This window comes from Halocatena marina (assembly GCF_023276375.1).
GTDB classification, from domain to species: domain Archaea; phylum Halobacteriota; class Halobacteria; order Halobacteriales; family Haloarculaceae; genus Halocatena; species Halocatena marina.
Window position 1 is genome coordinate 3,385,351 of sequence record NZ_JALLPK010000001.1, and the last position, 57,671, is coordinate 3,443,021.

Annotated in this window: 50 protein-coding genes, 2 tRNA genes and 1 pseudogene (2 of these 53 only partly in view); 21 read left to right on the forward strand and 32 right to left on the reverse strand. The window is 54.8% G+C overall.

All coding sequences use genetic code 11. The features are described 5' to 3' along the window. The 3 genes from MW898_RS16020 to MW898_RS16030 form a co-directional block, all read left to right on the forward strand. Positions 1-427, forward strand: partial view of a dihydrolipoamide acetyltransferase family protein gene (locus MW898_RS16020; protein WP_248908762.1) — the end only. 1,037 nt of this gene lie to the left of the window's left edge; the window shows 427 of its 1,464 coding nt (coding positions 1,038-1,464); the start codon falls outside the window, past its left edge; the stop codon is at positions 425-427. A gap of 9 nt (positions 428-436) precedes the next feature. Then, positions 437-1,858: a dihydrolipoyl dehydrogenase gene (lpdA, locus tag MW898_RS16025; protein ID WP_248908763.1), complete on the forward strand. Its 1,422-nt coding sequence runs from the start codon at positions 437-439 to the stop codon at positions 1,856-1,858. A 156-nt stretch (positions 1,859-2,014) separates the two neighbouring features. Next, the gene (locus tag MW898_RS16030) at positions 2,015-2,416 is read left to right on the forward strand and encodes a hypothetical protein (protein ID WP_248908764.1); all 402 of its coding nucleotides are present in this window, start codon (positions 2,015-2,017) and stop codon (positions 2,414-2,416) included. A gap of 300 nt (positions 2,417-2,716) precedes the next feature. Here MW898_RS16030 and MW898_RS16035 read toward each other — a convergent pair whose 3' ends face one another. The 6 genes from MW898_RS16035 to MW898_RS16060 all read right to left on the reverse strand — a co-directional run bounded on the left by MW898_RS16035 (position 2,717) and on the right by MW898_RS16060 (position 7,773). Then, positions 2,717-3,436 carry a DNA-directed RNA polymerase subunit epsilon gene (locus MW898_RS16035; RefSeq protein WP_248908765.1) on the reverse strand — a complete coding sequence of 240 codons (720 nt, stop codon included), beginning with the start codon at positions 3,434-3,436 and terminating at the stop codon, positions 2,717-2,719. 150 nt (positions 3,437-3,586) lie between these two features. Further along, positions 3,587-3,970, reverse strand: coding sequence for a hypothetical protein (locus MW898_RS16040; protein WP_248908766.1), 384 nt, complete (start codon positions 3,968-3,970; stop codon positions 3,587-3,589). Positions 3,971-4,152: 182 nt separating this feature from the next. After that, positions 4,153-5,346 carry a DUF5305 family protein gene (locus MW898_RS16045; RefSeq protein WP_248908767.1) on the reverse strand — a complete coding sequence of 398 codons (1,194 nt, stop codon included), beginning with the start codon at positions 5,344-5,346 and terminating at the stop codon, positions 4,153-4,155. Between the two features lie 32 nt (positions 5,347-5,378). Next, positions 5,379-6,551, reverse strand: a complete 1,173-nt coding sequence (locus MW898_RS16050) for a signal peptidase I (protein ID WP_248908768.1) — start codon at positions 6,549-6,551, stop codon at positions 5,379-5,381. Positions 6,552-6,622: 71 nt separating this feature from the next. Continuing rightward, on the reverse strand, positions 6,623-7,180 hold the full coding sequence (locus MW898_RS16055; RefSeq protein ID WP_248908769.1) for a hypothetical protein: 558 nt from the start codon (positions 7,178-7,180) through the stop codon (positions 6,623-6,625). Next, positions 7,177-7,773: a DUF7344 domain-containing protein gene (locus MW898_RS16060; protein WP_248908770.1), complete on the reverse strand. Its 597-nt coding sequence runs from the start codon at positions 7,771-7,773 to the stop codon at positions 7,177-7,179. The genes MW898_RS16055 and MW898_RS16060 overlap by 4 nt, the downstream gene beginning before the upstream one ends. A 290-nt stretch (positions 7,774-8,063) precedes the next feature. On the opposite strand from MW898_RS16060, the gene MW898_RS16065 reads away from it, so the two are divergent. Beyond that, a complete protein-coding gene (locus tag MW898_RS16065) occupies positions 8,064-8,603 on the forward strand; it encodes a DUF1102 domain-containing protein (RefSeq protein ID WP_248908771.1) in 540 nt (179 codons plus the stop codon). Here the strand turns inward: MW898_RS16065 and MW898_RS16070 are convergent. Next, on the reverse strand, positions 8,564-8,776 hold the full coding sequence (locus tag MW898_RS16070; RefSeq protein ID WP_248908772.1) for a hypothetical protein: 213 nt from the start codon (positions 8,774-8,776) through the stop codon (positions 8,564-8,566). The genes MW898_RS16065 and MW898_RS16070 overlap by 40 nt on opposite strands. A gap of 34 nt (positions 8,777-8,810) precedes the next feature. Between MW898_RS16070 and MW898_RS16075 the strand changes: the two genes are divergently transcribed. From MW898_RS16075 to MW898_RS16090, 4 genes are all read left to right on the forward strand, one after another. After that, a complete protein-coding gene (locus MW898_RS16075) occupies positions 8,811-10,721 on the forward strand; it encodes a hypothetical protein (RefSeq protein ID WP_248908773.1) in 1,911 nt (636 codons plus the stop codon). A gap of 658 nt (positions 10,722-11,379) precedes the next feature. Beyond that, positions 11,380-12,120 carry a hypothetical protein gene (locus MW898_RS16080; protein ID WP_248908774.1) on the forward strand — a complete coding sequence of 247 codons (741 nt, stop codon included), beginning with the start codon at positions 11,380-11,382 and terminating at the stop codon, positions 12,118-12,120. A gap of 274 nt (positions 12,121-12,394) precedes the next feature. Next, a complete protein-coding gene (gene pheA, locus MW898_RS16085; RefSeq protein WP_248908775.1) occupies positions 12,395-13,201 on the forward strand; it encodes a prephenate dehydratase in 807 nt (268 codons plus the stop codon). A gap of 97 nt (positions 13,202-13,298) precedes the next feature. Next, positions 13,299-13,709, forward strand: coding sequence for an Hsp20/alpha crystallin family protein (locus MW898_RS16090; RefSeq protein WP_248908776.1), 411 nt, complete (start codon positions 13,299-13,301; stop codon positions 13,707-13,709). Between the two features lie 124 nt (positions 13,710-13,833). Here MW898_RS16090 and leuS (MW898_RS16095) read toward each other — a convergent pair whose 3' ends face one another. Beyond that, positions 13,834-16,539, reverse strand: coding sequence for a leucine--tRNA ligase (leuS, locus tag MW898_RS16095; RefSeq protein ID WP_248908777.1), 2,706 nt, complete (start codon positions 16,537-16,539; stop codon positions 13,834-13,836). Between the two features lie 196 nt (positions 16,540-16,735). Then, on the reverse strand, positions 16,736-17,500 hold the full coding sequence (locus MW898_RS16100) for a geranylgeranylglyceryl/heptaprenylglyceryl phosphate synthase (RefSeq protein WP_248908778.1): 765 nt from the start codon (positions 17,498-17,500) through the stop codon (positions 16,736-16,738). 174 nt (positions 17,501-17,674) lie between these two features. On the opposite strand from MW898_RS16100, the gene leuS (MW898_RS16105) reads away from it, so the two are divergent. Then, positions 17,675-20,515, forward strand: a complete 2,841-nt coding sequence (gene leuS / locus MW898_RS16105) for a leucine--tRNA ligase (protein WP_248908779.1) — start codon at positions 17,675-17,677, stop codon at positions 20,513-20,515. A gap of 69 nt (positions 20,516-20,584) precedes the next feature. Then, positions 20,585-20,794: a DUF7535 family protein gene (locus MW898_RS16110; protein ID WP_248908780.1), complete on the forward strand. Its 210-nt coding sequence runs from the start codon at positions 20,585-20,587 to the stop codon at positions 20,792-20,794. 23 nt (positions 20,795-20,817) lie between these two features. Here MW898_RS16110 and MW898_RS16115 read toward each other — a convergent pair whose 3' ends face one another. Next, positions 20,818-21,813, reverse strand: a complete 996-nt coding sequence (locus MW898_RS16115) for an ornithine cyclodeaminase family protein (RefSeq protein ID WP_248908781.1) — start codon at positions 21,811-21,813, stop codon at positions 20,818-20,820. 176 nt (positions 21,814-21,989) lie between these two features. Between MW898_RS16115 and MW898_RS16120 the strand changes: the two genes are divergently transcribed. Further along, positions 21,990-22,871: a DUF7537 family lipoprotein gene (locus MW898_RS16120; RefSeq protein ID WP_248908782.1), complete on the forward strand. Its 882-nt coding sequence runs from the start codon at positions 21,990-21,992 to the stop codon at positions 22,869-22,871. A 111-nt stretch (positions 22,872-22,982) separates the two neighbouring features. On the opposite strand, the gene thsB is transcribed toward MW898_RS16120, so the two are convergent. The 8 genes from thsB to MW898_RS16160 form a co-directional block, all read right to left on the reverse strand. Then, positions 22,983-24,656, reverse strand: a complete 1,674-nt coding sequence (gene thsB, locus MW898_RS16125; RefSeq protein WP_368409099.1) for a thermosome subunit beta — start codon at positions 24,654-24,656, stop codon at positions 22,983-22,985. Positions 24,657-24,944: 288 nt separating this feature from the next. Then, positions 24,945-25,025 (reverse strand) — tRNA-Ser (locus MW898_RS16130). Positions 25,026-25,109: 84 nt separating this feature from the next. Next, on the reverse strand, positions 25,110-25,928 hold the full coding sequence (locus MW898_RS16135) for a helix-turn-helix transcriptional regulator (RefSeq protein WP_438268691.1): 819 nt from the start codon (positions 25,926-25,928) through the stop codon (positions 25,110-25,112). Between the two features lie 214 nt (positions 25,929-26,142). Then, positions 26,143-26,787 (reverse strand): hypothetical protein, encoded by a 645-nt coding sequence (locus MW898_RS16140; RefSeq protein ID WP_248908784.1) that lies wholly within the window; start codon positions 26,785-26,787, stop codon positions 26,143-26,145. 238 nt (positions 26,788-27,025) lie between these two features. Beyond that, positions 27,026-28,534: a glutamate-cysteine ligase family protein gene (locus MW898_RS16145; protein WP_248908785.1), complete on the reverse strand. Its 1,509-nt coding sequence runs from the start codon at positions 28,532-28,534 to the stop codon at positions 27,026-27,028. A 122-nt stretch (positions 28,535-28,656) separates the two neighbouring features. After that, positions 28,657-29,646 (reverse strand): M48 family metalloprotease, encoded by a 990-nt coding sequence (locus MW898_RS16150; protein ID WP_248908786.1) that lies wholly within the window; start codon positions 29,644-29,646, stop codon positions 28,657-28,659. Between the two features lie 117 nt (positions 29,647-29,763). Continuing rightward, positions 29,764-30,417 (reverse strand): hypothetical protein, encoded by a 654-nt coding sequence (locus tag MW898_RS16155; protein ID WP_248908787.1) that lies wholly within the window; start codon positions 30,415-30,417, stop codon positions 29,764-29,766. A gap of 8 nt (positions 30,418-30,425) precedes the next feature. After that, positions 30,426-30,572, reverse strand: coding sequence for a hypothetical protein (locus MW898_RS16160; RefSeq protein WP_248908788.1), 147 nt, complete (start codon positions 30,570-30,572; stop codon positions 30,426-30,428). 64 nt (positions 30,573-30,636) lie between these two features. Here MW898_RS16160 and MW898_RS16165 point away from each other — a divergent pair, with 64 nt between their 5' ends. Together MW898_RS16165 and MW898_RS16170 are read left to right on the forward strand one after the other, a co-directional pair. Next, positions 30,637-32,031: a selenium-binding family protein gene (locus MW898_RS16165; RefSeq protein ID WP_248908789.1), complete on the forward strand. Its 1,395-nt coding sequence runs from the start codon at positions 30,637-30,639 to the stop codon at positions 32,029-32,031. Between the two features lie 7 nt (positions 32,032-32,038). Further along, positions 32,039-32,359, forward strand: a complete 321-nt coding sequence (locus MW898_RS16170) for a 2Fe-2S iron-sulfur cluster-binding protein (RefSeq protein ID WP_248908790.1) — start codon at positions 32,039-32,041, stop codon at positions 32,357-32,359. A gap of 156 nt (positions 32,360-32,515) precedes the next feature. On the opposite strand, the gene MW898_RS16175 is transcribed toward MW898_RS16170, so the two are convergent. Then, positions 32,516-32,588, reverse strand: a tRNA-Gln gene (locus tag MW898_RS16175). Positions 32,589-32,702: 114 nt separating this feature from the next. Here MW898_RS16175 and MW898_RS16180 point away from each other — a divergent pair. Further along, entirely contained in the window at positions 32,703-33,272 is a 570-nt protein-coding gene (locus MW898_RS16180) for an IMP cyclohydrolase (RefSeq protein WP_248908791.1), read from the forward strand. Positions 33,273-33,661: 389 nt separating this feature from the next. Here MW898_RS16180 and pstB read toward each other — a convergent pair. The 5 genes and pseudogenes from pstB to lipA all read right to left on the reverse strand — a co-directional run. Continuing rightward, positions 33,662-34,405 (reverse strand): annotated as a pseudogene (gene pstB / locus MW898_RS16185) (phosphate ABC transporter ATP-binding protein PstB); the annotation flags it as partial. Positions 34,406-34,564: 159 nt separating this feature from the next. Continuing rightward, entirely contained in the window at positions 34,565-36,238 is a 1,674-nt protein-coding gene (gene pstA, locus MW898_RS16190; protein ID WP_248908793.1) for a phosphate ABC transporter permease PstA, read from the reverse strand. Beyond that, complete coding sequence (gene pstC / locus MW898_RS16195; protein WP_248908794.1) at positions 36,238-37,212, reverse strand: phosphate ABC transporter permease subunit PstC; 975 nt, start codon at positions 37,210-37,212, stop codon at positions 36,238-36,240. Before pstC ends, pstA begins: the two co-directional genes overlap by 1 nt. Positions 37,213-37,243: 31 nt before the next feature. Then, entirely contained in the window at positions 37,244-38,281 is a 1,038-nt protein-coding gene (locus MW898_RS16200; RefSeq protein WP_248908795.1) for a PstS family phosphate ABC transporter substrate-binding protein, read from the reverse strand. A gap of 259 nt (positions 38,282-38,540) precedes the next feature. Continuing rightward, positions 38,541-39,503, reverse strand: coding sequence for a lipoyl synthase (lipA, locus tag MW898_RS16205; RefSeq protein ID WP_248908796.1), 963 nt, complete (start codon positions 39,501-39,503; stop codon positions 38,541-38,543). Between the two features lie 112 nt (positions 39,504-39,615). Between lipA and MW898_RS16210 the strand changes: the two genes are divergently transcribed. The 3 genes from MW898_RS16210 to MW898_RS16220 all read left to right on the forward strand — a co-directional run bounded on the left by MW898_RS16210 (position 39,616) and on the right by MW898_RS16220 (position 44,648). Further along, positions 39,616-41,091: an MATE family efflux transporter gene (locus MW898_RS16210; protein ID WP_248908797.1), complete on the forward strand. Its 1,476-nt coding sequence runs from the start codon at positions 39,616-39,618 to the stop codon at positions 41,089-41,091. Between the two features lie 71 nt (positions 41,092-41,162). Continuing rightward, positions 41,163-42,191: a DMT family transporter gene (locus MW898_RS16215; RefSeq protein ID WP_248908798.1), complete on the forward strand. Its 1,029-nt coding sequence runs from the start codon at positions 41,163-41,165 to the stop codon at positions 42,189-42,191. 114 nt (positions 42,192-42,305) lie between these two features. Next, positions 42,306-44,648, forward strand: coding sequence for a DEAD/DEAH box helicase (locus MW898_RS16220; RefSeq protein WP_248908799.1), 2,343 nt, complete (start codon positions 42,306-42,308; stop codon positions 44,646-44,648). Positions 44,649-44,682: 34 nt separating this feature from the next. Here the strand turns inward: MW898_RS16220 and MW898_RS16225 are convergent, their stop codons facing one another. Beyond that, entirely contained in the window at positions 44,683-46,350 is a 1,668-nt protein-coding gene (locus MW898_RS16225) for a hypothetical protein (protein ID WP_248908800.1), read from the reverse strand. A gap of 145 nt (positions 46,351-46,495) precedes the next feature. Between MW898_RS16225 and MW898_RS16230 the strand changes: the two genes are divergently transcribed. The 3 genes from MW898_RS16230 (at position 46,496) to MW898_RS16240 (ending at position 50,025) form a co-directional block, all read left to right on the forward strand. Continuing rightward, on the forward strand, positions 46,496-47,272 hold the full coding sequence (locus tag MW898_RS16230; protein WP_248908801.1) for a PDDEXK family nuclease: 777 nt from the start codon (positions 46,496-46,498) through the stop codon (positions 47,270-47,272). A gap of 75 nt (positions 47,273-47,347) precedes the next feature. Continuing rightward, the gene (gene endA / locus MW898_RS16235; protein ID WP_248908802.1) at positions 47,348-48,376 is read left to right on the forward strand and encodes a tRNA-intron lyase; all 1,029 of its coding nucleotides are present in this window, start codon (positions 47,348-47,350) and stop codon (positions 48,374-48,376) included. Next, positions 48,373-50,025, forward strand: coding sequence for a tryptophan--tRNA ligase (locus tag MW898_RS16240; protein ID WP_248908803.1), 1,653 nt, complete (start codon positions 48,373-48,375; stop codon positions 50,023-50,025). Before endA ends, MW898_RS16240 begins: the two co-directional genes overlap by 4 nt. A 40-nt stretch (positions 50,026-50,065) precedes the next feature. Here the strand turns inward: MW898_RS16240 and MW898_RS16245 are convergent, their stop codons facing one another. From MW898_RS16245 to MW898_RS16265, 5 genes are all read right to left on the reverse strand, one after another. After that, entirely contained in the window at positions 50,066-50,407 is a 342-nt protein-coding gene (locus MW898_RS16245; RefSeq protein ID WP_248908804.1) for a DUF5615 family PIN-like protein, read from the reverse strand. An 11-nt stretch (positions 50,408-50,418) separates the two neighbouring features. Then, positions 50,419-50,697: a DUF433 domain-containing protein gene (locus MW898_RS16250; RefSeq protein WP_248908805.1), complete on the reverse strand. Its 279-nt coding sequence runs from the start codon at positions 50,695-50,697 to the stop codon at positions 50,419-50,421. Between the two features lie 135 nt (positions 50,698-50,832). Continuing rightward, positions 50,833-51,315: a hypothetical protein gene (locus MW898_RS16255; protein WP_248908806.1), complete on the reverse strand. Its 483-nt coding sequence runs from the start codon at positions 51,313-51,315 to the stop codon at positions 50,833-50,835. 311 nt (positions 51,316-51,626) lie between these two features. Continuing rightward, a complete protein-coding gene (locus tag MW898_RS16260; protein WP_248908807.1) occupies positions 51,627-52,844 on the reverse strand; it encodes a potassium channel family protein in 1,218 nt (405 codons plus the stop codon). Between the two features lie 125 nt (positions 52,845-52,969). After that, on the reverse strand, positions 52,970-53,749 hold the full coding sequence (locus MW898_RS16265) for a methyltransferase domain-containing protein (RefSeq protein WP_248908808.1): 780 nt from the start codon (positions 53,747-53,749) through the stop codon (positions 52,970-52,972). Positions 53,750-54,129: 380 nt separating this feature from the next. On the opposite strand from MW898_RS16265, the gene MW898_RS16270 reads away from it, so the two are divergent. Continuing rightward, positions 54,130-55,989, forward strand: coding sequence for an ABC transporter substrate-binding protein (locus MW898_RS16270; protein WP_248908809.1), 1,860 nt, complete (start codon positions 54,130-54,132; stop codon positions 55,987-55,989). Positions 55,990-56,059: 70 nt separating this feature from the next. On the opposite strand, the gene nadC is transcribed toward MW898_RS16270, so the two are convergent. Beyond that, the gene (gene nadC / locus MW898_RS16275; protein ID WP_248908810.1) at positions 56,060-56,875 is read right to left on the reverse strand and encodes a carboxylating nicotinate-nucleotide diphosphorylase; all 816 of its coding nucleotides are present in this window, start codon (positions 56,873-56,875) and stop codon (positions 56,060-56,062) included. Then, positions 56,865-57,671 carry the 3' portion of an L-aspartate oxidase gene (locus tag MW898_RS16280; protein WP_248908811.1) on the reverse strand. It continues 672 nt past the right edge of the window, so only the last 807 of its 1,479 coding nucleotides appear in the window; its start codon lies off the right edge, out of view; the stop codon is at positions 56,865-56,867. The genes nadC and MW898_RS16280 overlap by 11 nt, the downstream gene beginning before the upstream one ends.

The window sequence follows — 57,671 nt, forward strand, 5'->3', positions numbered from 1 at the left end:
CAAGAACTACTACAACATCGGTGTCGGCGTGGCGACCGACGCGGGACTGATGGTTCCGGTGGTCGATGACGTCGACCGGAAAGGACTCCTTCAGATCGCCTCCGAGATGAACGAACGCGTACTGAAGGCGCGCGAGCGCTCGATCACCCGTGAGGAGATGCAGGGTGGAACGTTTACGATCACCAACTTCGGTGCTGTTGGTGGCGAATACGCAACGCCGATCATCAACTATCCAGAGACCGCAATTCTCGGTCTCGGAGAGATTAAGGAGAAACCACGCGTCGTCGACGGTGAAGTTGTCCCACGGAAGGTGATGACGCTCTCACTGTCGATCGATCACCGCGTCATCGACGGAGCGATTGCCGGTCAGTTCGCAAACACGGTGAAGCGCTATCTGAACAATCCATCGCTGCTACTACTCGAATAATACACCAAAATGGTCGTTGGAGACATTGCAACCGGAACTGACGTCGTGGTTATTGGCGGTGGCCCGGCTGGCTACACCGCTGCTATCCGTGCCGCACAACTTGACCTCGATGTTACACTCGTTGAGAAAGACGCCTATGGTGGGACCTGCCTCAATCACGGCTGTATCCCATCGAAGGCGCTTGTGACTGCATCCAGCCTCGCTCACGACGCGTCCACTGCCGAAGAGATGGGCATCCATGCCGGGATAGACGTCGATCTCAAGGGAATGGTCAGTTGGAAGGACAACATTGTCGAACAGCTCACGAGTGGCGTCGAGAAGCTCTGTAAAGCCAACGGTATTAATCTCGTTGAAGGGAAGGCCACGTTCGCCGACGAAAACAAGGTTCGCATCGTTCACGACGGTGAGGGTCAGGGAAGCGAGTCCATCGAGTTTGAGCACGCTATCATTGCGACCGGGAGCCACCCGATAGAGATCCCTGGGTTCGAATTCGATAGCGAACACATCTTGTCCTCGCGTGATGCGCTTGCGCTCGAATCGGTGCCCGAGAGCCTCGTCGTCATCGGCGCGGGGTATATCGGGATGGAACTGTCGACGGTGTTCGCCAAACTCGGCACGGATGTTACTGTTGTCGAGATGCTCGAGGACGCGCTTCCGACCTACGAGTCGGATGTCGCTCGCGTCGTCAAACAACGAGCCGAGGAATTAGGCGTCGAGTTCCACTTCGAGGAATCGGCACAGGAATGGGAACCGTCAGGAGACGGAATCACAGTCCGTACAGAGAGTGAGGACACAATCAACGAGTACGGCGCAGAGATGGCACTCGTCGCTGTTGGTCGCGCGCCTGTAACCGACACACTAAATCTCGAATCTGCTGGCATCGAGACGGACAAGAAAGGATTCATCCCAACCGACGATCGTACTCGGACGAACGTCGATCACGTTTACGCTGTCGGTGACGTGGCTGGCGAGCCGATGCTCGCACACACAGGCATGAAAGAGGGCCACGTCGCAAGCGAAGTCATCGCGGGCGAACCCGCCGCATTCGATTACCCGGCCGTTCCGGCAGCCGTGTTTACCGACCCCGAGATTGGGACTGTCGGACTGACGGAATCAGAAGCCGAAGCCGAGGGATTCGAGCCAGTTGTTGGCCAGATGCCGATGCGCGCGAGCGGACGCGCGCTCACGCTCAATGAGAGCGACGGTTTCGTACGAATCGTTGCCGACGGTCCGAGCGGATTCGTTCTTGGTGCACAGATCGTCGGTCCCGAAGCCTCTGAACTGATCGCTGAACTCGGGCTTGCTATCGAGATGGGCGCAACCCTCGAAGACGTGGCCACGACTATTCACACTCATCCGACGCTCTCGGAAGCTGTGATGGAAGCTGCCGCAAACGCCTCTGGAAGCGCGATTCACACGCTGAATCGGTAGACAGAACGGATTCACGAGGGAGTGTTTTCTCGTGCCTCAGCAGTCGCCGCTTCGACGATCACCCACGCCGTTCATAATTTGTTACAGTGGACCGAACATTCCAAACTTGGAAAAGCTAAAGTCACACTGATCTGTTTTCTCTTAGAATTAGCGAACGTGAATCAGAAACGGCTTCGTCTCCTACAGGGAATTGCTGCGATTAGCATTCTCGCTACGAGTGGTATATTCATCACGAACGGACGACCTCCCTTTGAAGCGACCTCTATCGGATTTTTCCTCGGTGGGTACGCGTTTCTCGGGATAGCTGCTATTTTGCTGGTGTATTGGGGATTTCGATCGTTCATCGACGGAAACGTGAATCAGAAACGGCTTCATCTCCTACAGGGAATTGCTGCGATTAGCATTCTCGCTACGATCGTCGTATTCGTCACGAATGGACGGCCTCCCTTCGAAGCGATCTTAAACGGATTTTTCCTCGGTGGATACTCATTTCTCGGAATGGCTGCTATCGTGCTGGCGTGTTGGGGATTTCAATCGCTCATCAACAGCGAAGAGTAGGGCGGATTTTCGAAGTCATCGCTGGAGTAGTGGTCAGCACATCGGATATCAGCTGATTCGCGGAGATCGGATTTCTGCCTTGAAGCTTCGCACATCCGAATTCGGATTCGAGTTGGCAGTATCAGATGATGGTGATGCTGCTCACTGGTGTAGCCCAAAGATCCTCGGAGAAACGCCGGGTCAACCCCGTCTATATCTCTACCTTATCGCCAGAACCACTTAAAGGAATAGCGACCAGAGAATACCGTCTGAACAGGACCTAAAACCGAGCACAACAGAGACTGAGGCTCTCTCGATTGGCTATAAGCTCGGGAGTCCCGGATCGCGGGCTGGGTTTCGGCCGTACACTGCTCCAGTCAAGTCCTGTTCGTCGAGTTGATCCACGAGAGAGCGCCGGAGACGGTTGAGGCTAGTGGTGTCGAGATCACGTTGCTCACAGCAATTTTTGAAATGCTCATCATCCGTGATCGAGTGAAACTGCTCGTAGAGATCAGCGAGACGCTCGGGCGATTGCTGGTGAATCCACTCCTTGTCGTGTAGTCCGAGGTACCGTTCGCGCTCGCGGTCGACGACGTGACGAATCACGACAAGGGCCACGGTCGGGATAGCTCGTTGGCTGCCAAAGGCCGTGAGATCGATCTCGAGCATGATGCCTATGACACGATCACGCTGCCACGGTGTCAACCCGAGATCCGTACAGAGTGCGTGCGTTATGCGGAGTTTGTCGAGGCGATGCGCCCGCTCACTGTATCCCGCCATCGCCGGATGTCGTTCCTCGTGGAGGCGTCGAACGTTCTCGCTCAGATCGTGGGCAGGGTCGTCCGCTCGACCGATGCGAGTCGCGCTCGGTGTGACCAATCCCCACTGGCGCACCGTCTCATCGCGCTGGAGTGCGGCCCGGGAAACGGCACCGTCGCCGGGAGACCGACTCAGTGGCGCGCCAGCCGACTGCTCGGCTGACAAGCCACGACCATCGGTCGCTGCGGTCGGTGTCGAACGAGAACGTCCACTGTTGGGCATTACTCAATTGTAGCCGACGCTCGTCAGTAAATGATGCGGCTCAGATCGAAAAATCGAGGAGAACTACCGAACCACACCTCGTCTATATCTCCACCTTATCGCTAGAACCACTTAAAGGAGCACCGCATTTTCTGTTTTGCTCTCGATCGACTAACCTCCATTCACAGCAGGCCGCCTCGACAGCCGAGTGTACTGGGCGAGCGGATCTTCGACCATTATGGCACCATTACCTGTTTTGATCGGATGTAGCGCTCGATACCATGCCACTGGACACATTCCACCCGGGTGTTCATACCGGACTGCGTGGAGTCGATTGGCGAACTCGATCCAGATATCACGTATTAGTCGATTAGAGTCGCCGTCGCTGTCACTACTTGAGTGCGGTTGCAACAGTGGTAGCCACACTTCTACGACCGCCTCTGCCTCTAAGAGCCCGACGAGTTGTTGTTCGGATAATGGTTCGGCAGGGAGGCACTCGACTCGTCGCTCTGCTGGCGACATGAGCGCAGTTGAGAGGGTCCAATCGGTGGACACCGAATATGAACTAGACATTTAGACACTATCATTTCACACTACAATGTAAAAATTAAGTATATATTGTATAGATAAAAAATTAAAATATATAATGTATTATTTTGTATCATGTGTCGATCTCGTGTCGAGCGCATTAGGGGAAAATTCTATTGAAACGGAGTGAATAGCGTTTATACGCTCATTCAGGTCTGTTTTTGGTGTTGGTCTGATTCGATCTGCTCACCGTTGCGGCTGAGATTACCATTCTCGATTTCGTTCTCGTCTGTCGTTGTCCACTCTGGCGTGAACTGATACCAGACATCGTCACGGACAACGTACACCCCTGTCTCTGCATCTTCGATAACACGACGGTTGGAGTCGATAGCGACATCCACCAGTCCTTCGAGTGATTCGACTGTGATCGTTGGTCGATCGTCATCCAGATCCACTGTTCCCACGGTGACCCACTCGTTGAATTCGGAACGGACCTTCGCACGTTCGGCTTCAGTGTGCGCCGTCTGTGTGACGTCAAACCAGTTGTTTTCGCGTCCGTAGAAGAGCATCGCCAACCCAGCCAGTGGAGCGAGCAGGCTGGCGAGTGAGCCGAGAATGGCTGGTGTCTCTGGTTGGCTTTGGACCATCACTCGGCGCGTTACGGTAACCTGTTGCTCCGGTTTCTTAGGGGAAGAAATGGAGTAATAATCCATCGTACTATTGATCGGAAGCGTATAATTGAAGTTCCGCTCAACGCGGTCGCCGTTGACGGTTCCGTTAACTTGCGTTGAGACAGCGACAGATGTACGGAGGTCAGCAACCCGGTAGAGCGACCCGTGTCGTCGTAGAAGCTGTTTGTGTAGAGTGCGAACTGAGCTCGCGTTTACGGTAAACTGTGTTTTTGTCTTGTTTCCGACGGCAACCTGCTGACGGTTGGTTGTGAGGGGCGTTGAATAGCTCCAGATCCTCTTCTCCATCTTCTTTGACTCATTTCCCCTCTCTATCTTCTGTGACTTATCAGATTCTCCTTGATTCTTGTAGAGAGCGTAATTGACGAGCCGAACTCGTGTTACTACCGTTGCGTTCCCTGAATCACCATCGAGTTGAAAGTTAAATGCCCCGTCGAGAACCGGTGTCGTGTTCGTAATATAGAACATTCGATTGGTTCGGACATCTCCCTTATCAAAGATTGGAGTATCATTGACAGCGGTTGCACTGTAGTTGAACGTTCCGTCAGCCTGCCACGCAGAGACAGTTTGTTGCTCTGCGTGGGTTCCAGGCGAAATGACGGTCGTGTATGTTAGCCAACCGCCTCCAGCTGTGATGATGGCGAGAGCGAGGACAATCGTAAGGAAGTGGTTATTGATCAGTACCGCGAGTCGTGTTCTTCGGTGTGAGGTCATCGTATCAGAATCCTAGTAAATGTATTGTTGTACTAAAATCTCAGCCGCCGTTTGATGCGGCGTGTGATCGAACTTCGGGTCGAGCGTGGTCGAATTGTTCCCCGGCCGAGCAACGGTAATGCGATAGACAAGAAGACACCGAGCACGAGTGCATCGATGACTATCACAGGAAGCCACGGGTGGAGAAGGTACAGCTGGTGGATCCACGTTTGGGGAAGAATCGCAAGATATCGGTGCTCGACAATCGGGCGACTGTAATGTCCCGTCTGTTCTGGTGCAGAGAGTTCGACGCTAACAGTCTGGCGCTCTCCGGGAGGAACGAAAATGCCGTGTTTTGGTGTTTTCATCCCTTCTCCGTCATTGGCTGGCTCGATGTAGGCGACGACTGGAATGACACCACCGTTCGGAACGCTGTAATTGAGTTGCTCTGACTGTCCAGCCGGAATGACGGAGGGCCCTTTCACGTCTCGTTCAGCGCTGACGACGTTGAAGTTGTGGACCCCACCAGCAACCGTCATCGTAATCGTAATCGAGACAACGAGCAGGCATCCGAGCGCGATCCCAACGAGCCGTTTTGAGATGCGTCGATTCCTCGACCGGCGACGATTCCGTGTACGTCGAACATTCGGTCCCGAGTCCTGCTCTGCGATCATACTCCCGGCGTAGAGCAATCCTCCAAGGCCGAACAACAGATACGCAAGGCCCTGTGTTCCTAACAGGGCCCGAGTGCCCAGCGCGATCGATAACGACCGTTGTGCGCTCTTAACGCTGCTCCGGATGCCGGTAAACGCCGTCCCAAGGTGAGGAATGACAACTGGTTGTCTGCCGAGAAGGACGGCCTGACCGACGATCTGGCGCTGCTTAACCGGTGGTTCGCCGCCTGATTGATCGGTGATCGAATTCTTGTCTCCTTTCGTGATTACTCCACGATCTGTTTTGTCTACAACTCGATGAGTTGTAAGTGCTCCACCTCCACCATGGAGCGTCTTGGCGTGGAATACGACGATGTCATCCGTCTCTACTGGTCCTGTAACTACCGACGGAAGCACGACGTATCCATCACCGGTCGACAGCGTCGGTTCCATACTGTCGCTGGTTACGTACGCCAGCAGTACAGGTTGCCCAATGAATTGTCCGATCGTGATCGCCACAACCGCAAGAATGAGGATCACCTGTAACGCCGTCCAGACTCGATGTCGAACCATTTTCTACTTCTACTCAGGGCTGATTGACAGCGTTGTACGCCGATATTCGATAGTGGATGCTCTCTTTCTTATCATGATGCCACCAGCGAAGTCTGTCCTGTTGGCTGATTCGACGATGATGTCGTATTTGTCCCTCCTGATCCAGAGAGTGGGCTCCCACACCTGATCTGCATCTTTCGTGTGATGGAAATGTGAGTGTCAGATCCCGTTGCTTTGATGTGAAGGGTCACTGTCTCCGTGGTCTTCCCGACAGCTCTACAGTTGACAGTTGCAGTCAAAGCGCTCGACTCTTCTGGAATGAGTGGAACGGCTTCAACGGATACGTTGTTCACAAGCGATGATCCGGATGTACCCTTCGTGATCGTCAGATCGACTGACGTGAGGGTTACTGTGAAATGGTTCGTAATCGTTCCAAGCGAAACAGTCGTCTTTGTGTTTGCGGACACAACTGGTTCCGTGACCGAAACCCCAAGATACGCATCTGAGGGGGATGAAACGGAGACAGACGCTTGGTGATTTGATGCGACAGTACCAAATGCTCCGATTCCTGCCACTGTGAGAACCAATCCACAAGCCACGAACACCATTCCGAGTGACTTGAGTCGAGAGGTCCGTCCCTTTCGTTTCATGGTCTGTGTTGAACCTCCTGTGGAATCTTGTGCCGGTCGAGCCGCATCGTGCGGGTTCGATAGGTATGAATAGCTCCCGAAATCGTAACTGTGAGACTAATCAGTAGTGCCCAGCCGAGTGCCGGAATAGCCGTGAACGGCCACGCATCGATGATCGCCGTCGTCACAATCACCGCACAGCTCACAATACCAATACCGAGATAGTACATGCTCCACGGGATCGTTCGCTCGGGAACAACTTCGAGATAAATATCGAGCTCCTGCATTTTCTTCGTCATCTCGATCGTGCCACGAGCTGTTTCGAAGTCAATGACACCTGCCTCATCGAGTGCTGGAAGATGAGTTTGTTGGAGTGACGTATACACACGCTTGCGTTGTTGAGCTGTAACTTGTTCAACGGGGATTCCCTGTTCCCGAGCCGCGACTTGCTCGGCAAGTTCACCCAACTCTGCTCGGTGTTCGCAGGTGAGATATTTGATCACCCACCGGCGCCGTCTGTTTCCGAGAAGATGAAACAACGTATCCTTCGACAGCTCCGATTCGGCTGATTCGTTTGCTGTACTAGCTGTCACCTGTGTGTACTGTTGGTTCATACATAGCTGGTAGGAGACTAACTGACCGGCGTGAGCCAGCCGTCTTGAGGGCAGCCCACCAGATGAACTGAATAACTTTGGTGCACATTTAAATTTACCGATATTACGGATAACACTCAATTATCTATAAAATACAATCTCTTGCTTACCGAATTTATGTGGTACGTAATAGTTTCAAGCTGGGCTTGAAGACGTTCAAGCACCCCAATACAAAGGGGGATGAGGGTCTGGATTGAGTCAGAGCCCTGCCGGCGGTCCCCGCCTGCGGGCGCTAACTCAACAATATGTACATGCCACGAGGAAAACTTCTTGCACTGATTGCGTTTGTTATCGCCGCGTCGATGGTGACGGCAACGGGCGCATTCACTAGCGTGACAGCCGAACGGAGTGTTGACGTGAAAGTAGCCGGCGACAAAGGCGCGTACCTCGCTTTGCAACCAGCCCAAGGTCCGAATGGGAATTACGCGAAGATGGAAAACGGCCAGCTCGCCGTGAATCTCGATGGGGATGCAAAGGAAATCGACGGAAAGGGTGTAAATCCCAACGCGGTGACCCACTTCGATAAGGTCTTTACCGTGACTAACAAAGGGTCTCAGCCGGTGGAAGTAACTATCACGGAGAAAAGTTCTACTAATGCAGTCACTTTCTATCGGAAGAATAATCCTGAGAATTCCTTAGAGGATGGCAGTATCACCGTCAATGATGGAGATTCAGTGGCTGTCGGCATCAAAGTCGACACGAGAGGCGAGAAAGTCTCCAATGGTGAGAAGCTCCTCGATGCCATCCAAGTTCAAGCGAACGCTGAGCACGGTAACGCCACTTCGTCGTAATCTGCTCTTCCAGAGCTGAGTCGTTCGGGCGCATCATCCGGATGCGCTTGAAGGAAAAGGAAATCTCGTGCCGCAGCCATTGCTGCGGTTCCTCTATCACCCACATACCCCCATGCCGCCATGAATCGTCTCCGACGTTTGGCTATCGTGTTGATGGCCGTGAGTTTGATCATTAGTGCTGTCTACGCTACCGGTGCATTTACGAACATGACTGCCCAGCGCGATGCGAATGTACGCGTCGCGGGCGATGGTGCGAGCTATCTATCGCTCCAACCATCTGATGGGCCAAACGGTGCGTATGCCACCCAGCGTAGCGGGCAGCTACGCGTCTCACTCGCTGGCTCACTCACCGAAAGCGGAGCGGGTGTCAACCGCCAGTCGCTAACGGTCGTCAAAAATGTGTTTACAATCTCTAATCAGGGATCTCAACCACTGGGCGTATGGATCACCGATTCGAGTGGACCCGTCACGTTTGAGGGGGGTGAAGAACGGCGCACCCTCGAAGGAAAAGAGCAAGCTGTGACGCTTCAGTCGGGTGAGTCTGTGTCCGTCGGACTGACCGTCGATACTCGTCAGACGGTGAATGAGACGCTGATAAAAAAGGTGGAGATTCACGCCGATAGTGATGTTTCAGGTGGGGCTGTAGGCGGAAAGGAAGATGATAAGAACAGTACTGAACACATCTCTAAGAGTCCATCAACATCTGATGATAGAGATAATTCATCTTTGTCTCAACGTGAGAAGTTCAATGGTATCAATAAAAATAATGGGGGAAAAATAGACGACCTAGTGAATCTGATCAATAGAAACTACGAAATAATAAAAAAACATCGTGATGAATTGAAACAGGCCGCTCAGTTAGTACCAGGGCCTATTGATGATCTTCTTGTTTGGATGCTTCTTCATCCTGAGAAAGTGCAGAATTTCTCGTTAGGTGGTGCGTTAGGGGCGGCGGGGATGCCCAGCGGAGAAACTCCAGTGGATGCGGCAGATTCGCTGTCGTACTTTGTCGGTTGGATGGCCGGCTCGTTCGTGCCGATCTTTGATATCGTGGCTGATGCACGGGATACTGCACAGGCTCTAGCTAACAAGGATGCGGTAGGGACCACTCTCGGTTTGGCAGCTATCCTCCCTGGTGTGGGAAAATATGGAGATGTGGGGCAGCTTGGAGTTTACACCTCAAGATGGGTGAAGTTTTCTGGAAAGTCTGGTAAGGTACGTAATGCGGTTAAGTCGGGAGTTCTTTCGCATCTCTCTGATAAGGCTAAGCGGAAGATATTAGATGGTCTCATCGACAATGGTGGTAAATTGAGTGTAACGAGGGGGATATCAGAGTCCGAAATGCAGCGGTATATTGATGCAGGTTATGATCGTGCTAAAATCAATGATCTAACGAAGAGTGATTCGTTTACTGATTCCGATATCCGCTCCTTTACTGCGAAAGGTGTTAATCTCGACCGGGTAAAGACGCTTAGAAATAGAAAGATCCCTGCCGAAGATGTCCGATATTACGTCAAAAATGATGTCAGCCTTCACAAAGTCACAAATCTCCGGAATCAACAGTTCTCGCCGGAGCAGATCCGGAAATTCACGGACAAAGGAGTCGATACCCGTACTGTTACCGGGCTTAAGCGGAAGGGATTCTCCAATCAAGATATCAATTTGTATGTTGAGAAGGATGTAGATCTCAACCGAGTCAATCAGCTCAAGTATCAGGGGTTCACATCGGACGAGGTCTCACACTTTGTAAAACAGGGCGATAGATCGTATTTCAAGCGTGTTGATCCGAACAAGCGTGATGGCTCACGGCTCGGAAGTGGAGCAACGCTCCGCCAGGTCGGGAAACTCAAGAGCCAAGGCATCCCGAAGGACGACATTACGTACTATGTAGATAACGGTGTTAGTCTCAAGTTGGTGGGCTTCCTTCGGGAGAAAGGAAGTTCGTCAGGTAAGATTCGAAAATTCTTCTTAGGATCACCGAATAAGGTTAAGAGGAGAATTAAGGAAGCAAAGAGAGCTCAGGATCATGTTGTACCATGGATGACTATAGCAGTGAACGCCCATAATTGGTGTTCAGTGAAGAAGAAAAGGAATGAAAGTGTCCCTATCTGTCCCTAGCAAAATCGTTAGATAAAATACAAATTGGGGGCTATCTCGTTGATCTTCGATTTGGCCCTTCGATGTCGTATGGATCTTACATCAATCTCGAAGTGAAAAATGGGATATCACTAGTTCTTTGAATATTATAAATATGAAATAAACCGTCAGTGCTGTTATAACAGCTGCGATTCCCACGGGTGTGTCGGGATATCGCCCAGATGACAGTCGACCTTGGAATGCAAACATTGGGTGAATGCTCACCAATACCGGTTGTACAATATATAGGAACAGAACCAATGATATAATTACAACGAGCATTGATTCAATAATACCTACAATCTTCCCTCCGAAACCTTCAGACATAATTATAATCAATCATCGAGAGCCATTCCCAACCGTTCGTTATGATTCCATCCGTTCTTCAGCACTATCGGCACTACGGCATGGACGCCGTACATTAGTCCACTCGCGACGACACTCATGATGGCATACCACATCATTTTACGGTTCAGTGAATAATAGTTACGAAAAATTAGCGTTGTTCTCCCCGCGACGGCTCATCCATCCGCAGAACCGCTCCACAGAGCGGAAGGATCTATACCATCATAACACATATTCAACCTGAATCCGATCGGGAATCATAAATCTGTTTACCCCTCTACTACATCCTGATTGCATGTCAGAAAGATCTTCTCCGCTAGAAGGACCGAATATGCTCACTATCCTCCGTGGTGCAGTCGACGCTGTCTGGGCATTCCCAGCAATTCTCGGTTTGTTTCTGCTGTCGGGGATTCTCCGGGTAGTCCTTCCTACTTTCGTTGCCAACGTAGTGAGACCATTGTTTATCGTCATCGGGGTCGTGATAGCCTATCGAGCACTCGATGGGCAGAGACAGATACACACAGCCTCAACGTTTGTGCTTCGGCTATTCATGGCGTTGCTCGCAGTATTTGCATCGTATCTGCTGTTCGTGGTCGGCGTATTGGCGCTTATTCTCCCCGGCATATACGGATGGGCCGGATTTTTTGTATTTCTTCCACCGAGCGCATACGTATACACACGGCTCTTTCTTTCTACGCCGGCGGCAATGATCGATGGACATGGTCCAGCTGAAGCACTCGCTGGGAGTTGGCGGCTGATGCGTGGATCTGTACTCGCTACTGGCTTTGCCCTCTTGATCGTTTTACTTGGTGGGATCGCTGCTCTCTTCCCTGTGTTCTGGTTTGTTCAGTCAGACCCATTACTAAATATCGGAGTGGTGCTAATCATAGATACGTTGTTGGCTGGAATGCAGGCATTTCTCTACATAACACTCACTGAAACCTCCGAAGCAACCATCAATGACGGTACAGAGTCAGATCCGCAGGAGATAACCAGCCAAAACTCCGTGACCGAACATCCTGCCGAAACACACTAAGATACTTCTGTACTCGTTCCTCCAGTTACCAGCGATGACTCTCAGGGAAATCGGAATAATTCATTGATCCATACGCATCCATTTTCGAGAATCGTTTTTATTTTGCATACTCGCTCTGCAGATTTTATATGAGTGAAGTGGGAGACAGCTGGAAGAATACGATTCGACAACTAGCTGGAATACTAAGTGTTCTTGCTATCTCGTGGTTCGGGTTTTAACGTGCTCCTCGTTGTCGTCCGACGTGCTTTTCACTCAACCCACGGAATCGATGATAATGAGAGCCATCACGCTCGGACCAGAAGGGACGTATTCCCACCGGGCGACGCGCGCTGTCGCCGACGAGATCGTGTTCACCGAGTCGGTGACGGGCATCGTTAAGTCCGTTGCATCGGGGGATATCGAGCGCGGAGTCATTCCTATCGAGAACAGTATCGAAGGGTCAGTGACCGAATCGCTCGATGCACTCGCAGAATGTAACGTTTCTGTCGACTTGGAGATCGTCACGCCCATTCAGCACGCGCTGCTCGCACAGGACCACGACTTCGAAGTCGTCGCGAGCCACGCCCAAGCACTCGCGCAGTGCCGTACGTATCTCGACTCGGAGTACCCCGACAGAGAGATCGAGACGGTTTCGAGCACAGCTCGTGGTGTTGAACGAGCCCGCAACGATTCAGCGGTGGCGGCTATCGGTCATCCTGATACGAGCGGCGACGATCTGCAGGTGCTCGCCGAAGACATCCAAGACCGTTCCTCGAATACAACACGATTCGTTGTGCTGGTACCACGCGAAGAGCGGTCTGTCTCGGGCGGGAAGACTTCGCTCATCATCTATCCAAATACGGATTACCCCGGACTCTTACTGGAGTTGCTCGAGCCGTTCTCTGAGCGGGACATCAGCCTCTCGCGCATCGAATCTCGACCGAGTGGCGAGCGACTCGGTGATTATCTCTTCCACATCGATATCGATACTGGTCTCTACGAAGAACGGACCCAACAGGCACTCTCCGAGATAGAATCGATCGCCGATTCTGGCTGGGTCTGTCGGCTCGGATCCTACGATACAAAACACGTCTTGTACTAACGCTCGTGCGTTCCGTGGCACCAGAAACCACTGTCCCCCATGTGATCCAGAGCATTCGGTGATAGGTTTATTCCGTATGAGGCCGTACACATCGTGTATGCCATCGCGTAATCCGTTCGAAGAGATCGAGCGCATGTTCGAACAGATGGACAAAGGGTTCCGGTCGTTCGACTCGAGTCTCACACAAGGAGTGCCACTCGATCTGGTCGACGAGAATGATTCCTACGTCGTCACAGCCGATCTCCCCGGCTACGATAAAGACGATATTGACGTACGACTCTCGGGGTCGACACTGCGGATTACCGCCGAACGAGACACGAAAACCGAAGATGTCGATACAGAATTCGTCCGGCGCGAACGCACCCGCGAATCCGTTAGCCGGTCAGTGCGACTCCCCGAACGCGTCGTTGAGGATGAAACCGACGCGAGCTACAAGAACGGCGTCCTCACTGTGACACTCTCCAAGGAAGGCAGCCTCGACGACGGAGAATCGATCCCAATCGAATAATCTTGTGCGATTCAGTCACAGCAATTTGACGATCTCTGATATCATTTCACCATTGGCGTAACAATCGCTCTTTCCATCTGTTATCAATTATCACACAAAGCACCATTGTTGAGTAGCTATCGGCTCACTCGATTCGAATCGCTGGGCGGCCAGGACGTGCTGTTTGGCTCAACGTTTCGTCTGCATCTGTTGCACGAACAACCTGTACGTCAGCATTAAACTCTTGCCGGACGAGCCACACAGCGCGATTCAGGGCCTCGAATTCGCGGTCGGGTGAGAGTGTCCTCGAAAGCGATCTCCGTTCGGATTGCAGTTCCTTTGCGTACTTGGCGGCCGCAGTTTTATTGACACGAACCGTCTCGTCGGTCACGATCTCTCGGATGACGTTCGCTTCATCGGTTTCGACTGCAATCTCTCGTGCGCGGAATTTCCAGTCAGGAGTGACGACGATCTCGATGCTCGCAGGGTCATCGATTCCTGCACCCTCGATAATCTGTCTGATATCTTCCCGCGTTTTTTCGACGATCCGTCTAGATAGCTGGTAGTCCTCTATGTCGTGCTTTGGCTCCGGCCAGTCGGATTCGACACCAAACACCTCGCTTTCATCTATCTCTTCGTTGCTTGCCTCTTTGTCTTCCGTGCTCGTCCCCGCACGTTCCCCATCATTCAGCGCAGCCCACAGCTCCGAACAGAGATGTGGAACAACGGGTGCGAGCAATTTCACCACGACACGCAGCCCGCGGTCAATCGTCTGCGTGTTCGGGGACGATTCGCGGTATCGGTACAACAAACTGACCAGCTCTCGTGATTCGCGGAGTCCGTCGACGAACGAGAGTGACTCGTAGCTCTCTTGAGCTGTCACGATCGTCGCGTCGATTTCGCGAGCAACGTATTCGTCGGCTGCATCACGAGAACTCTCGTGCTCGTCCCGTTCACTGTCCTCTACCTCACTCCCAATCACGAGATCGTACAGTCGCTCTACGAAGGCGTGCGTCGAGCGAACGCCAGTTTCCTGCCAATCGAAATCTCGTTCTGGACGTGCCGCTTGCATGGTGAACAGCCGTGCCGTGTCCGCACCGTACTCATCGATGATACGCTGTGGGGAGACGACGTTTCCTTTGCTTTTCGACATCGTCTCGCCGTCGAGTCGCACCATCCCCTGTGTGATCAGATCGGCGAACGGTTCGCGGTCATCGAGGAGTCCCGCATCCGATAGCACACGCATGAAGAACCGAGTGTAGAGCAGATGCATCACGGCGTGCTCGCGGCCTCCAACGTACAGATCGACGGGGAGCCAGTCGTTCGCTCGCTCGTTATCGAAGGGAGCATCACCGAGATCCGGCGAGACGAACCGCAGAAAATACCACGAAGAATCGACGAATGTGTCCATCGTGTCTGTCTCTCGTTTCGCATGCACACCGCACTCGGGGCAGGTCGTTTTGACGAACTCCTCGGCTGCATCGAGTGGGTTCCCTCGCGTCGGGACGAATTCAGGAAGTTCGACAGGCAGCTCTTTATCTGGTACGGACACTGGACCACACTCGGGACAGTGGACGATCGGAATCGGTGTTCCCCAATAGCGCTGACGGGAGATTCCCCAGTCGCGTAGTCGGTAGTCGGTCTGTTCACTCGCACTCTCAATCTCCTCGATCAATCGCTCGCGGGCTGCTGCGCTCTCCATGCCAGTGTACGCACCGCTGTTGACGAGCATACCGTCGGCAGTGTATGGTTTCTCGGTCACGTCCGGGATCTCCGATCCATCTGCAGGCGCAACGACTGGAACGATCGAAAGCCCGTTCTCGCTCGCAAACTCGTGATCACGCTCGTCATGAGCGGGAACCCCCATCAGCGCTCCCGTCCCCACATCCGAGAAAGCGAAGTCGGCGACGTACACCGGAACCTCCCTATCCGTCACTGGATTGGCGGCAGTCAAGCCGGTATCGACGCCGGTGTCGCCTTCCAACTCCTCAAATCGGTTAATATACTGGCGCACGTTTTCGTCGGTCTCGGCGAGTGACTGACTGATTTCGTGATCCGGCGCGAGCGCGACGAACGAGACGCCATGAATCGTGTCGATGCGCGTCGTGAACACAGTCACAGAATCGTAGCCCTCGATCTCGAACGCTAGCTCTGCGCCTGTCTGTCGCCCGATCCATTCACGTTGCATTGCACGGACACTCGTTGGCCACTCGTCCAACTCCGAGAGACTTTCGACCAACTCATCAGCGTAGTCAGTAATCTTCAAAAACCACTGATCTAACTCGCGTTCTTCAACTGGTGTCTCACACCGCCAACACGCGTCGTCTGCGCCATCGACCTGCTCGTCGGCCAGCACTGTTTCACAAGACGGACACCAGTTCACGGCACTCGCTGCTTGCTCGACCAACCCCATCTCGTAGAACCGGGTGAACAGCCACTGGTTCCAGCGGTAGTACTCGGGAGCACAGGTCGTAAGCTCGCGGTCCCAATCGTACCCGAACCCCACTGCACGTAGCTGCTCGCGCATCTGCTCGATGCAGTCCATCGTCCACGCACGCGGGTTAGTGTCGTGCTCGATGGCCGCATTTTCGGCCGGAAGACCAAACGCATCCCACCCCATCGGATGGAGGACGGAATCGCCCTGCAACCGTCGGTAACGGGCGTACGCGTCGGTAATCGTGTAGTTACGGACGTGACCCATATGCAACTCTCCAGATGGATACGGGAACATTCCGAGGACGTACGTCGGTTCTATCGTGTCGTTCGGCGTGCGATACACTCCCTTTTCAGCCCATTCTGCCTGCCAATACCGTTCGATGTGTCGATGGTCGTACTCTTGTTGATCCTGCATAATCGGGACGGAATATGCTCTGGTGTTTAAACGGCTACGACATCATAATTAATATCAGACAGATACATCTGGCAGATGCGTCGATCGTTGGAACATACAACCCTCATTCGGCTCGACACGTGTGCACGGCACGTCAAAGCAATACTAATCTTTTCAGAATCGATTGAGTATCTCGGTGGGTCTCACTACTAGGTGATCAGGAGGGGATCGTTTCGCGATACTGGTCCGCATTATCGTGGAAACAATCACCGACGACAACCGCATCAGCACCGGCTGCGAGGATTTCCTCGGTCTGTTGCTTGCTCCGAATACCGCCACCGTACAACAACACCGTATCGTTCAGGTACTCGGCCGCTGCTTCAACGTCTTCAGGTCCACCATAGGTTCCTGAGTATTCGATATAGAACAGTGGGAAGCCATAGAACGCCTCTGTTGCAAGCGCAGCACCAGCGACTTGATCGGGGGTGTACAGCGTATCGACACCCGAAACGCCCGCTGCTTTCGAATCCGGGTTCTGAATGACGTATCCCTCTCCGATGATTTTCTCCGTCATTTCGACGACGAGATCTCGTCCCTTAGAAGCGATCAAGTCGCCAAGCAGCGGCACATCTGATCCGAGCAACTCCGTTGGTTTGCTGGCAACGCCAGTAAATAGATCGACGTGCTTTTCGACGAAATGCTCCCGATCTCCATTGTATACAGCGGGGATCGCAATGAAATCGACTGCTTCGATTGTCTCAAACGAAACGTGACGATCACGATATGGCTCTTGAAATACGGGAATTTCAGAGGATTGTGCTCGAATCTGCTCTATGACAGCCAGCGTATTCTCGCTCGTCACCCCATCGGAGCCACCAACGATAATCAGATCTGTCTGTTCGATGATCCCCATATCCTCGGGGAGGTCTTTCGCTGGATCAACCTTCGTGATGTGGTCAATCCCATGCCAATCGAGGTTCATGACACCAGACTTTGAGACAAAGGAGTAATAATCATATGGATTGCAAAGTGTCATCTCCATCGCTGTCTCAGCCACCGAGTTGACAGACGAGGAGACTCTCACGCACAATTGTCGGACGGAACAGACGAAACCGAGATGTACACTGCTTTTACTCTCTCCCCTCCTTCGTAGCCCATGACCGACTACGATCCCCACGCCATTGAGTCGAAATGGCGAGATCGGTGGAGTGAAGCGGGGAGTTACGAACCCGAACCGGACGAGGAAGAAGAACCGACGTTCATCACCGTCCCGTATCCGTATCCAAGTGGTGGAATGCACATCGGTCACGCCCGCACGTACACCGTCCCCGACGTGTACGCTCGTTACCGACGGTTGCAGGGCGATTCCGTCCTCTTTCCTATCGCGTGGCACGTCACTGGAACACCAATCGTCGGAGCTGTCGAGCGGCTGAAAAAGGGCGAGGAACAACAGCTCGACGTTCTACAGAACACTTACGACGTACCGAGAGAGACCCTCAAAGACTTAGAAACCCCGATGGGCTTTGCCCGGTACTTCATCGAGGAGCATTACAAGAAGAACATGAAGTCGCTGGGGCTGTCGATTGACTGGCGTCGTGAGTTCACCACCAACGACGAGCGCTACCAGCGATTCATCACGTGGCAGTACGAAACGCTAAACAATCGAGAGCTACTCGAAAAAGGTCTCCATCCCGTCAAGTACTGCTTGGAGCAGGAAAACGCCGTCACAACCCACGACATCTTGGAAGGTGAAGAGGCGGAGTTTCAGGAATACTCGCTGATCAAGTTCGAGTGGGATGAGACGGTTGTTCCAATGGCGACGCTCCGTCCCGAAACCGTCCGTGGCGTGACGAACGCCTACATCGATCCCGACGCTGCGTACGTCGAGGCACTGGTCGACGGCGAGGAGTGGATTGTCTCTGCGGAGGCCACAGAAAAGCTCGATCATCAGTCTCGTTCGATCGAGATCGTCGAGGAATTCACGGGAGAGAAGCTCGTGGGCGAGCACGTCACGAACCCAGTCACGGGCGAGTCAGTACTCATATTGCCTGCGGGGTTTGTCGATTCAGACAACGCGACAGGTATCGTGATGAGCGTTCCTGCCCACAGTCCCGACGACTGGGTTGCTCTGAGAGAAGCCAAAGCCGACGAGGACCGTCTGCGCGAGTATGGCATCGATTCCGAGGAAGTGCAAGCAATCGAAGCCCGTCCAATCGCCGACGTCGATGAGTACGGTGAAATTCCGGCGAAAGACGCTGTCGAGGACCATGGCATTGAATCGTCGGACGATCCAAAGCTGAAGGCGGTCACACAAGAGCTGTACAACCGCGAGTTCCACACGGGACGACTGAAGGAAATGTACGGCGAGTACGCTGGTGCAGTCATCAACGAGGTGCGCGAGGAACTCAAAGCAGACTACCAGCGTGAGGGTGACTTCGATTCGATGTACGACTTCGCGGAGATGGTCATCTCACGCGCGGGTGGGAAAGTCATCGTCGCCGAACAAGACACGTGGTTCCTCCGGTACAACGACGCGGATTGGAAGGAAAAAGCCCATCAGGCAGTCGCGGACTTGACGGCGATCCCCGAAAACACAAGAGAGCAGTACACTCACACCATCGACTGGTTACAAGAGTGGCCGTGCATCCGAAACTACGGACTCGGGACACCGCTCCCGATGGACGAGGATTTCATCATCGAACCGCTTTCGGATTCGACTATCTACATGGCCTACTACACCATCGCGCACCGCCTGCGCGATGTCCCAGTCGAACAGCTCACCCACGAGTTCTTTGACACCTTATTCTACGGTCCAGAAGCAGTCCCAGAACCTGACGAGACGGCACTCGCGCTCCGCGAGGAATGGGACTACTGGTACCCGGTCGATGTCCGTTGTTCTGGGAACGACCTCATCTCGAATCATCTGACGTTCTACCTCTTTCACCACGCGGAGCTGTTTGAACAAGCGAACTGGCCACAGGGAATCACCATCATGGGCATGGGACTGCTCGAAGGACAGGCAATGTCCTCTTCGAAGGGACACGTCGTTCTCCCGAGCGAAGCCATCGAGAAGTACGGTGCGGATACAGTGCGGTTCTTCCTGCTCAACAGCGCAGAGCCGTGGCAGGATTACGACTGGCGAGACGATCTCGTCGGAGACACCCGAGATCAGCTCGAACGGTTCTACAATCGTGCGCGCGAGATTATCGAAACGGATGCGCCTGAAACCGTCGAGCAAACAGATCTCGAACACATCGATCGCTGGCTGCTCTCGAAGCTCCAACGAACGATCGAAACGGCGACCGACGCGATGGAGGAGTTCGAGACACGTAAGGCGAGCCAAGCCGCCTTTTATGGCTTTGAAGAGGACCTACGGTGGTATCGACGGCGGACCGACAGCGACCGACCCGGCGCGCGCTGGACGCTCCGAAAGGTTCTCGAAACACGGCTACAGCTACTCTCCCCATTCATCCCGTTCCTCACGAACGAACTCCACGAGCAGCTGACCGGTGAATCGACGACCGACTGGCCCGACGTGGATCCAGCGTTCATCGAACAGACAACCGAAGTCGAAGAAACACTGATAGAACAGCTCACAGAGGACATTCACGATATCGTTGACGTTACCGGGACGGACCCAGATCGAATCGCGGTCTACACGGCAGCCGACTGGAAGCAGGACGTGTTCGAACAGGTGCGGGAAACCGGCCCCAACGTCGGGCAGGTGATGAGTGCGGTAATGCAACAGCCCGAGTTGCGTGCGCGCGGCAACGAAGTGAATCAACTCGTACAGGATCTTATTGAACACGTTCGCGCGCGCGATGAAGCAACTCTCGAGGCGATGGAACGCCTCGACGAACAGGCAGTGTACGAAGACGCACGTGAGTTCTACGCACGCGAATTCGACGCCGACGTCGCTGTCGAAAACGAGGACGAGACAGATAACGAACGAGCCGAAGACGCGCTCCCGTTCCGTCCCGCAATCCATCTCAGCTGAAGAGATTCAGACGAGAGATAGCGCGTGATCCGCGCAGAACGTTTTATTCCTTGCTTACCTACTACAAATATGAGCTCGAACGATGAGGGTGCAATACAGGAAGCAATGCGGACAGTAACGCCGGAGTATTTCGGTCGTCCGGACCGAGAGATGAACACGATTGGGTGGGGTGTCTTCCTCGGGTTGGTCGTTCTACTCCTTCCGATGCTCCCGTTCATGATTATCGTCTGGGTCATCGCCCGGCTCACCGGTCACACAGAGCGCCGAATGCGAGCTTGAACCAGCGTCACGTCGTGAAAACGCTACTGCACGTCGGACTCGACGAGATCGAACGGCGATCCATTATTGTTCTCTGTTGCGTGTTCGTAGACCACGTGTGCAGTAGCGACATCCTGAATTGCGAGACCAGTGCTGTCGAACACTGAGATGCCTGTCTCAGCGGTGCGTCCATTTGTCTTTCCGACGACGATCTCACCGAGGGCAGCGTGAATGTCCTCTCTGGTCAGGACACCCTCTTTCCACGGAACGTTTATCTCCCCAGAGTGGGTCGTCTGTTCGAAATCGTCGATGACGAGCGTCGAATCGAGAAGAAGCTGATCCGTGAGCTCATGTTTCCCTTCTGCATCCGCACCCATCGCATTGATGTGGGTGTGCTCGCTCACCATTTTTCGCTCGACGATCGGATCTTCGACGGGTGTGACCGTCGAAAGAACATCACAGGCAGCAGCGTCAGCGACTGAGCCCGGGTGGACTTCGAACGCATCACTAAACCGCTCGATGAACCGCGCAACGCGCTCTTCGTCGAGGTCGCTGACAACGACCTTCTCGATGGGCCTCACTTCAGCGATGGCTTCGAGTTGCGTGTACGACTGAACGCCTGCACCGATGATACCGAGACTGGTCGCGTCTTCGATGGCGAGTGCATCAGTTGCGACGGCAGCCGCTGCGCCCGTCCGAAGGCGAGTCAGGGCAGTCCCATCCATGATCGCAAGCGGGAAGGCGTTCTTTGGATCCGAGTAGATCATTGTCCCCAGCACGGTGGGAAGATCGTACTGCTCGACGTTGTCGAGGTGAACGTTGACCCACTTGATCCCGGCGGCGTCCCACTCGCCGGCGTCGAGATAGGCCGGCATCGAGCGGAAGTCGCCGTTGTACCGCTCTAAATCGATGTACGATTTCGCAGGCATCTGTGCATCACCGCGCTCGTAGGCGGCAAACGCATCCGAAACGGCCCCAATGACGTCCGGCATTTTCGCGTTCGTCTCGACAGCATCGTGGTTCAACAGCAGCGTCTGCATGACGGCAATTCTTGCGCGAGGGTACTAAACCCATCCGAACCACCGTCACCCAAACGCTCAGCTCCGTGCAGTTGTCGTTCAAACAGAGCGCTGTCGTCGTATCTGAGCAACAATCCACTGCGAGATGATTTAGTGAGACAAAAAAGATTTAACAGAGCTTGAGATGGAATTTAAATGTGCGCTCTCTTCCATCGATCGCGCTTGCCATCCTTCTCGTCATCGCAGGATGCAACAGTCCTCTTATCGCTGGGAAGGATCCACGTCACATACCGGTGACGCCTGCCGATGTTCCACCGAATTCTGATCGGGGAACGCTCGCACCGGGAGTAACACAGACCGATATTGTACGACCAAAATCACTTATCGATGCACACAGAGAGGTTTTGGAGAACAGATCGGTGACCGTCGAACAAACGACCCGCTCAGTTGCAGCCAATGGGACGATCTTGACCCAAGTTGCTGGGACAGATCGGTATGGTCCAAATCGAACCAGCTACAATCTCACGACGAACGTTACAGAGACTCGTAGCGTCGATTCGTCGGGAATCGACCGAATCGCCGAATGGTCCGACGGCGAGACACAGTACCGAATGGTGAAGTGGAACGACACGACGACGTACAGACCCGCGTATCCGACGCTACAGATAACTCATCAAATTCATTCTATCCTAAGCATATTCAACAAAACGGATGTTGTTGAGGTGGAGAACGTATCGACAGAGAACGGACTCCATCGATATGCCGTACAGGGTAAGCTGTGGTTCCCGAACTCACGGAAAACAAGTGACGAGCGTGCGATGAGAACAACGGGGGACGTATTAGCAGTCATCGACGAGCGCGGTTTTGTCCGCAAATATCGATCTGAAATCCGATATCAACAAAACAACAGTACGATTCGGATCGTACAGACAATCCACTACTCCAATCTTGGAACCACGACTATCGACCGACCGGTGTGGGTAGACACGGCAGTCAACGCGACAGAACCCACGAACGAGAACCGGCACCAGTGGACAATGAAAAACAATACTAGTTCAAAGACTGCACTGAGTCAATAGAGTGGATCGATGACCGTTCTCTCAGCGGCAAACTGTAGGTCGCACGTCTGATTTCTGGTCACTCCCGCTACGATAAATGGATCGAATCGAGTTCTTGTCTGGCGCCGACAGTTACATCGCGCCGCCCATGCCACCCATGCCGCCCATGCCACCCATGCCGCCAGGTGCACCACCCGGGCCACCTGCGTCCTCTCCTCCTTCGGTGGAGAGGTCGCCGGCCGAGATGATGTCGTCAATCTTGAGCACGAGATTGGCGGCTTCGGTTGCACTCGCGAGTGCCTGTTCTTTCGCGTGAGCGGGTTCGACGATTCCCGCCTCGAACGTGTCCTCGATGCTGCCACCGAAGACGTTCAGTCCTGCGCGAGCGTCGCCGTCCTCGTGGGCCGAGCGGAGATCGACCAACGTGTCGATGGAGTCGATCCCTGCATTCTCGGCGAGTACACGGGGGATGAGTTCGAGTGAGTCGGCAAACGCCTCAACAGCGAGCTGCTCGCGGCCGGAGACACTGTCAGCGTAGTCACGCAGACGGCTTGCGAGCTCGACTTCGATGGCTCCTCCTCCGGCGAGAACGCGTCCGTCGGCAACGGTCTGGGAGACGACATCGAGCGCGTCAGTGAGACCGCGTTCGAGTTCATCAGCAACGTGCTCGGTCGAACCACGCAGAAGCAGTGTGACGCCGTGGGACTCCTCTCCCTCGCTCTCGACGTAGAACAGTTCGTCGTCTCCGTCACGTCGGATCGTGGCTGCACCGAGGTCGTCCTCGGTTGCGGTATCGAGATCGCTCACGATACGCGCGCCAGTGATCTCTTTGAGGAAGCCGATGTCGGATTTCTTCACGCGGCGAGCCGCGAGAATTCCTTCTTTTGCGAGATAGTGCTGAGCGAGGTCGTCGATACCCTTCTGGCAGAAGACGACGTTCGCACCGCTGTCGACGATCTGTTCGACTTTCTCCTTGAGACGTGCCTCCTCTTTGTCCAAGAACTGCTGAAGCTGGTCGGGACTGTCGACACTGAGCTGGGTGTCAACTTCCGCTTCCTCGACTTCGATTGGCTCATCGATGAGCAGGATTTCTGCGTCGTCGATGTCGGTCTGCATGTCGGGGTGGACCGGATCCTTGCTAATGACAGCGCCGTTGAGTAGCTCAGATTCACCAGCAGAACGGCCGGTCTGGGTCTCGATATTTACGTATTCGAGATCGACGATGGTGTCGTCTTCGGGTCCTTCGACCGACACTGCCCCGATGGCATCAACGATGAGCTGACTGAGTAGCTCTTTGTTGAGCTCTGCTCCTTTGCCAGTCATCGAGGTTTCAGCGACCTTTCGCAAGAGTTCCTCGTCGTCAGCGTCGACTTCCTCTGCGATGTTGTCGACTTCCGCTCGTGCCTTCTCGCTGGCCAAATTGAATCCGCGGATCACGGCGGTCGGATGAATGTCTTGCTCGATAAGGTCCTCCGATTGTTTCAGGAGCTCGCCCGCAATAGCCACTGCAGTGGTTGTGCCGTCGCCGGCTTCGTCTTCCTGTGTCTCCGCGACCTCGATGATCATCTCCGCAGTCGGGTTGTCGATGTCCATCTCCTGTAGGATGGTAACACCGTCGTTTGTGACGGTGACGTCGCCCATCGAGGAAACGAGCATCTTGTCCATTCCCTTTGGTCCGAGCGTCGAGCGGACAGCCTCCGCCACCGCCCGCGCCGCAGAGATATTGTGCGACTGTGCATCGCGGTCTTTGACGCGCTGGGCATCATCACCGAGGATAACCATCGGTTGACCCATTTGCTGACTCATGATCAATCCAATCGTTGTTTGCGATTCTATATAAAAGTATGTGGTTCGTGGAGATAGAAGATAACACATACCATACAGCAACAGCAGGACAAACCACGTGAGAAAGACGGCTCTCGACGCGTAATCAGCTGGTAGACAAGAGCCGATAGCAGCGAAAGTGAAGCCATCGGACGACGAGATTTATATACATACTCGTGAATTCTCTGGCCTCTCGTAACGCCAGCCACTGCTCCGAGAAGAGCGCTTGACAATCCACGATCACAGATGCGAGACAACAGTAACAGGAAGCGCCGGGACAGGGATTTGAACCCTGGATCCCAGAGGGAACACGCTTTCCAGGCGTGCGCCTTACCACTCGGCCATCCCGGCTTACTCGGTTCTAGCCCGACCTCAGGTTAAGTCCTTTCGTTATCCACGGGCAGATCACCGTCCGGTGTCTCACTTAGCCACGATTCACAATGTATCTGTCTGCTCTTCCAACTGACGAATGGTGTCCGCATCGATCAGTGATGCAGCGTGTTTGTATTCGTTGTATATCTGCTTGGCCCAACCAACCGCTTGATCAGTATCGTTCTGAACGATTCCACTGAGCCCATTATCGGCGTAGATAGCCAATACGACAGTATGTGACCTATCTTCCCGTTCGAACAGGGCAATTCCGAACGTCGGTAGTGTTGCAGCCTCGTAGACTGTGAATAGGTCGATTTTGAGCGCTTCGATAATCCACTCTGAGTACATCGATACCAATCCTTCCAAGATTTGGGATGTGATGATAAACTCAAAATCAAGGTCGCCCCGCACGACTTGCTCGTAACTGGTTGTCACATACTGATCGTGCATAACCGGCGTGAATCCGCGGACAGAACGAGCTTCAGTTAGCAACTCGAGAATTTGGCGCGTTGGCTTCTCTGGAAGGTGAGGTTCCGGAAGAACGACATCGGCCCCGTCGAAGATGACATACTCACCGTGCTCTCCCGTCGGAAGCGAAGTCTGCATCGCCTGTGCCTGATAAATCGTATCGAGCGTATTCATATACGACGTTCGGAACTCTAACAAGAGAGAACCGAATGCTGTCAAACGGTATCCTTCTGACGTTCGTTCAATGAGCTCGACTGTCTCAAGATCAGCAACACCTCTATCTACTGTCGATCTGGAAATACCTAGCTCTGAACACAATTCCGGCTTTGTTAGGGAAACGTCCTGAAGATGTGGAAGCCATTTGTGACGCTTCCGCAACACTTCAGCAACGTCTGCAGAGGACGAAGAAGGCATAAACGGGAACTCTGGTTAGGCAACAAAAAATTTACTGGTACATGACTGCTCATATAAGGTCAATTGTATCAATACTATCTTTTCTATCGTTACATTCTGAACTATCTCATACGTCGAGCCAACAAAAGTATACAATAACTGTCAGTCAGTGAGTTTGCTGCTTCGGCGACCCCTACCATTCAAATGATTGAGTTCATATATATTAGCGGATTTGTTAAGATACAAACCAATCTATGGCGATCTGATAGCCGATCTCTTCCGAAGGCCAGTAATCGTCAGTATTCTCGCGTTCGGAGATCCGGTGATCGAGACGAATTTTAGTTGATGAAACTCGCTCAGTAGTAATCTCGAAGACAGTTGCAGCGTTGGTCCCGTCCACCGGACTTGGGGAGGGATCGATGAGCGCTGCAACTGGAGAGGTCTCACGATTGACCGCACGTCCGAAGATCGGGTATGTCTTCCCGATCTTCGGATAGTAGGCTTCGAATGCGACGATTTCCCACGCAGAACGTCCCGAATTGACGTGGGCAGCGATGGTGTACTGCGCTGGTGACGGTTGGCACCCACCGTATTTTTCAAGAAGAGCAGCGGTCTGTTTGTACTTCTCTAGCTGTTGGACCGCTTCGATGGTTTGTTCGGCGTCAGATGCTGTCAGCTGAGTAATCTCAATATCTGTTATGGATTCTGTATCCGTCGTCTCATCTGCTGCCCCCAGAACGTGAACGGCAAACTCGCGGATGCAACCGCTTTCGATAAGTGCGTGTGATCTCCCGCGACCAGTTTCGTAGTGAGACGATCTGGTAGACGTAGCCGACGATCGTTCACTCTCTTCATCACTGTTTTCGGGAAGTGTTACCATTACCGACCTCTATTAGCGAAACCCCCATTATCTCATTGGCTGTACCTACTTACCAAACAGTACGGGTTCTATGCAGAGGTTGATATGAACCTCGATCGCTGATCGATTTGATCAGGATGTGATTAATATAATCGATGAATGAGCGATAATTGTTAGTTGAATGACGAACGCGTCGTATTACGATAGAATGATTCTGATATTGATAAAGATAACGGCTATTCTGTGGCTGGGTGTTCGTTCATAGCCAATCGACAAAGCTCCCTTCGATGAGCGTCTCTTCTTGCCGTTCGATGTAATCAGTTTGCATTCCCCAGACAGCCTCAACAAATGGTGTTCCGGAGTCGACGGCGTCCAGAACCCGGTCGTGTTTCCATTTAGCAGGCGTCATTCGTCGCTCAAAGCGCTCCTGGAGCGGCGCGACGTAGCGATTGATCTCTGTCCGATTCAATCCTCGAAGCGAAAGACCATCGCGGGCATAATCGAACAGTTCGTCGTACATGATGTCGATGTTCGTCGTCTCGGCACCGTCGGCGGTGATCCACTGGAACGAACCATCGAGGCCTTCGTGTGCAGCCTCGTAGAAATTCATCTCCGCGGCGTCCCATTCGAGACTGCTGACAGGGTGTTCGCGTTTTGTAAGACTTTCAAGTAGCCCTGCGTACGTCGCTTGCAGACAGATCACGTCTCGAACGGTCGGCTGACCGGGGAGCGGACGAAACTCAATGCGTGCGTTCGCGTGTGACTTCGTTGGGCCGTCGAAGACCGGCCGGACCCACCGCCAGTAGGTGCCGTGTTTGTGCCGGAAGTGTGCAAAATTATCGTCAAATCGGTCAGACGTGTCGAGCAACATAGGAACGACCGTCCGATCATTTGCGATCTGATCGATCGCATCTTCGACCGAAGCGATATCCTCTGGGAAGCACACTTTCGGTTGCTCCGGTGGATTGAGGATCGATTCGAAAATCGGGATGCGGTTTTCCATCCAGCCGTCTTCGAGAATCGTCTCTACGTCTACGTCATCGTTGTACAGTTCCGGTGGGAAAAACGGCGAATTCACACCAAGTGCGAGCAGCGGACCGGCGATCCTGAGCGCGTACTGGAAGTACGCTGGGAGGTCGGGAGCGTGCGAAACCTGATAGTGTGGTTGAATGGACGTGATCAGACTCTCGGCCATCACGGTATCAGCAGTGAGACTGACGTACGGTGCATTGAGCGATAGCTCCGCACCGAAATCAACGTTCGCCATTGCGTGATAGCGCTCGGAACCGCTCATGTTCGTTGCAATCCGAATATCGTTGTCGACGACGCTTCCGGTGAGGTACTTGCTCGCGCTCTCACCAACAGGGGGCACCGTCCACATTCCGTCGCTTACGAGGCGGATATCCGAGGACTGCGTCTCCCTCAGCGCAGCATCGAGCCGGGCCTGCACCTCTGCCTCTTGGGCCGCCAGTCCGTACTTCGAGAGCGGTTGTGGCGTGGTCTGCATCTCCGCGTTGTGCAGTCCAAGCTCCTTCTCGAAGCCGATGAATTCGAGCAACCGGCGCGGAACACGCATCAGGGCGTCGGTTTCACCATCGACACCGTAGAACTCGTATTCGAGACCGACAATCCCCTGTGGATTATCGAACGTACCCTCTCGTATCTCATTTTTCAGCCAGTCGACCTCGCTCTCAACGCGATCAGCAAATTCATCATGGTCGACCGACAGAAGGTCGGCGACGCGATCTGCGAGATCCGATGCGGACATACTTCCACAATGTCACCAGGGTTTTTCAACTGTGCGGTCATGGTAGTGTTCACTTCAGATGACGTAAACTGTCGAATGAGTCGTCGAAACCCCATACGAATGAGTTGTAGAGATCTAGTACGTCACTGCCCTTGCTCTCGGTTGATCCTCTGGAGTCGTTCGATGCGTGTTGCTGTTTCCGGATGCGTCGCAAATACGTCCGTCAGTAGCTGTCCGAACAACGGAAACGTGCCAACTGAGTCGTTTTGGCTCGATTCAACGATCGCAAATGCCGCTATCTCGACCTTCCGAAAATCGGTCGTTGGTCGCTTCGCTATGTCTTCATCGATACGTTGGAGGGCACTTACAAGAGATGCTGGGTTGCCAGTGATGGAGACGGCACCGCTGTCGGCAGCAAACTCTCGAGTTCTGGATAACGACGCCCACAGCACGTGTCCACAGAACCAGATCGGTGGAACGAGTAATAATCCAAACGTCATGAGAGCGTCTGCATAACTCGCTCGACTCGGCTGTGCGTATTTGATCCCCTCTGTGTGTCCTGTGAGGAGAGTGATCACGCGGTCGGCTGCGCCGATTGGAAGTGTGGCCAGCGTCATCACCGCCGTATCACGATTCTTGATATGCGCGAGTTCGTGTGCGACAACCGCCTCAAGTTCGCCCTGCTCAAGCGCTGCGACCATCCCCTCACTCACGATTAATCGGGCGCTCCGAGGTCTGAATCCGGTCGTCAATGAAAGCGGGGTGTCTGTTGGTGCGATGTAGACACGCGGAACTGGCGTATCAACTTGCTGAGAGAGTGATCGAACGAGTGACAGTAGTTGTGGGTACTCCTCTTCTTCAATACGAGTCGCACCGGTTGCAGCAACCAGATGTTCAGGTGCGTCTCGTTCTTCCCAGATAACGAACCCAAGCATACTGACCATCGATCCACCTAGAACTGTGAGAAGCAACTCTGCAGACGGAACTTGAGCAACTGTGATCAAGTAAACATAAAAGAAAATGAAGGTAAGTACGACTCCGCTCACGAACACCGTCGCAAGTATCGTGAGAAAGAGGAGGGGAAGCATTACGAGAATTTGAATGTATAATCGATAGCTCGGGAACCGAGTCATGTCCAGACGTGTTTTTGTATAGTCAAAAAGATATTGAATACATTTACGTACTTTTTGTCGCGTCGATCGACTCCTATTTTCTCACAGAGCAGTGACCGTGAGAGAAGAACGCAGTACTCAGAAATTGATGTCTTTGCGTCGGGTATCGAACAGCACGAAGCCGGCTCCCACGGCACCGACGGTCAGACCGAGGAGAATGATCATCCACGCGCTCGGTGGTATCTGTTGGGTGGCTTGGTAGATTGGTGCGCCGATAATTCCACCGTATATGACGAGCAGTCCACCAAGCGCTGCGAGTCCGAGTCCAGCGAGGCTTAGTAGTGAGGACGTGTGCTCGAACAATCCCAGTGACACTCTCGAGAGTGTCCCGCTTCCGCCGGCATCGACCTCGGTGGTCGCCTCGAACGGGACTTTTTCGAGTCGTGCATTTCCACAGCGGCTACACGGCGGTGAGTTCCGCATATGCTGCTTCCCGCAGTTGGCGCATTCCCAGACAAAGTCATCCACGAGCTCTTCTGGTTCTGATGACGATCTGAGGCGGACATCGTTGTCGACTGGGTCGGGATCAGCTTCAGCGTCGTGAAGTCGATCGAACGACGTCTCGCCGCACTGCGGACACGGTTCGTATGGTGATTCAACTAGCTCGCTACACTCCGTACACTCCCACTCCAGCCGAACCACTCCCTGCTCGAAGTCCATTCCACCACACGCGCGACATGGAGGATTGTTCCGAGGATGAGACGTCCCGCAGTTCGTACACCGCCAATCCATTGACTGGGTTACGTAATCGTGCCATTTAGCGACTGTGGTGCTGGGCTTTCGCTTCTCTCGATAGTGCAATCACGCGCTGGGGTTGGGTTCGGAAATCCAAGCTGTCGTTTCATCCCGCCGAACGCAGCGAACGCGCGTGCATAGCTCTCCGTCATACATAGCGGCCATTCTTTCCGAGATACCAACCTCTGTTGAGTGATACCACCAATCATATACTCTATGAGCGATGCTAGATCTCCAGCTGACACCGAGGAACACCACCACGATCAGACAGAGGGACCGGGCTATTCGACACCGCAAGCCGCTATTGAAGAGTCAGATCCCGAGGAACTCGCGTATGTGATGAGCTTGTATGTCGGCACAGACGTCGATGCGCCTGACTTTCTCTCGGTCATCGACGTTGACCCCGATTCGGAAACGTATTCGGAGGTCATCAATCGCGTCGAAATGCCCAACCGGGGCGATGAACTCCACCACTTCGGATGGAACGCTTGTTCCTCCTCGTGTCACGTCGGCGGATTAGAGCGACGACATCTCATCATTCCCGGTCAGCGCTCTTCGCGCATCCATGTCGTCGATACGAAAGACCGCCGTGAACCCAAACTTGAGACGGTTATCGAACCAGAGGACGTTTTCGAGCACGACCTCTCGGCCCCGCACACTGTCCACTGTATTCCCGATGGCGAAATCCTCATCAGCATGCTCGGTGACGCGGACGGCGAACTCCCTGGTGGCTTTCTCGAACTCAACGACAATTTCGAGATCGAAGGACGGTGGGATCCGCCCGGCGAGATCGAGATGAACTACGACTTCTGGTATCAACCGCGCCACAACGTGATGATTTCAACCGAGTGGGCGGCACCGAAGACCTACTATCCAGGCTTCGATCTCGAAGATGTTGAGAACGGAAAGTACGGACGACGACTCCACGTCTGGGATTGGACCGAGGGTGAAGTCGAGCAGACCCTCGATCTCGGTGAGGAGGGGCTCATTCCGCTCGAAGTCCGATTTCTCCACAGTCCCGAGGCTACACACGGATACGTCGGTGCGGCACTTTCATCGAACATTTTCCACTTCTTCGAGGAAGGCGGCGACTGGCACGCCGAGAAGGTCATCGATATCGAAGCTCGCGAACACGATGACTGGGAGATGCCTGTGCCCGGTCTCGTGACGGACCTTCTCGTCTCGATGGATGATCGCTACCTGTTCTTCTCAAACTGGCTCCACGGAGACGTCCGAATGTACGATATCAGTGACCCTGCCAATCCACGGATGGCAGACCGCATCTGGGCAGGTGGCCATTTCGGCGACTCACATCCTACCGGAGCGGACGACCGAGAGGTCATTTGTGGTCCGCAGATGCTGCAACTGTCGCTCGACGGTGAACGTCTCTATTGGACGACGTCTCTATTCTCCTCGTGGGACAACCAGTTCTATCCGGCGGAAGCCGAGAAAGGATCGGTGATGCTCAAAGCCGACGTCGACCCTCGAAACGGAACCATGGAGTTGGATGAGGACTTCCTCGTTGATTTCGGCGATTCACCGCACGGTCCGGCCCGTGCACACGAAATCCGCTGGCCCGACGGTGACTGTACGAGCGACGTTTGGCAGTGAGTGACTAATGCCTGATCACGAGGTCATTCTCGAATGGCAGGACGGGAGAACCGAGCGCATTCGAGTCGATGAAGCGGAGACCATTCTGAATGCAACCAGAAATGCGGATCTCGGACTGCCCTTTGGCTGTCTCACTGGAGCTTGTGCAACGTGTACTGGCCGACTCACCGAGGGGACCCTCACCTACCGACGACCACCGCGGGCACTCAAAGAACAACAACAGCAATCTGGACACGTCCTCCTCTGTATTGCCGAGCCTCGTTCGGACTGTCACATTGAGGTCGGGGCACGGATTCAGACAGAAATGATGTCAAATCCGTGGAAGTGAGCACTGGATAGCGACGTGAGGATCGTCTCATACGTTCTAGCAATGGACTTTATTCTCTGGCTGAACATCTATGCGCTCGCTGTGCGTGTGACTGTAGACGAACAGCCGATAACGCGAAGAAAAATCAGTAGTGAGAAAGAACGTAGAGGGTAAAAGTAGTCCCACCAGGATTCGAACCTGGGTTTTGGCCCCCAGAAGGCCAAAGGATTGGCCACTACCCCATGGGACTTCGGACAAACGTATTCCGTACACGCATATGAGTGTTGCGAAGACGCTCTTTAGAGACCGAACTAGCAGTCAGTGGACCGCCAGCTATATGCGCCGAACGATGACATTGACGAGTATGTACATCGGACGGTTCATCGTTGTTGCTCCCGGTATTGGCGCATATCGCGTTTCTTCTCGATCATTTCCGAACCGGCAGATCACCGATCGAAGCGGGACACTAACCGTCGGTCCGACAGCTGATGCTCCAGAGACAGATAATCCATACGTCTCCTACAACTGTCTTCGAAGCGTCGAGGACAGCGCTGTCATCGGAAACGGATCGCATGTCGACCCGATCGCGGAGAAACTCAAACTCGGTTATCCTGCTCGTGATGCGCTCGCCGAGGCGCTTCTCGCGCTCGATTACGAGAAGGACGACTACGACACACCACGCATCGCTGGCGTTGTTGGTTCTGAGACGTATATCGGAACGGTCCGCAACGACGCGCTCCTCGTCCGCTCGGTCTCCGAGCCGACGATCGTCGCAACGTACGAACGAGACAGCCCGGACGCATTCGCTCTCGATGCAGAAACAGCAGAAGAGGCTGCTCGAACGGTGTACGACCTCGAATTTGAACATCCTGTGTGTGCTGTAGGCGTCACCACTGGAACGGAGATCGAGACGGCCATCGTAAACAGCGACTGAATCCAAACAGCACGCAGGGCGTGCCTGTGTAGCCGTTACATAATTAGTCCAAACCGGGCTGAGGTGACTGAATAACGGAGCTGCTGCCAGCCTCACCGAACCACTATTCTGCGTTTAGAAAAAGGGGGGAATGGATGTGTGAGAGAACGAGATAGACTGGGGAGCGTGCTGACGACCAATATGGAAAGTGGAATGACCGACGGGTCCTGACGGGTCAATGGAACCATCGCACGGTTGCACGCGCCAATTAATCGATCTGACCGCAGGCATATGAACCTCGCTAAGACTTCTATTAACGTCTATTGTTGGGTATCGAGTACCTATTCGAGAATTCGTGTGGTCCGACCGCGCAGGCTCATCACTTGTAGAGTGAGTGGTGACTGGCGTACTCAGCCGAATTTTCCAGTAATGTAGTCTTCGACGCGTTGATGCTCGGGATTTTCGAAGATTTTCTGTGTATCATCGAATTCGACGAGTTCACCACCCGTGAGGAAGACGGCGGTCTTATCGGAAATACGGGCGGCCTGCTGCATGTTGTGTGTGACGATGACGACTGTATACTCCGTTGCGAGTTCTTCGATGAGATCCTCGATCTGTGATGTTGCAACAGGATCGAGCGCGCTCGCGGGCTCGTCCATCAGGAGGATCTCGGGATCAGGAGCGATAGCGCGTGCGATGCACAGACGTTGCTGTTGCCCGCCAGAGAGCTCGAGTCCGCTTTCGTCCAACCGGTCGGAGACCTCATCCCACAGTGCTGCTCTTCGGAGCGCGCTCTCGACGATGTCGTCGTAGTCGCCCGAAATCCCTTGAATTTTGAGACCAAACGCAACGTTGTCGTAGATGCTTTTCGGGAACGGGTTGGGCTTTTGAAAGACGATTCCGACCCGCCGACGGAGTGCAACCGGATCGACGTCGGGATCGTAGACGTTCTTCCCGGCGAGAGTGAGCTCTCCTTCGACCTGAGCGGCATCGATAAGATCGTTCATCCGGTTAATACAACGGAGGAACGTCGACTTGCCACACCCCGATGGACCGATCATCGCTGTGACACTGTTTTCGGGAACGCGCATCGAAATATCGTGAAGCGCCTGCACGTCATCGTACCAGACGTTAACATTGCGCGCCTCAATGACCGCTTTCCTGTCCGATTTGGGGCCTGTTCTCGTGGGTCCGACCGCATCCGTTTCGATCCGTGGATTTGCCCTGTCGTTCGGGCGTTCATTCGACGCGTCTGCCCCCGCCGATTCATCACTCGTCATTCTCTCGTTTTCTTGAGCCATTGTTGTATTGTGTTATGAGTCGCGTTGGTACTTGTTGCGCACGATGATTGCAACCGAGTTGATCACCAGCAGGACGACCAGCATGGTCACGACGCCCGCTGCGAGTACACCGTGGCGAAAGCCCGGTTTGATTTCGAATGCCCAGTTGTAGACCTGCAACGGCATCGCACCCGCCTTATCGAACAGGCTCGTCGGTAATCTGGAGGTGTACGTCGGTGCCAGCACCATAATGAGTGGTGCCGTCTCGCCAACTGCACGTCCGATCGAAAGAATTGTTCCCGTCAGGATTCCCGGTATCGCACGTGGCAACACGACAGTTTTGACCGTTTGCCACCGCGTTGCGCCCATTCCGTATGATGCCTGCTTGAGCGAGTCGGGAACCGATCGGATCGCCTCTTGTGAGGAAATGATGACGATCGGAAGAATAAGCAGAGAAACGGCGAGTCCACCAGCAAGAACCGATCCTGTTGGAAGTCCTACAAGTTGAATCGTTGTCCCGCCAACTGATATCGTCTGTCCGCTGAATCCGCCGAGATCGATGAACAATCCGAGACCGAGCAATCCGTACACGACCGACGGCACACCAGCGAGATTCGCGATGTTGATCTGGATAAATCGGGTGTAGCGGTTGTCGGGCGCGTATTCCTCAAGATACACCGCTGCACCGACACCCAGCGGGAACGCTGAGACCACGACGACGATCATCAACAACAGTGATCCTACGAGCGCAGGGTAGAGTCCCGTCGTTTCGGGAACGCTGGTCGGAAGACTCGTCAGGAACTGCATATCCAGCCACGCCTCCGGTCCGTGAATCCCGAACTCCGAGACGATGAGGTACCCAACGAGTGCACCACTGATGACGACCGCCGGAATGACCAATCCACTACGCGCTTCTGGTCGGTAGCTGCTCGTCGTCACCACGTAGTATCCCATTGGAACAGCAACCGTTAGCACGAGCAAGAGAGCTACGTCTGGATCGAGAACTTTCTGGAAGACGACGGACAACGAAGCGAGAATGACGAGTCCTCCGGTGAGTAGCCCAATTCGACGGTTCTCGAGACTCTCAAACCGCCGCCCAACGAGCACAGCGATCGGGAGCGCAAGCGTGAAGAGAACAGTAGCGTACCGATTCGGAACTGTCTCCACGTGGAACTGGATGTACTCTGGGATCCCCGGGAGCAGCGATGGAACACCGAACAGAGAGACAAATCCAACAGTGAGAACGACGATGGTTCGAGATCGAAGCGACGCGTCTGGCACGACGATTCGGTGAGCGAAGAAAATAGCGACCGGGACGGCGATTCCGGCAGCCCACGCAAACCGGACGAGAAATGGTATCGCATCGAAGAGGAGAAAGAGTGTGCCAGCCGTGAACAGCCCGGCGATCGGGACGAAGAGACCGCCAGCGCCGATCGCTACCGCCTCCCGATTCCGAGCGCGGAAATACATCAGCACCAGTGCCACCGAAACGAGCAACGCTATCAGCACGAGATACCACGCGGTGTCAGCGCTGAACGGCCGCAGTGCATCGATCATGACGTTCACGAGGAGCGCACCGAGTGAGACAAGTCCGGAAAGGGTCGCAGCCAACAGCAGATACCTGAACAGAACGTCTCGGGTCCGACTTACCTGTCCGAAATTGGTCGTTTCACCAACCGTTTCATCTGTGGCTGATTCTGTCGACATTACTGGTAGACCTCCCGATATCGCCGCGAGATTGCTGTACTGATGGCGTTCATCAGTAGCGTGACAACGAACAGTGTCAGTCCGAGCGCGAACATCGCTCGATACGCTGGTCCGCGCGCGGAGATATCCCCAAGCGCGAGATTAATCATCTGTGCTGTGATGGGCGAGTTCGGCCCGAAGTACGCCGCCAAATCGAGCGGGTTGTGCAGCACGGATCGGCTTCCAGCGGCGATTGTGACAGCCATCGTCTCGCCGATCGCCCGCGAAAAGGCGAGAATGAACGCCGAGACGATGCCAGAAACAGCTGACGGAACGACGATACGAGTCGAAACGTCGAATTTTGTCGACCCAAGACCGTATCCTGCTTGCCGCAACTCGTCGGGAACGGCACTCATCGCATCCTCACTGATCGAAGACACCATTGGAATGATCATGATTCCGACGACGATACACCCAGAGAGCACGTTGAACGTCTGGAGATCAAACGGAAGAACAGCATCAAGCGCGGGCGTAATGTAGACGAGCGCAAAATAGCCGTAGACAACCGTCGGAATTCCGGCGAGAATTTCGAGGGCTGGTTTGAGATACGCGCGCTTGCGAGGGCTCGCATACTCGCTCAGGTAGATCGCAGTTGCAAGGCCAAGCGGAAGCGCAACGAGCGCAGAACCGAGTGTTATCATGATCGTCGCCGATAGAGGAGCAAGCACACCGAACGATTTCGGAGTACCACCGGGCGACCAATGGCCACCGAGCAGAAACTCAGTGACAGGAACTGTTTGTTCACGCGCGATTCCGAGCGGAACGCCCGTGATTCGGAAGAACTTGACTGCCCCGAGCACGAGCACGACGACGATACCAATCGTGACCACCACTGACAGCGACGCACAAATGAAGAAGAACCATCGGGCGATCCGCTCACGCGGTGCAGTATCCATCTGTCGCGTCAAACCGAGTGACGATGAATCGCTGCTCATGTCAGTCGTGTCCTCCTGTCAATAGCGTGTTTCATTGTTTGCCTTGTCCCTGATCCTGTCCTTGGGCTCCGACGATCTTTTCGAGCGCCGCGAGCTCTTCGTTCACCCGTTTGTCAGTGTTTGGAACGTAGCCGACAGCGTCAACGACGACGTCCTCGTTGGCGCTCTGTTTGAGGAAAAAGCGAGCGAACTCAGCGACCTGTGGCTTGGCGAGCGCTTCCTCCGAAACGTAGGTGAATAACGGGCGTGAAAGCGGTTGGTACTCCCCCTTCTTTGCCGTTTGAATGGAAGGCTTGACGCAGCTATTCCCGTTGTCGATCGCGATTGCTTTGACTTTCTCTTTGCTCTGGCGATAGTACGCAAACCCGAGATAGCCCATCGCGTGCTTGTTCCCTGAGACCCCTTGTACGACGATGTTGTCCTTCTCTGTCGCCTGATAATCGTTTCGTTGTCTCCCTTCTTCACCAACGATTTGATGGGTGAAGTAATCGAACGTCCCCGACGTATCTGCCGCCCCGTAGAGGTCGAATTCCACGTCGGGCCACTCCGGACGGATGTCGCTCCATTTCTTCGCGCCGCCGGGTTTCCATATCTGTCGTAGTTCATCGACCGTCATACAGTCGACCCAATCGGCGTTCTTGTTCACGATGACCGTGAGCGCGTCTGTGGCGACGCGTAGTTCGAGCGGATTGACTCCCTGCGACCGACATTGCTTCGTTTCTCCGTCCGTGATCGGTCGGCTTGCGTTGTTGAAATCGGTCTTACCGGTGCAAAAGAAATTCTCGAATCCACCACCGGTACCCGTCTTACTGAGTGAAACCCGAACGTCTTGATGGCGCTTCTGAAACTCCACAGAAACAGCCTTCGCAAGAGGGAATACGGTGGAACTCCCGGCAATATCGACGCTTCCCGAGAGCGTTTTTGTACCACATCCAGTGGAATTTTGGCCACCTGCGTTAGCGCTCAGATTTGGATTCGCCGTACAACCAGCGATGGCCACGAGTCCCGCCGCGCCCGTCCCCGCGACGAACTGTCGCCGTGTCATCCTGTTCGGGGCGTCGACTGTCATTATCTGTGGTTTCTCCGTACCAATTATGAATCCTCCGAAATTTGTACGTATTTACTACGTTTCTATGTATATTTCACAATAAAGCTATATCGACAACAGTTCACATACTGAGGTACTGACGATACCGATGTTCTAACAAATTGGGATGTAGAGAAATATATGGTAGCTGTCAGAACAGCAATTCAGCGTGTGCCGTTTGATGTTGGAAAAACACCGTCGGGATTCCGTGACACTTCGGGTGTTCTCAGAAACAGCTCGGTTACTGCGCTTCTCCGGCGCGTGCTGCTTTCCGGGCTGCGTCGACGGATTTTCCATCTCGGAGAATGGCTTCGACGAATAGTTCACCAGCGCGATACGACGAGCGGACAAGCGGGCCACTCGCACAGTACAGAAAGTCGAACTCTTCTTCTGCAACACGCTGCCACACCGAAAACGCATCGGGATGAACGTGGTTACTCACTTCGAGGTGGCTGCGTGACGGTTGGAGATACTGCCCAAACGTCACGACATCGACACCGATCTCGCGGAGATCACCTAGTGTCTGATAGATTTCGTGGTCGTACTCACCTACCCCGAGCATGAGTGAGGTCTTTGCGTAGCTATCCGAACTCTCGCTTACCTGTTCGAGCACGGATAGCGACTGCTCGTAGTTCGCTCGACGATCGCGTACCGGCCACTGGAGTCGCTCGACCGTCTCGACGTTGTGGGCAATAACGTCTGGCTCTGCAGCGATAATCTTCTGTACAAGCTCCGGTTCGCCCTGAAAGTCTGGGATGAGTGCCTCGACGAGCGTCTCTGGCTGGCGCGATTTGATTGCTCGGATCGTCCGAGCGAAGTGCCCCGCCCCCTGATCAGGGAGGTCATCACGGTCGACGGAGGTGAGGACAACGTAATCGAGACCGATCTCGGCGATCGCTCGCGCGACGTTCTCCGGTTCGTCCTCATCGAGTGGATCCATTCCACCGGTTTGTACGTCACAGAAGTTACAGCCCCGCGAACAGCGATCTCCCATGAGCATGATCGTCGCCGTTCCGGGACCGGTGCCGGTACCCCCACCTGGTGCGTTGTCACTCCCGCTCCAACACTCGCCCAAATTCGGGCAGTTTGCCTCCTCACAGACCGTGTGGAGATCGTAGTCTCGGAGGATCTGCTTGATCTCGGTAAAGCGCCGACCCGACGGCGGACGCATCTTTAACCAATCGGGCTTGCGCGCACGGCTCATGTCTCGATGGAAGAGGGTCTGCGATTAAAGCCTGTGGTTCGATCGTTTCTTAATTTCTCCTAGACTATATCTTACAAACATTTATTAATTACTTCGAACAATTGTCCGTTTGATGTTCGATCTCGAACCTGAAGACATCACGGACGGCCCGCTGTTTCGCGGGTTGGTCGTGCTGTCGGTCCCTCTTTTAGCCCAGAACGTCGTGCAGGTGATTCAGCAAGTGATCGACCTGTTCTGGGTCGGTCGGTTGAGCAACGACGCGGTTGCCGCGGTTGGACTCACTGTTCCTCTCATCGTGATTCTGTTCGCGGTATCGATCGTTATTCCCTTCGTTGGAACACAGGTACTGGTTTCACAGCGCGTGGGAAGCGAGAACATCTCCGGTGCCCGGCGAGCGATGTTTAGTGGACTTCTCATCGCAGCGTGTATTGGCATCGTTCTCGGTGGACTCGCGTTTGTTACCGCCCGCCCACTCATCGACCTCTTGTTGAGCACACGACCTGAGGCTGCAACAAATCACGTTATCGAACTGGCGGCGGCCTACTTTGGCGTCACAGCACTCGGTGTGTGTATCTCTGGAATTTCGGATACGACCGAGGCTGCGTTCATCGGATGGGGTGATTCTCGGACTGCACTATATATGAACGCCACTGCTCTCTCCGTGAACATTCTGCTCGATCCGATTCTTATTTTCGGCTTCCGCGAGAGCCCGCTGTTCGAACCGCTCGGACTGATGGGTGTTCAATCGACGCTGTTTTCTGTGACACACTTTGCTGGCATCGGCATCGAAGGAGCGGCGCTTGCGAACATCATCGGGTACGGTATCGGCGGTGCACTCGGTCTGGTGCTCGTCGCTCGCGGCCGCAATGAAGGGATGCTTTCTCGATCGGCCGCTCAAATCAACCGCGATGATATTCGTGAGTTGATCGACATCGGCGCCCCGAGCGGCGGTCAGCTCATCGCAAAACAGACCGTCGAACTCGTTCTTGTAGTCGTCGTGTTCGGGACTGCCGGGGCTGCGGGTCTCGCGGCCTATATCGTCGGATTTCGCGTATCGAGTGTTGCGGTCGTTCCGTCGGACAGCCTCAGGCAGGCCGCCCAGAGCGTCGTTGGGCAGAATCTTGGTGCGGGATTGAGCGGCCGAGCGCACCGTGCTACGTGGATCGGTGTCGGTGCCGCTGCTGGCGTGCTTTTGCTCCTCGGGATCGTCCAGTGGGCGATTCCTTCGACGCTCGTTCATCTGTTCGTTCCTTCGCTCTCTCCCGAAGCCACCCGTCTCGCCGTCGATTACCTCGTCATCCTCGCCTACGGTTATCCCGCCATCGGAGCAGCGTATCTGTTTCAGGCGGGTTTCAACGGTGCACGGCGCACTAAAACGAGCTTCGTCGCGAGCCTGTTCCAGTACTGGGGTGTTCGGTTTCCCATCGCTGCTGTCGGTGGTATTGTTCTCTCGTTCGGCGTGCATGCTGTCTTCTGGGCGATAACGATCTCGAACATCGTGGCCGCCATCGGATTGGGTGGCTACTATCACTATTCGACGGCCGATGGGATGTTCGACCGGGCGGCAGAAACAGCAACAGCGGACTGACGGCTGTTGGACGAGGTGTACGCTATCATGTGGCTCATCAATGTTATCCGGGACACTACTGTACCACAACTATGGATCCGCGCTATCGCAATGGCGGATTGTTCCTCCTCACTGCTGTTCTCTTCGGTGGAACGTTCGCGGCCATCAAAACTGGGCTAGCAGTTGTTCCGCCGATATTTTTCGCCGCTCTTCGTTTTGACATCGGAGCAGCAGTACTACTCGCGTACACTGTTGTCCGAATCGACGACTGGCGTCCACACAGCCGTGCCGACTGGAACGCCGTTCTCGCTAGTGCTGCGTTGATTGTGGTTGCAAACAACGTCTTACTATTCTTCGGACAGCAGTTCACAACAAGCGCGATTGCATCGGTCATGTACAGCTTCGCTCCCGTCTTGACGCCCATCTTCGCGCTTGTTCTCTTGGGAAACGAGCGACTCTCGTGGACAGGGATCCTCGGAATCCTCTTTGGATTTGTTGGTATCACGATCGTTTCCCAGCCTGATCCGGGGAATATGCTCACAGGCGATGCCGTTGGAATGGGACTCGTCTTGCTCGCAGCAGCGAGCGTCGCACTGGGTGGCGTCTTGGTTCGACGGGCCGAGCCGACCATGTCGAGCGTCGGTATGACAGCGTGGGCGATGCTCATCGGTGCGCTCACGATCCACGTCCTGAGTGCTGCACTCGGTGAGTCTGTCTCCCGTGTTCAGTGGGATCCGTTGACCGTGCTCGCGCTCGCGTACATCGGTGTGCTTGCTACCGCCGTCGCCTACACGACCTACTTCGGGTTGTTAGAGCGTGTAGGCCCGATTAAAGTCAGCCTTACCACCTACGTCGTTCCCCTTGTCGCCACTTTCATCGGATGGACGCTACTCGATGAATCGATTACAGTGACGATGCTCGGTGGATTTGTGTTCATCTTCTTCGGATTCGTTCTTCTCGAACGGCAGGCCTTCGAGGAGGAACTTCGTCGCCTTCCAGTTGCGAATTCACGGTTCGCTGCGCGCCACCAGCCAAACTCGGTCGATGCTCGAACACGAGAACAACAGTACGACCACGAGAGCTCCGCACAGACGTGCGAGACGGACTGTTGTGACGACTGATGACACCAGCAAGAATGCTGTTTGCAGCCAGCTTATTATACGAGAGCTAACAGTTCCTCGCTCGCGCGACACCGATACAGAAATCCATTTACTCCATCGGTTCTCCCCTTCATTGTGAACGTCGCAGAGCGGCTTCCGGAGTTTGCCGACGCTTTTCCGTTCGAATCGTTCAATCGGATGCAGTCAGCGGCGCTCCCGGCTATCTTAGAGCGCGATGAGAACGTCGTCGTCAGTGCTCCCACCGCGTCGGGGAAGACCGCGCTCGCCGAACTTGCCATCTGCAAGACGCTCGAACAGGGTGGGACAGCGCTCTTTCTTGCTCCCCTCCGCGCGCTCACGAACGAGAAAGAGCGCGAATGGGAGCGATTCGAGGCGCTTGGCTACTCTGTCTACGTCGTCACAGGCGAGCGCGACCTCAATCCACGCCGAGCAGAGCGCGCTGATATTCTCGTGATGACGCCCGAGAAGGCCGACTCCGCGACACGAAAACACGAATCGACCCGGTACCAATTCGTCCGCGATGTCGATTGCTGTGTCATCGACGAGGTGCATCTCCTCGATTCTGACCGACGTGGAAGCGTTCTCGAAGTCACCGTTTCGCGTCTCCGACGGCTCTGTGATCCCCGTATTGTCGCACTTTCGGCGACGATGCAGAACGTCGATGACGTGGCCGCGTGGCTCGATGCGGTGCCAGAGACGACACTCGAATTCGGTTCGGAGTATCGTCCGATTCCGCTCTCAGCGGAGGTACGAACCTACACGCACGGAGAGAATCCGTTTGCCGATAAGTACCGTCGGTTGTACCGCGCGCTCGATCTCGCAGAGCCACACATCCGCGACGGCGGTCAAGCGCTCGTGTTTGTCGCCTCGCGTCAGGATACGAGACAGGCAGCTGGAAAGGCACGCGATGAACTTTCCTCGCGGGACGTGCCGATGGGTGCGCGTGGCGATTTCGACTTTCATACTGAAACGCAGGTCCTCACGAACGAGACGCTCCGTAAGTCCGTGCTCGACGGCGTTGGCTTCCACCACGCGGGGCTGTCCCGTGAGGACAAAAATCACGTCGAAGAGTGGTTTCGTCGCGGCGACGTTCAGCTGCTCTTCTCGACATCGACGCTCGCGTGGGGCGTGAATCTCCCGGCCCGCTGTGTCGTTATCCGCGATACCAAGCTCCACGATCCGCTCGAAGGCGAAGTCGACATGAGTCCGCTTGATGTGCTCCAGATGCTCGGCCGGGCGGGACGGCCGGGCTACGACGACGCCGGATACGCCTACGTCGTCTGTGACAGTGTGGACGCGAACACGTACCGGACGCTCCTCCGTGAGGGGAAACCGATCGAATCTCGGCTTGCAGAGGATCTCGCTGCACATCTCAACGCTGAAATCGCGCTTGGAACGATTCGAGATCTCGACGATGTGGTTGATTGGATCGAAACCACGTTTTACTTCGTCCGCGCACAGCGCGCACCCGAAGCATACGACTCCGGAACGCGGTTACGTGAGCGGCTTCGTGAGACGCTTTCGACGCTCGTAACAGACGGTTTCGTCGAGACTGATGATGAGCTTCGAATCGAGGCGACACCCCTTGGACAACTCACATCCCGGTACTACCTCCGACTCGATACTGCCACCCGCTTTGGAGCACTTTGTGAGAACGAGCGCGACTCTCTGTCCGAAGACGCTCTTCTCGAAGCTGTCGCTGGTGCGGCGGAGTTCGACAGCGTGAGCGCGCGACAGCACGAGCGTGAAGCCATCGCTGCCGTTCTCTCGCAGACTGAGTTGGAAGACCCGAGCCACCGCAAAGTGCTCGCAATCCTCCGAGCGAGCACGACCGGCTCTACGCCCGCCGATCTCCAGAGCGATGCGTGGGTCATCCGGCACAACGCTCTCCGCCTGCTGGCGGCACTGCAGGAGTTTCTCGATCGATTTTCCGGCCCGTTCGCCGCAAACCTTGCTCGCCGCGTTGAGGCACGCATCGAGAACGCGATCAGCGCCGCTTCCGTTGGTCTCACAGCAATCGACGGCGTCGGTTCTGGTCGAGCAAAGACGTTGGCGCGAGCAGGTATGTCGACCCCTACTGATGTCGTGGAGGCAGAGATCGATGGTCTCGTCCGAGCGGGTCTCTCTGAAGGGATCGCAGAACGCGTCTTCGAGAGCGCCTGTGACCTCCCCACTGTTGCCATCGATTGGGGCGCATTTCCCGATACGATCCCTGCAGGTGAGAACGATCTTCGAGAGGTGACCGTCAGAACGACCGCCGGGAGCGCACGGGCTGGCATCGATGTCACCGTAAACGACGTACCAATGACGGATACTGCTACGTATCTCGGCGAGGCGACCGTTCCGGTGGGGGTCTTCGGCGGTAATGCCAGGGAACTCGAATACGAAATCACCGTCTGCTTTCCCAATTTACCACTCCGACCGGTCTCAGAATCGAAAACAGTCAAGGTCGTATAAGCGATCGTCTGCCTCTCACTGCCCGTCTATCGATTTATTTCGACATCGGAATCCAGTTTCCAGCACCGTCAGCGCAGTACGGTGTCCATGGGTTGGGTTTCGTATCCCAGACCGTCGCTCCCATCGCATTCGCGTACTCGCCGTGACCATTCCACTCACCACTCACTCGAGGGTCTCCTCCGTTCGTTCCTTGTCGATTGAGGAGCGTTCGCCGACCGTCGTCTCGGAGGCTCGACAGCGTCACTCCGCGAACGCTATCGAGCACCGTTCCGACAGCATTCGCATTGACGACGATCTGCCACGGCTGAGAACCGTGACACGAGACATTCGAGAGAACGTTTCGCTCACCAGAGATGTGTGCAGCGACCCTGCTCGCATTGTTGGACGACTGGGCGATTGAGACACCAGTGAGGCGACAATCGGTTCCCGAGCAGTCGATCGCTGGTGTTCCCGAACCGCTCTCAGCGAAGCCAGAGACGGTGAGGTTTTCTATCGACAGGCCAGTCCCGCTCAGACGGACCGCCTCGTCAGTCGCGTTTGAGACGCCGATATTCGAGTACTGCGAGCGGGTTCCCTGCGTGACGATGCCGGTCTTCGAATCCGTGATCGTGATGTTCGTGAACACATTTTTTTTCACGTCCCGCTCGCGGATGGCGGCTCCACTGCCTGACTGCGTGATATACATGTCGGAGATCGCGTTGGTAACGCCTTTCACATCGATACCGGGTGAGCAGTTGACCATCGAGACACCCGTAACCTGGCTGTAGCTCGGCCTGAGATGGATTCCTCCGCTCTTTCCGGTGACAAGGTGAAGATCCGAGAGCTTCAGTCGCGTTCCACCACCAAGGTAGATGTTCCAACCGAAGTTGTTCTCTACCCAACTGTTTCGGATACGAGTCCCCGACGTGGACGCTTCGAGATGCATTCCGTCCCCCCACGAGTACCGAACGATCAGATTCTCGTATATCGTATCGATGATATTTCCTGTGCCGTGAATGAGGTGTCCGTTCGAGCGGTTGTCCGAATCCGGATGGTGACCGAACACCCCCATATCGCTGACGCCGCCGAAGTTCCCCGATTTCTCGCTATCGAACGTGATGAGTGAACCCTCAGTGCCGTCATCAATCAGCGACGTCGTCCGAACGCCCGCACCCGTGAGATACACTGCGGTCTGCTCGTAGTCCGTATCCGTTGGTGTTTGTAGTCCTCCTGACGTGTAGTTTCCAGCGTCGAAGTAGACCATTCCACCTTCGGGCAACAGGCCGTTTTCGAGTACCCATCGATCGTCGGGCGTGCCGCTTCCCTCCGTTGCATGTCGTGAGGCGAAACGGACGCCGTTGATAGACGCAAACGAGGCGTCCTGAACGTATCTATCCGTGAGATGCCATCCGCCGTCATACCACGTGTACAGCGCTCCGTTCTGTCGTCCTTGATTGACGAAATATTCGTGACCGGGCTGTTCGCCCGTCTTGGGCCGGGCAGAGAGCGATCCGGCCCATCGCGGTGCGTCTGTAACCATCTGTGGTTTATCTATCTGTTCCGGTGTCCGTGTTGGCGCTCTGCTCTCACGATTGGCAGTCTCTGTTGCCGTGTCCTGTTTGCCGAAATCTGGCAGCAATGAACAGCCCGCAATCGAACCCATCCCTACTGTCGCTCCAACCAGCAACGACCGTCGTCTATATTTTAGCGGCTCTCCGGGCATTTACGCATATCCTCGTACATACCGGTAAGGGCTTTTTGGCCACCGGCAAATATTTATTCATTACTAAACACATGAATTTATATCTTTATTATTAGATTAGAATAACCACGAATGTTTATACAGGAGATCGATCCCACTGACAGTGATGACCAACCGAATTCGTGTGTTTGCTGGCGAGTGCACGGCGGAGTTTGAGGGGACCCGTGACCGGACTTCTCGTGGCATCATCGTCGCGTTAGTCAAACCTGACAACACAGTTCTCGTTCACGATAGCAACGGCTATTCTCCTGTCGCGTGGCTCACTCGTCCAGCCTCTCTCACGATCGATCACAGCGACGGAACGACAATCGAAGCGCGCGATGGGGAGCAGCAACTGCAGATTCGCTTTCACGAGATGTACGAAAAGTCGACGTATCCGGGAAGCGTCGCTGGGGTACCAGTTGGAACGTGTTCAGCGACGGGTGAGGCTCTCGTTCGTTGTCGAGGATCGGTCGTGAACGTCGAAACTGGGAGGGAGTACGACATTTCGAGCGGGGCGGTCGTGCTTGACGAGCACTGTCGTGACTGCGGTCTCCCGTTGATACGCGTCGAACGTGGATCACGCTTTGAGGTGTGTCTCGACCGAGCGTGTGAATCGATCGATAGCGCCGTTATCAGTGCGTTCGATCGCACATGGTCGTGTCCCGAGTGCGGCGATGCCCTCCGCATTCGCCAGTCCGGTGATCTCATCGTCCGCTGTGATTCACAATCAAACGGAGTTTCGATAGACGGACAGCACTGTGAGACAGAGTTTGAATTTCCGAACGGAGTCGTTGTGGGAACGTGTACATGTGGACTGCCGGTATTCGAGACGGAGGACGGACGATCCGTCTCTCCCTGCTCTGAGCAGTCGTGTGATATGTTGAATTATATTGATAGCTAGTACATATCACTGTCACGTTGGTATTGTTCTGTGGATAATCACAGTCGCTTTGTCCGTCGGCCATCGAGTAGCGCTATGCAGGGTTCGCTGGAGGGCGATACGGTTCATGTTCCGGCCCCATCTCGTGAGCGGTTTTACGACAACCGTGGGTACGGCCATCCGCGCGGGAATGCGCTCGCGCTCTCGCCCGTCGAGGCGGCGCATCTCCTCTACCGCGGTGACCTCGAAATGGTGGATGAAATGGGATTTCGATCCTTTCTCGCGACGACGGACACACTTGTCCGGTTTCTCGTGTACAAGGATTTGCGCGACCGTGGTTTCTACCTGTCGCCCGCACGCGAGGGATGGATCGGCTCCGATGAGGCATCTGGTGCCGATTTCGTCGTCTACCCGCGCGGGAACGGGCCATGGGACGGTGCAGTCGAGTATCGAATTCGCGTCCTCGGTGAGCGTGAAACCATTTCGGCTGCCTCGCTCGATGGAACGTTAGCGGTCGTCGACGAGGAGAGCGAAATCACGTATCTCTCGGTCGAACGACCAGACGTGACCGGTACCACCGACCACGACCTCCCACAGAACGTTCCCGGTATGCTTCTCGCAGATCGCGTCATGCTGTGGGATCCACCGGCTGCACTCTACGAGAAGGCGTTCTACGGCCAGCCGCTCGAAGCCAGTAGTGCAGGCAGTTCGAGTCCGAGTCCGATCCATTGTTCACTCGTCGAAACCGCCCATCTCTCCGAGCGGGGAATCGTCCGCGTCGATGCGGGTCTCGAAGGCATTATCGAGCGGGGACGGGCCGTCGAAGGCGAACGATTCGACCGCCGTCGGGCCGTCTACAGCGCGCTCCGAGACGGAGGCGCCGTCCCGAAGACTGGGTACAAGTTCGGTGCTGACTTCCGTACCTACGCGAACGTCGATAGCGTCGATGATCTCGGCCACTCTGAACAACTCGTACGAGTACTGCCACAGGATCACTCATTCTCCCCACGCGACCTCGCCCTCGATGTCCGTCTCGCCCATGGTGTGCGCAAACGAATGGTTTTTGCGCTGACCGATGCGACAGGCGAAATAGACTGGCGCTCGGTCAGTCGACTCACACCATGAGCGAAGAGACTCACGAACACGAACACAAACGCGATCAGGATCAGGATCGGGACCCAGATCTGAAACGAGACGCAGGTCGGGACTACGATCACAGTCGGGAGACGGAGTCAGAATCGGCCGAGAGAGAGAGTGAAGTCGAGAGAAGAACCGTGACAGACGGTGGAACAGCAGGAGCCGACGATGTCACGCTCGATCCGTGGGGATCTTCGACTGTTGCTGATTACCGCAAGCTGTTCGAAGAGTTCGGAATCGAGTCATTCGATGAGGTGCTCCCCGAGGTTCCGAATCCCCACTATCTGATGCGCCGTGGAGTCATCTTCGGTCATCGAGATTATCCTCGCGTCCTCGATGGATTCGAGCCAGGGGATGCAGCCGTTCTCTCGGGATTCATGCCGACGGGCGATCCCCACATCGGCCACAAACTCGTCTTCGATGAGATCATCTGGCACCAACAGCAGGGCGCGGACGCCTACGGACTCATTGCTGACCTCGAAGCGCACTCTGCTCGTGGACTCGACTGGGATGAAATTGACGAGCACGCCCGCGATTATCTCCTCTCGCTGCTCGCGCTCGGCTTCGACCCCGAAGAGGGAGAACTGTATCGCCAATCGACGAATCGAACGGTGCAGGATCTCGCGTTCGAGCTGGGTATCGAGACGAATATCTCCGAACTGCAGTCTATCTACGGCTTCGACGGTGAAACCGACGTTTCGCACATGCAAAGCGTCGTCACCCAGATGGCTGATATCCTTTATCCACAGCTCGAGGAACCGAAACCCACCGTCATTCCCGTCGGCCCCGACCAAGACCCTCACGTTCGGCTCGCACGAGATCTTGCCGCCCGAATGCGTTCGTTCAAAGTCACCGAGGCGTACGCGAGCTTCGAGACAAACGCAGCCGAACACGCGCTCATCGAGGACGCATACGAGGCACTCGGCGGCGAATCGACATCAGATTCGGACCCGATCCGCTGTGTTGCGGCCGCGGAATGGCTCTCGGAGCACCACGACGCGCCTAATGTCGAGGAGAGCTTACGTGCTGCTGGAAAGGAACCGCTCCGACCACGAGTGCGATTTCTCGATCGGAACGCAACGGAGGAGGCGTTCACGGCGCTCATCGAAGCGATCGACGGTGAAAAGCGCGTGTATGAGGGCCACATTGACGTATTCGACTCTTCCCGTGAAGACGCGGCGGCACTCGCCCGCGAAATCGAGGTCGAGCACGAGGGGTACGGATTCTATCCGCCGTCATCCATCTATCACCGGTTCATGACTGGGTTGACTGGTGGAAAGATGTCCTCCTCGATTCCGTCGAGCCACATTAGTCTGCTCGACGATCCCGAAGACGGGTACGAAAAGGTGAAAGCAGCGACGACCGGTGGACGAGAAACCGCCGAACGCCAGCGTGAACTCGGTGGCGAGGCCGACAAATGCCCGGTGTACGAACTCTATGCCTACCTGCTCGCTGCGGACGACGACGAATTCGCCAAAATGGTGTACGACGAATGCGTGGGTGGCGAGCGCCTCTGTGGCGATTGTAAGGAACAGGCAGCACAACTGATGCAGGAGTTCCTCAGGGAACATCAGGAAAAGCGTGAAGAGGCAAAAGCAGTGCTCGAATCTCTCGATCTCGATCTGGGACTGGACTAAAGAAAATAATCTATCTGGGTATTGGTATGTGTCGGTGTGATCACTGCCATTCTTCGAGCCACAGGATTTGATTGGCAAGCTCATCGGTGATCAGATGCCTATCGATTCGGCGAATTGCCCGAACGAACGCTCCAACGGGTAGATTATGGTTCGTATACATGATGATCCCTGCGTGCTCGTGGATCTGTCCAAGACGGACGAAATCACGATCATTTGAAATAATTATCCGATCCTCTTCCACGCAGGTAGAGAGGTGTGTCTCGTCAGCTATGCCGCTCGTATAGTCAATACCCACAGCATGAACATCATATCCGTTGGATAGGAGAGCACGGACGTACGCCCGATCGACATGCTCGTCAGCGAGAAATGTAAGATGATCCATTTGAGGTACGACTACTGCTCGATCGTTTCCGGCGGAGACAGAGCGACGTCTTCTAATTCGGTCTCAAGTTCGCGGTGACGTGCTCGAATAGCGTTCATTTCCTCTATGTGGTCGTAGTAATACCCAAGCGCGTGATATATATCCGCGAGCGAGAGATCGAGCTGATCGGCGATATATTCTGGTGACTGATCGGCTTCGATAACCCGATCGGCTATCTGAAGCACGCTGATTCGACGTCCTTCTAGACGTGGTTCTCCTCCGAGGACAGCATCGGTTTGGACGATGCTCATATGCTGTAGTTATTCGACAAGACGCATAAACCTTCGTTCGCTTCTGTGAACCCCTCTTGGAACTGCTCCGTGCTTTATTAATAATGTTCACGATCGAACTCTGAACGTCCTGTTGATTCCCCTATTATGGCTGACTCAGACAGTAGCTGCGTGATGGTTGCCCCCGTAGTGAACCGTATATCGAAGTAATCCGGCGCTCCCGAGAAGAAACAGAATACCCAGACCGATGAGAACGAAATTCACTTCCCCTAGAATGAGCATGAGAATGCCGAGAAAAAGGGCCTGCAGACCAACAATACTGAACACTGCGGCAAGGGGGACAGCTACATCACTGAGTGGAGACTGGCCGGGATCGCCGATGTTGAACTGCTGTCTGAGAATTTGAGCGAATACGCCCGTAAACACAGCCAGTACGACGATGTACAGGACTTGTCCAATGAAAAATTCCGGTTGAGGGAGACCCGGTGCGAATGTATTCTGAAATCCATCATACCACATGAGGAGCAGATAACCAGGAAGAGGAATCACTGGCGTCGCAGCAGAGAAAATCCCCAGGATAACGAACGAAATGATGGCGTCCACACCGACTGATTTTCGATGAATAATATCATAAACCATGTTAAGTAAGTAGTTAATTGATGTGATAAACCTATCCTCTGTGCATCTATATTGGAGGGTGATACTGTGAACGAGGTTAGGAGAAGATCGTTCTATGCGTGTGTGAAGAATACTGGTCACCATAGACCAGATTAACATGCTTACTCCTGGGTAGCGGTGGGTGGTTGTCACCGAGGAACCTAACGTGGTTGACCCACATCGAATCCACACTGCGTACAACTAAAACATACTGGAGAAGCCACTCTTGAAATGTTCTAATCAGAATCAAATTAAATGTATCGCTGGTTAAACTCGAACAAGGTGTACTATCACTAACTCGCTTCCGTAAGCTCTGCGAGCCGCTCTGCTCCCGATCGCGTCCCTTTTGCGAGAATGATATCGCCAGCCCGCAATTCGGTATCCGGACCTGGTGAAATAACCCATCCATCATCATCATCATCACCGTCGTCGTCGTCGCGTGAGCCTCTGCGGACGGCGATGACGCGCATTCCAGTTTTTGTACTCACCATCTCTGTCCCGAGCGTCGCTCCGTCGAGCGTGCTTTTGGCTTCGATTTCGAGACGAATGATGATCTCATCGCTCTCTTCGACGGCTGCAGCGACCACCGAATGGGCTCCCAGTCCGTGTAAGACACCTTCGCTGATTTCGAGGGCAGCGTCGGAGATGACTTCTGTCGATTGTGCGATATGGACGAGACCGCGGAGACTGACTGGGTCATCGACCCGGCTTGCTGCTCGCAGCGTCCACGCTTCAAAGCGAGACTGGAGGGCATCGACTTCGACTTCGAGTTCGAACACTTCCCTTGCGACCTCTTCGTTGTTGAAGAGCACAGCGCCGTACGCGAGGTCGACCGCGAGTTCGCTCATATTCTTCATGAGTATGATGGAGTCGACAGCGCGCCCAACGTCCTCGATGGCCGGTTTGGTCGGTTCGGATGTTTGATACTCTTCTCCCGTCGCCTCACTGTATACGACTGCAATTCCTTCTTCGGGTCCCCGGAGGAGCAGCACATCCTCTGCACGTAGCGTCGTCTCCTGATCCGGATTCAGCAACCATTCGCCCTGCCGGCGGATCGCAATGACGCGCACACCGGTCTCGGTTTCGAGGTGACGCTCACCGAGTGTCTGTCCGGCGAGTGCCGAATCGGCAGCGAGCTCTGCGCGGACAATCGATTCGAGTGCCTCGGGAAGTGCCGAACGAATGGCGTCGGGGAGAACGATCTCCTCTACGACGGTCTTTGCGATGTCACCTGCGGCTTCGCTGATTTTCTCTGCGGCGTCGACGACCCCGAGAACCGGTGCGAGTGCCTTGGCATCCTCCGGACTGCGGGCGGCCATGAGGAGGCTCATTCGCGCTTTCAACCGCAACACGTCCATTCGCTGTTCTAACGCCAACACCTCCTCCGCGATGGCGCTGCTTTCGAGTAATACGGACGAGTACGAAAGGTCAATGAGGAGCTCTGCTGTGTCCTTCATCTCCGCTAGAATAACCTTCACACTGACCGGCTCGTACTCGACCTCCCTGTCCATACCTCCATCTTTCGTATCCGATGAGAAAAGGATGCTGGCGGACACCGTGTCTTCACGCCACGTTCAGGATATTGGACTGAATTTTCACGGCTTTCATAAACAGCACCAAATCACGACACTGTGATCTATTCTGGCCTGCGGGCGATGTGGAGAAAGGATGTCGAACAAGAGAGGAACTGGCCAGTCTCATTGAGGTCCCTGAGGTCTCGTTCCCATGCTTCAATTTCTGCGTCGTCGAATGCATCGTTTGCCGCTAAAAGCTGACGTTGGACTTCGATTCCCTGTTCAATCTGATCATTGATTTCGGTTTGAATCTTTGCACGCGGAACGATCTCTTCGATGGTGAATCCCGCCTCGGGAAGTAACGCGGCGAGACGTGTCCCACGTTGTCGATCTCCCATCTCAGATCGATAGATCTCGTCTGCGCGCTGCATTCGATCGGTTGGGGTATGCTTCACGTGCGTCCGCCTGTCCCCTGCGGTAACAGCCACTCGTCCCCCCGGCTTAATCACGCGAAAGAGCTCGTTGACGGCTGCATCGATGTCAGAAACAGCATACAACACTTGCTTGGCGATAGCGAGATGGTAGCTCTCGTCTGCGATCGGGAGGTCGGTGATGTCTCCCTGTTTGAAGGATACCTGTGACAAATCGCCACACAGGTCGGTTGCTGCAGCCAGCACCGCTTCGTTCACATCGATGCCGGTAATGCTTCCTTTTTCACCAATGTGCTGTGCGAGGGCTGCCGTCTCAAATCCGGGACCACATCCGACAGAGAGCACCGATTCGTCAGGACGCAGGTCCAACTGATCAATGACAAAGTCACGAAATTCCTCTTCAGTCTGGGTCGTAAGGATTCTCTCCCATCGTTCCCGTTCTTCTTCGTCGGAAGGCTTGGATTCTGTCATCGTAGTACTCTCTCGTTTTACGTCCCAGTACCATGATGTTCGTGCAATTCTTTCGAATCAAATTATCAAGAATATAGTATCACTTTGCGTATCCCGGATGAAGGGAACACACGAACAACCCACAGATACCACAAAATCGAACGACAGAGAGCAGTTTGTCCTGGATACAGTGGAATTGTCGGATTCAGGAATCGATATGCGCCACCTCTCCAGCACACTTACTGAATCACACCACTGCTTAGAGATTTCAACACGTCTGAATAACGCTGTATGCGATCCATACGACTGTTGGTGGTCGTCCCTGTCGAATCGATCGAAATTCACCTACGACGACATTTTTTAACGAAAGAGGTATGTGATAATAATCGGTTTCGTTTCATATGCACCCCGATCACGAGCGGACAAAGAGCGCCCCCCGTGATGAGTTGGTCTCCCCTGCTCGACGGGCCCTGCTGAGAACGTTCGCCCTCGGCGGCATGGCCGCTGTCGCTGGTTGTATGGGTGGCAACGACGACAGCGACAGCGGGACAGAACAGACACCATCGAACGAGCGATCGGTCGGCGGTGAGTACGTTGTCGGCGACCAGTCCGGCGCCACGACGTTGAACTGGCTCGCTATCAACGATCAGTCCTCAGCTGATCGCGTCCGATTAACGCTCGATACCTTGTATACAATCACATCGAAAAAGAAGATCTTTCCACTCCTGGCCAAGGAAATCACGACTGACGACGAGCGGATCTACACCGTCACCCTTCGTGACAATCTGAAGTGGGGCGCTGGCTACGGTCGGATGACCGCCGAGGACTGGGTGTACGAAATCAAGAACGTCTTCCAAGCGGAGGAGAACTGGACTGGCTATACAAATCGGCGCCACTGGTTTCACAACGGCTCCCCCATCCCGGTCGAAGTGACCAGCGAACTGCGTTTTGAAATCAGTCTCCCTGAACCCGATCCAGAATACCTACTGCGGCCGGGTCTTTCGGAAGCGTGGTGCATACCAAAAGCGTTACTGAGACAGTACGTCCCCACGAGAGACAGCGAAGGACTCAATCAGGACCCAGAAATCAACGAACTCGCCTACACCGGGAATCTCGGCCCATACACGTTCGAGCGCTCGAACCAGAACACGTCGTTCGTCGCACAGCGAAACGAGGAATATTATCTCCGCGACAGCGACGTTCCCGAAGCGTGGAGCGGGTCCCCCTACTACGATAGCTACACCTACAGGGTCATTCCGGATCAGAATGCACGGCTTTCGGCTCTCCAGAAGGGCAACATCACCAGCACCAGCATCCCGCTATCGAGCGCCCGGAAATTTCAGGGAATGGATGACGTCACGGTACAAGCCATCAAGCAGCCGTATTTGACACCTATCTGCTATAACATGCGACGGAACGGATGGTCACAACTTCGAAAGCAGTCGGTCCGTCATGCGCTTTCGTATGCTGTAGACAAGACCAAAGTCGCTCAGGACATCTTCCGTGGCTTCTCGGACGTGACGCACACGTTCCAGCCACGGTGGTCAGACTGGTACGACGGTTCAAAGATCATCAAGACGGGTGTCGGCAAGAGCAACGACATCGAGACAGCGCGCTCGAAGCTGAAAGCGGGATTGCAGGGGACGGAGTATGCGTACGACGACACGATGCTCACGGGACCGGACGGCAGTACCGTGACGTTGAAACTCGTCATCACGCAGACGAGTACGACGATCAAAACGTTCGCTCAGTATCTCGCCCGAGCGTACGGGAAGCTCGGGTTCAACATCGAAATCGAACCCGTGGCCTTCGATACGCTCACGAGCAACTATCTCAACAACAGCTATCAGGGGAGTGGAAGACCGAAATGGAACGTTAGTCCGACCAACGGCGGCGGTCGTGACGAATCAGTGAGCGAAGTGCCGTGGGATCTGTGTCTCGGGGCCACTCTCAACATCTATCCGCTCACGCCGTCGAGCACGGAGATGTTCTTCACGAAACGGGGACGGGCGAACTACACCGGCTACTATCCGACGGCCGATCTCAAATCGCTCTACGATGCGGCGCGGAGCGAAACTGACGAGAAACGGCGACGAAAACTGTACGCTGAAATTTTCGGAACATTGAGCGAAGAGCAGCCGTACAACTTCGTGATCACGGGCAGGGACATCTACGGGTATCGAGACACCGTCCACGGATCCAGAGGGCGTCAGTACCTCGCAAACTGGAACAGACAGACGTGGTATCGCAACACACAGTGAGTGGACGCGAGCGCTTTTCTACCCGTCAGCGTTTGGCGTTGAAGAGACAGGAACTCAAGCACACAGACGCTTATCCCGTTTGGAACGAGTAATCGAGCGCCGGTGCGCTGTGCGTGAGCGATCCCATGGAGATAACATCGACACCGGTTGTCGCGTAGTCGGGAACGTCCGCAATGGTGATACCACCACTCGTTTCGCTGAGAACGGCATCAGGAAGCATCGTGACGCCGTGTTCTACGTCTCGTGGTGACATATTGTCGAACAGTACGATGTCTGCTCCTGAATCGGCCGCTCGCGCGCCGTCCTCGGGCGTTTCGACTTCCACCTCGATCTTTGTCGCAAACGACGCTCGTTCGCTCAGGCGTTCGATGGCTCGTTCCATCCCCAGTTCGGCGATGTGATTGTCCTTTACCATCACCATGTGCGAGAGATCGAGTCGATGGGTGTCGCCGCCGCCGGCGACGACAGCGCGCTTTTCGAGGCCACGCAGCCCAGGCGTCGTCTTCCGGGTGCAGGCTATTTCGACTGTGTCGCTCACTTCGCGGGCGGCATCGACTGCCGCTCGAGTGCGCGTTGCGATCCCCGATGCGTGGGCGACGATATTGACAGCGCAGCGCTCGCCCCGAAGTACCTCGCGGGCCGCCCCATCCACCGTTAGCACGACTGTCCCGCTCTCGATACGATCGCCCTCCGCCACTCGGAATTCGATTTCGATGTCTGGATCGAGATACGCAAACACGGCACTCGCGGCTTCGAGTCCAGCACTAACCCCCGCCTCCTTCGCAACGAGACGACCGGTCGTCTCCCCTGGCACCTGATTGGTGACATCGTGATGGCCGAGGTCCTCCCTCAGCCACGCTTCGATCTGGCTTCGATCAATCAGCATGTGGCGTCTGCTCCTCGCTGAGGTAGTGACAGCCACTCGACGTGGGATTCTCAGCAGCAGCACGGGCAATGAGGAGTGCCGTCACGCTTTGTCCGCGGAGTTCGTAGAGTTCGCGCGACGTTCGGGTACGGATGTAGGCATCAACTTCCCCTTTCAACCGCCGTAGAACCCCTGTTGCCCGCTTGAGTTCTTCTGGTGTTCGTTCGAGTCCGACGTGTTCGTCCATCACCCGTCGCAGACGAACGGACTTCTCCTCGGCAAAGCGCGCTGGAAGCGCCGGATCACGGTCGAGTAGTTCAGGTGCTTCGATCGGCTGTGGATCGAATCCAGCGGCAGCACCGCCTGCCCGCAGGCCCCAGACTAAGCCTTCGAGCAAACTCGTACTGGCGAGACGATTTGCGCCGTGAACGCCGGTGTGCGAACACTCCCCGACGGCGAACAGTCGATCCAGCGACGCTCGTCCCTCGCTATCGACGGCAATGCCGCCACAGAGGAAGTGCTCGGCTGGTGCGACCGGAATTCCTGCGTCCCAGTCCACACCGCGCGATTCGCACATCTGTGCGAGATCGGGAAACACAGTTGCGAAATCGAACGGAGAAACGTCTAACGTCACCTTTCCCGTCCGGTCGCGCTCTCGGGCGACGGCCCGAGCGACCACATCCCGCGGGGCGAGTTCTGCGTCCGGGTGACAGTCGGGCATGAATCGCTCACCATCGTTGTTACGCAGAACGGCCCCGTCCCCGCGAACGGCCTCGCTGACGAGGAACGGATCCTCACCAACACACACGGTTGGATG

What these genes read in the sequence shown, in the direction of transcription:
- pstA (WP_248908793.1), bottom strand. Translation starts at nt 36,238, where the DNA reads ATGTCGACAGAATCAGCCACAGATGAAACGGTTGGTGAAACGACCAAT.
- MW898_RS16075 (WP_248908773.1), top strand. Translation starts at nt 8,811, where the DNA reads ATGACTGCCCAGCGCGATGCGAATGTACGCGTCGCGGGCGATGGTGCG.
- MW898_RS16240 (WP_248908803.1), top strand. Translation starts at nt 48,373, where the DNA reads ATGAGCGAAGAGACTCACGAACACGAACACAAACGCGATCAGGATCAG.
- pheA (WP_248908775.1), top strand. Translation starts at nt 12,395, where the DNA reads ATGAGAGCCATCACGCTCGGACCAGAAGGGACGTATTCCCACCGGGCG.
- MW898_RS16200 (WP_248908795.1), bottom strand. Translation starts at nt 38,281, where the DNA reads ATGACAGTCGACGCCCCGAACAGGATGACACGGCGACAGTTCGTCGCG.
- pstC (WP_248908794.1), bottom strand. Translation starts at nt 37,212, where the DNA reads ATGAGCAGCGATTCATCGTCACTCGGTTTGACGCGACAGATGGATACT.
- MW898_RS16255 (WP_248908806.1), bottom strand. Translation starts at nt 51,315, where the DNA reads ATGGTTTATGATATTATTCATCGAAAATCAGTCGGTGTGGACGCCATC.
- nadC (WP_248908810.1), bottom strand. Translation starts at nt 56,875, where the DNA reads ATGCTGATTGATCGAAGCCAGATCGAAGCGTGGCTGAGGGAGGACCTC.
- MW898_RS16070 (WP_248908772.1), bottom strand. Translation starts at nt 8,776, where the DNA reads ATGATCAAACTCACGGCCATCAACACGATAGCCAAACGTCGGAGACGA.
- lpdA (WP_248908763.1), top strand. Translation starts at nt 437, where the DNA reads ATGGTCGTTGGAGACATTGCAACCGGAACTGACGTCGTGGTTATTGGC.
- MW898_RS16100 (WP_248908778.1), bottom strand. Translation starts at nt 17,500, where the DNA reads ATGAACCTCGATTGGCATGGGATTGACCACATCACGAAGGTTGATCCA.
- MW898_RS16180 (WP_248908791.1), top strand. Translation starts at nt 32,703, where the DNA reads ATGTACATCGGACGGTTCATCGTTGTTGCTCCCGGTATTGGCGCATAT.
- MW898_RS16225 (WP_248908800.1), bottom strand. Translation starts at nt 46,350, where the DNA reads ATGCCCGGAGAGCCGCTAAAATATAGACGACGGTCGTTGCTGGTTGGA.
- MW898_RS16160 (WP_248908788.1), bottom strand. Translation starts at nt 30,572, where the DNA reads ATGACGGAGAGCTATGCACGCGCGTTCGCTGCGTTCGGCGGGATGAAA.
- MW898_RS16050 (WP_248908768.1), bottom strand. Translation starts at nt 6,551, where the DNA reads ATGGTTCGACATCGAGTCTGGACGGCGTTACAGGTGATCCTCATTCTT.
- leuS (WP_248908779.1), top strand. Translation starts at nt 17,675, where the DNA reads ATGACCGACTACGATCCCCACGCCATTGAGTCGAAATGGCGAGATCGG.
- MW898_RS16140 (WP_248908784.1), bottom strand. Translation starts at nt 26,787, where the DNA reads ATGGTAACACTTCCCGAAAACAGTGATGAAGAGAGTGAACGATCGTCG.
- endA (WP_248908802.1), top strand. Translation starts at nt 47,348, where the DNA reads ATGCAGGGTTCGCTGGAGGGCGATACGGTTCATGTTCCGGCCCCATCT.
- MW898_RS16155 (WP_248908787.1), bottom strand. Translation starts at nt 30,417, where the DNA reads ATGGATTGGCGGTGTACGAACTGCGGGACGTCTCATCCTCGGAACAAT.
- MW898_RS16245 (WP_248908804.1), bottom strand. Translation starts at nt 50,407, where the DNA reads ATGGATCATCTTACATTTCTCGCTGACGAGCATGTCGATCGGGCGTAC.
- MW898_RS16065 (WP_248908771.1), top strand. Translation starts at nt 8,064, where the DNA reads ATGCCACGAGGAAAACTTCTTGCACTGATTGCGTTTGTTATCGCCGCG.
- MW898_RS16060 (WP_248908770.1), bottom strand. Translation starts at nt 7,773, where the DNA reads ATGAACCAACAGTACACACAGGTGACAGCTAGTACAGCAAACGAATCA.
- thsB (WP_368409099.1), bottom strand. Translation starts at nt 24,656, where the DNA reads ATGAGTCAGCAAATGGGTCAACCGATGGTTATCCTCGGTGATGATGCC.
- lipA (WP_248908796.1), bottom strand. Translation starts at nt 39,503, where the DNA reads ATGAGCCGTGCGCGCAAGCCCGATTGGTTAAAGATGCGTCCGCCGTCG.
- MW898_RS16250 (WP_248908805.1), bottom strand. Translation starts at nt 50,697, where the DNA reads ATGAGCATCGTCCAAACCGATGCTGTCCTCGGAGGAGAACCACGTCTA.
- MW898_RS16145 (WP_248908785.1), bottom strand. Translation starts at nt 28,534, where the DNA reads ATGTCCGCATCGGATCTCGCAGATCGCGTCGCCGACCTTCTGTCGGTC.
- MW898_RS16170 (WP_248908790.1), top strand. Translation starts at nt 32,039, where the DNA reads ATGCCTGATCACGAGGTCATTCTCGAATGGCAGGACGGGAGAACCGAG.
- MW898_RS16260 (WP_248908807.1), bottom strand. Translation starts at nt 52,844, where the DNA reads ATGGACAGGGAGGTCGAGTACGAGCCGGTCAGTGTGAAGGTTATTCTA.
- MW898_RS16270 (WP_248908809.1), top strand. Translation starts at nt 54,130, where the DNA reads ATGCACCCCGATCACGAGCGGACAAAGAGCGCCCCCCGTGATGAGTTG.
- MW898_RS16080 (WP_248908774.1), top strand. Translation starts at nt 11,380, where the DNA reads ATGTCAGAAAGATCTTCTCCGCTAGAAGGACCGAATATGCTCACTATC.
- MW898_RS16110 (WP_248908780.1), top strand. Translation starts at nt 20,585, where the DNA reads ATGAGCTCGAACGATGAGGGTGCAATACAGGAAGCAATGCGGACAGTA.
- MW898_RS16090 (WP_248908776.1), top strand. Translation starts at nt 13,299, where the DNA reads ATGCCATCGCGTAATCCGTTCGAAGAGATCGAGCGCATGTTCGAACAG.
- leuS (WP_248908777.1), bottom strand. Translation starts at nt 16,539, where the DNA reads ATGCAGGATCAACAAGAGTACGACCATCGACACATCGAACGGTATTGG.
- MW898_RS16035 (WP_248908765.1), bottom strand. Translation starts at nt 3,436, where the DNA reads ATGCCCAACAGTGGACGTTCTCGTTCGACACCGACCGCAGCGACCGAT.
- MW898_RS16150 (WP_248908786.1), bottom strand. Translation starts at nt 29,646, where the DNA reads ATGACTCGGTTCCCGAGCTATCGATTATACATTCAAATTCTCGTAATG.
- MW898_RS16055 (WP_248908769.1), bottom strand. Translation starts at nt 7,180, where the DNA reads ATGAAACGAAAGGGACGGACCTCTCGACTCAAGTCACTCGGAATGGTG.
- MW898_RS16265 (WP_248908808.1), bottom strand. Translation starts at nt 53,749, where the DNA reads ATGACAGAATCCAAGCCTTCCGACGAAGAAGAACGGGAACGATGGGAG.
- MW898_RS16215 (WP_248908798.1), top strand. Translation starts at nt 41,163, where the DNA reads ATGGATCCGCGCTATCGCAATGGCGGATTGTTCCTCCTCACTGCTGTT.
- MW898_RS16115 (WP_248908781.1), bottom strand. Translation starts at nt 21,813, where the DNA reads ATGCAGACGCTGCTGTTGAACCACGATGCTGTCGAGACGAACGCGAAA.
- MW898_RS16045 (WP_248908767.1), bottom strand. Translation starts at nt 5,346, where the DNA reads ATGACCTCACACCGAAGAACACGACTCGCGGTACTGATCAATAACCAC.
- MW898_RS16210 (WP_248908797.1), top strand. Translation starts at nt 39,616, where the DNA reads ATGTTCGATCTCGAACCTGAAGACATCACGGACGGCCCGCTGTTTCGC.
- MW898_RS16135 (WP_438268691.1), bottom strand. Translation starts at nt 25,928, where the DNA reads ATGCCTTCTTCGTCCTCTGCAGACGTTGCTGAAGTGTTGCGGAAGCGT.
- MW898_RS16165 (WP_248908789.1), top strand. Translation starts at nt 30,637, where the DNA reads ATGAGCGATGCTAGATCTCCAGCTGACACCGAGGAACACCACCACGAT.
- MW898_RS16230 (WP_248908801.1), top strand. Translation starts at nt 46,496, where the DNA reads ATGACCAACCGAATTCGTGTGTTTGCTGGCGAGTGCACGGCGGAGTTT.